At 63.4% G+C, this 56,290-nt stretch carries 52 protein-coding genes and 3 pseudogenes; 31 read left to right on the forward strand and 24 right to left on the reverse strand.

The genetic code is table 11. The features are described 5' to 3' along the window. Positions 1–106: 106 nt before the first annotated feature. The 6 genes from FJ934_RS16870 to petA form a co-directional block, all read right to left on the reverse strand. Positions 107–652 (reverse strand): adenine phosphoribosyltransferase, encoded by a 546-nt coding sequence (locus FJ934_RS16870; RefSeq protein WP_140610724.1) that lies wholly within the window; start codon positions 650–652, stop codon positions 107–109. Between the two features lie 77 nt (positions 653–729). After that, complete coding sequence (locus FJ934_RS16875; RefSeq protein WP_140610725.1) at positions 730–1,185, reverse strand: nuclear transport factor 2 family protein; 456 nt, start codon at positions 1,183–1,185, stop codon at positions 730–732. Positions 1,186–1,324: 139 nt separating this feature from the next. Beyond that, positions 1,325–2,020, reverse strand: coding sequence for a phosphatase PAP2 family protein (locus FJ934_RS16880; RefSeq protein ID WP_140610726.1), 696 nt, complete (start codon positions 2,018–2,020; stop codon positions 1,325–1,327). A gap of 130 nt (positions 2,021–2,150) precedes the next feature. Continuing rightward, positions 2,151–3,008, reverse strand: a complete 858-nt coding sequence (locus tag FJ934_RS16885; RefSeq protein ID WP_140610727.1) for a cytochrome c1 — start codon at positions 3,006–3,008, stop codon at positions 2,151–2,153. 27 nt (positions 3,009–3,035) lie between these two features. After that, positions 3,036–4,337: a cytochrome b N-terminal domain-containing protein gene (locus FJ934_RS16890; protein ID WP_140610728.1), complete on the reverse strand. Its 1,302-nt coding sequence runs from the start codon at positions 4,335–4,337 to the stop codon at positions 3,036–3,038. A gap of 16 nt (positions 4,338–4,353) precedes the next feature. Next, positions 4,354–4,914 (reverse strand): ubiquinol-cytochrome c reductase iron-sulfur subunit, encoded by a 561-nt coding sequence (gene petA, locus FJ934_RS16895; RefSeq protein WP_140610729.1) that lies wholly within the window; start codon positions 4,912–4,914, stop codon positions 4,354–4,356. 369 nt (positions 4,915–5,283) lie between these two features. On the opposite strand from petA, the pseudogene FJ934_RS16900 reads away from it, so the two are divergent. Both FJ934_RS16900 and FJ934_RS16905 read left to right on the forward strand, forming a co-directional pair. Then, positions 5,284–5,567, forward strand: a pseudogene (locus FJ934_RS16900) (cupin domain-containing protein). 69 nt (positions 5,568–5,636) lie between these two features. Next, positions 5,637–6,521, forward strand: a complete 885-nt coding sequence (locus FJ934_RS16905) for an alpha/beta hydrolase (RefSeq protein ID WP_140610730.1) — start codon at positions 5,637–5,639, stop codon at positions 6,519–6,521. On the opposite strand, the gene FJ934_RS16910 is transcribed toward FJ934_RS16905, so the two are convergent. From FJ934_RS16910 to FJ934_RS16930, 5 genes are read right to left on the reverse strand one after another with little or no spacing between them, the layout of a single operon-like run. Further along, entirely contained in the window at positions 6,502–6,813 is a 312-nt protein-coding gene (locus FJ934_RS16910; RefSeq protein WP_140610731.1) for a DUF6665 family protein, read from the reverse strand. The genes FJ934_RS16905 and FJ934_RS16910 overlap by 20 nt on opposite strands. Position 6,814: 1 nt before the next feature. After that, the gene (locus FJ934_RS16915; protein WP_140610732.1) at positions 6,815–7,282 is read right to left on the reverse strand and encodes a GNAT family N-acetyltransferase; all 468 of its coding nucleotides are present in this window, start codon (positions 7,280–7,282) and stop codon (positions 6,815–6,817) included. A 4-nt stretch (positions 7,283–7,286) separates the two neighbouring features. Next, positions 7,287–9,170, reverse strand: coding sequence for an ABC transporter ATP-binding protein (locus FJ934_RS16920; RefSeq protein WP_140610733.1), 1,884 nt, complete (start codon positions 9,168–9,170; stop codon positions 7,287–7,289). Between the two features lie 10 nt (positions 9,171–9,180). Next, positions 9,181–11,082, reverse strand: a complete 1,902-nt coding sequence (locus FJ934_RS16925; protein WP_140610734.1) for an ABC transporter ATP-binding protein — start codon at positions 11,080–11,082, stop codon at positions 9,181–9,183. A 28-nt stretch (positions 11,083–11,110) separates the two neighbouring features. Continuing rightward, entirely contained in the window at positions 11,111–11,506 is a 396-nt protein-coding gene (locus tag FJ934_RS16930; protein WP_140610735.1) for a hypothetical protein, read from the reverse strand. A 472-nt stretch (positions 11,507–11,978) separates the two neighbouring features. Here FJ934_RS16930 and FJ934_RS16935 point away from each other — a divergent pair, with 472 nt between their 5' ends. Continuing rightward, positions 11,979–12,437 carry a tRNA (cytidine(34)-2'-O)-methyltransferase gene (locus FJ934_RS16935; protein ID WP_140610736.1) on the forward strand — a complete coding sequence of 153 codons (459 nt, stop codon included), beginning with the start codon at positions 11,979–11,981 and terminating at the stop codon, positions 12,435–12,437. Positions 12,438–12,596: 159 nt separating this feature from the next. Further along, on the forward strand, positions 12,597–13,043 hold the full coding sequence (soxR, locus tag FJ934_RS16940; RefSeq protein ID WP_140610737.1) for a redox-sensitive transcriptional activator SoxR: 447 nt from the start codon (positions 12,597–12,599) through the stop codon (positions 13,041–13,043). Here the strand turns inward: soxR and FJ934_RS16945 are convergent. Continuing rightward, positions 13,040–13,297, reverse strand: coding sequence for a hypothetical protein (locus FJ934_RS16945; RefSeq protein WP_023770299.1), 258 nt, complete (start codon positions 13,295–13,297; stop codon positions 13,040–13,042). The genes soxR and FJ934_RS16945 overlap by 4 nt on opposite strands. Positions 13,298–13,511: 214 nt before the next feature. Between FJ934_RS16945 and hemF the strand changes: the two genes are divergently transcribed. From hemF to FJ934_RS16970, 5 genes are all read left to right on the forward strand, one after another. Beyond that, positions 13,512–14,426: an oxygen-dependent coproporphyrinogen oxidase gene (hemF, locus tag FJ934_RS16950; RefSeq protein ID WP_140610738.1), complete on the forward strand. Its 915-nt coding sequence runs from the start codon at positions 13,512–13,514 to the stop codon at positions 14,424–14,426. Between the two features lie 293 nt (positions 14,427–14,719). Continuing rightward, complete coding sequence (locus tag FJ934_RS16955) at positions 14,720–14,980, forward strand: DUF1344 domain-containing protein (protein ID WP_140610739.1); 261 nt, start codon at positions 14,720–14,722, stop codon at positions 14,978–14,980. A gap of 243 nt (positions 14,981–15,223) precedes the next feature. Next, on the forward strand, positions 15,224–15,409 hold the full coding sequence (locus FJ934_RS16960; protein WP_140610740.1) for a DUF1059 domain-containing protein: 186 nt from the start codon (positions 15,224–15,226) through the stop codon (positions 15,407–15,409). A 295-nt stretch (positions 15,410–15,704) separates the two neighbouring features. Continuing rightward, positions 15,705–16,283: a hypothetical protein gene (locus tag FJ934_RS16965; RefSeq protein ID WP_140610741.1), complete on the forward strand. Its 579-nt coding sequence runs from the start codon at positions 15,705–15,707 to the stop codon at positions 16,281–16,283. Positions 16,284–16,289: 6 nt separating this feature from the next. After that, positions 16,290–17,348, forward strand: a complete 1,059-nt coding sequence (locus FJ934_RS16970) for a S8 family serine peptidase (protein ID WP_246671537.1) — start codon at positions 16,290–16,292, stop codon at positions 17,346–17,348. A 103-nt stretch (positions 17,349–17,451) separates the two neighbouring features. Here the strand turns inward: FJ934_RS16970 and FJ934_RS16975 are convergent, their stop codons facing one another. The 3 genes from FJ934_RS16975 to FJ934_RS16985 are packed head-to-tail and all read right to left on the reverse strand — an operon-like array spanning position 17,452 to position 19,972. Next, on the reverse strand, positions 17,452–18,714 hold the full coding sequence (locus FJ934_RS16975) for a CCA tRNA nucleotidyltransferase (protein ID WP_140610742.1): 1,263 nt from the start codon (positions 18,712–18,714) through the stop codon (positions 17,452–17,454). Continuing rightward, the gene (locus tag FJ934_RS16980) at positions 18,711–19,343 is read right to left on the reverse strand and encodes a CoA pyrophosphatase (RefSeq protein ID WP_140610743.1); all 633 of its coding nucleotides are present in this window, start codon (positions 19,341–19,343) and stop codon (positions 18,711–18,713) included. The genes FJ934_RS16975 and FJ934_RS16980 overlap by 4 nt, the downstream gene beginning before the upstream one ends. Then, positions 19,343–19,972, reverse strand: coding sequence for a DUF1285 domain-containing protein (locus FJ934_RS16985; protein ID WP_140610790.1), 630 nt, complete (start codon positions 19,970–19,972; stop codon positions 19,343–19,345). Before FJ934_RS16985 ends, FJ934_RS16980 begins: the two co-directional genes overlap by 1 nt. 142 nt (positions 19,973–20,114) lie before the next feature. On the opposite strand from FJ934_RS16985, the gene FJ934_RS16990 reads away from it, so the two are divergent. The 4 genes from FJ934_RS16990 (at position 20,115) to FJ934_RS17005 (ending at position 27,078) form a co-directional block, all read left to right on the forward strand. Beyond that, on the forward strand, positions 20,115–21,119 hold the full coding sequence (locus FJ934_RS16990; protein WP_140610744.1) for a MoxR family ATPase: 1,005 nt from the start codon (positions 20,115–20,117) through the stop codon (positions 21,117–21,119). Further along, positions 21,119–22,117 (forward strand): DUF58 domain-containing protein, encoded by a 999-nt coding sequence (locus FJ934_RS16995; protein ID WP_246671538.1) that lies wholly within the window; start codon positions 21,119–21,121, stop codon positions 22,115–22,117. Before FJ934_RS16990 ends, FJ934_RS16995 begins: the two co-directional genes overlap by 1 nt. Then, positions 22,114–24,936, forward strand: coding sequence for a DUF4159 domain-containing protein (locus tag FJ934_RS17000; RefSeq protein ID WP_140610745.1), 2,823 nt, complete (start codon positions 22,114–22,116; stop codon positions 24,934–24,936). Before FJ934_RS16995 ends, FJ934_RS17000 begins: the two co-directional genes overlap by 4 nt. A 63-nt stretch (positions 24,937–24,999) precedes the next feature. Continuing rightward, positions 25,000–27,078, forward strand: coding sequence for a hypothetical protein (locus FJ934_RS17005; protein WP_140610746.1), 2,079 nt, complete (start codon positions 25,000–25,002; stop codon positions 27,076–27,078). 169 nt (positions 27,079–27,247) lie between these two features. On the opposite strand, the gene clpS is transcribed toward FJ934_RS17005, so the two are convergent. From clpS to FJ934_RS17025, 4 genes are all read right to left on the reverse strand, one after another. Beyond that, positions 27,248–27,553 (reverse strand): ATP-dependent Clp protease adapter ClpS, encoded by a 306-nt coding sequence (gene clpS / locus FJ934_RS17010; protein ID WP_010911143.1) that lies wholly within the window; start codon positions 27,551–27,553, stop codon positions 27,248–27,250. A gap of 140 nt (positions 27,554–27,693) precedes the next feature. Beyond that, on the reverse strand, positions 27,694–28,008 hold the full coding sequence (locus FJ934_RS17015; RefSeq protein WP_140610747.1) for a hypothetical protein: 315 nt from the start codon (positions 28,006–28,008) through the stop codon (positions 27,694–27,696). A 163-nt stretch (positions 28,009–28,171) separates the two neighbouring features. Then, positions 28,172–28,444 carry a hypothetical protein gene (locus FJ934_RS17020; RefSeq protein WP_140610748.1) on the reverse strand — a complete coding sequence of 91 codons (273 nt, stop codon included), beginning with the start codon at positions 28,442–28,444 and terminating at the stop codon, positions 28,172–28,174. Between the two features lie 38 nt (positions 28,445–28,482). Then, entirely contained in the window at positions 28,483–28,782 is a 300-nt protein-coding gene (locus FJ934_RS17025) for a hypothetical protein (protein ID WP_140610749.1), read from the reverse strand. 280 nt (positions 28,783–29,062) lie between these two features. Between FJ934_RS17025 and FJ934_RS17030 the strand changes: the two genes are divergently transcribed. Further along, entirely contained in the window at positions 29,063–29,779 is a 717-nt protein-coding gene (locus FJ934_RS17030) for a response regulator transcription factor (protein ID WP_140610750.1), read from the forward strand. Further along, a complete protein-coding gene (locus FJ934_RS17035; protein WP_140610751.1) occupies positions 29,776–31,185 on the forward strand; it encodes an ATP-binding protein in 1,410 nt (469 codons plus the stop codon). Before FJ934_RS17030 ends, FJ934_RS17035 begins: the two co-directional genes overlap by 4 nt. Before the next feature lie 65 nt (positions 31,186–31,250). On the opposite strand, the gene choV is transcribed toward FJ934_RS17035, so the two are convergent. The 3 genes from choV to FJ934_RS17050 all read right to left on the reverse strand — a co-directional run bounded on the left by choV (position 31,251) and on the right by FJ934_RS17050 (position 34,354). After that, a complete protein-coding gene (gene choV, locus FJ934_RS17040; RefSeq protein ID WP_140610752.1) occupies positions 31,251–32,432 on the reverse strand; it encodes a choline ABC transporter ATP-binding protein in 1,182 nt (393 codons plus the stop codon). Continuing rightward, entirely contained in the window at positions 32,429–33,283 is an 855-nt protein-coding gene (choW, locus tag FJ934_RS17045; RefSeq protein WP_140610753.1) for a choline ABC transporter permease subunit, read from the reverse strand. The genes choV and choW overlap by 4 nt, the downstream gene beginning before the upstream one ends. A gap of 135 nt (positions 33,284–33,418) precedes the next feature. Continuing rightward, complete coding sequence (locus FJ934_RS17050; RefSeq protein ID WP_140610754.1) at positions 33,419–34,354, reverse strand: choline ABC transporter substrate-binding protein; 936 nt, start codon at positions 34,352–34,354, stop codon at positions 33,419–33,421. Between the two features lie 261 nt (positions 34,355–34,615). Here FJ934_RS17050 and FJ934_RS17055 point away from each other — a divergent pair, with 261 nt between their 5' ends. The 9 genes and pseudogenes from FJ934_RS17055 (at position 34,616) to FJ934_RS17095 (ending at position 45,296) form a co-directional block, all read left to right on the forward strand. Next, positions 34,616–35,227 (forward strand): thymidine kinase, encoded by a 612-nt coding sequence (locus FJ934_RS17055; protein ID WP_140610755.1) that lies wholly within the window; start codon positions 34,616–34,618, stop codon positions 35,225–35,227. Positions 35,228–35,331: 104 nt separating this feature from the next. Next, positions 35,332–35,720 (forward strand): annotated as a pseudogene (locus FJ934_RS17060) (cytochrome c family protein). 276 nt (positions 35,721–35,996) lie between these two features. Then, positions 35,997–37,085, forward strand: coding sequence for a hypothetical protein (locus FJ934_RS17065; RefSeq protein ID WP_140610756.1), 1,089 nt, complete (start codon positions 35,997–35,999; stop codon positions 37,083–37,085). A gap of 52 nt (positions 37,086–37,137) precedes the next feature. Then, positions 37,138–38,283, forward strand: coding sequence for a hypothetical protein (locus FJ934_RS17070; protein ID WP_140610757.1), 1,146 nt, complete (start codon positions 37,138–37,140; stop codon positions 38,281–38,283). A 24-nt stretch (positions 38,284–38,307) separates the two neighbouring features. Then, positions 38,308–40,218 (forward strand): ATP-binding protein, encoded by a 1,911-nt coding sequence (locus FJ934_RS17075; RefSeq protein ID WP_140610758.1) that lies wholly within the window; start codon positions 38,308–38,310, stop codon positions 40,216–40,218. Between the two features lie 124 nt (positions 40,219–40,342). Continuing rightward, on the forward strand, positions 40,343–40,759 hold the full coding sequence (locus FJ934_RS17080; RefSeq protein WP_140610759.1) for a DUF559 domain-containing protein: 417 nt from the start codon (positions 40,343–40,345) through the stop codon (positions 40,757–40,759). Positions 40,760–40,868: 109 nt separating this feature from the next. Beyond that, complete coding sequence (locus FJ934_RS17085; RefSeq protein WP_140610760.1) at positions 40,869–42,170, forward strand: DUF6638 family protein; 1,302 nt, start codon at positions 40,869–40,871, stop codon at positions 42,168–42,170. Positions 42,171–42,184: 14 nt separating this feature from the next. Beyond that, on the forward strand, positions 42,185–43,303 hold the full coding sequence (locus FJ934_RS17090) for a DUF2333 family protein (protein WP_140610761.1): 1,119 nt from the start codon (positions 42,185–42,187) through the stop codon (positions 43,301–43,303). A 313-nt stretch (positions 43,304–43,616) separates the two neighbouring features. Further along, a complete protein-coding gene (locus FJ934_RS17095) occupies positions 43,617–45,296 on the forward strand; it encodes a formate--tetrahydrofolate ligase (RefSeq protein WP_140610762.1) in 1,680 nt (559 codons plus the stop codon). Between the two features lie 64 nt (positions 45,297–45,360). On the opposite strand, the gene FJ934_RS17100 is transcribed toward FJ934_RS17095, so the two are convergent. Further along, on the reverse strand, positions 45,361–46,005 hold the full coding sequence (locus FJ934_RS17100) for a cysteine hydrolase family protein (protein WP_140610763.1): 645 nt from the start codon (positions 46,003–46,005) through the stop codon (positions 45,361–45,363). A 126-nt stretch (positions 46,006–46,131) separates the two neighbouring features. On the opposite strand from FJ934_RS17100, the gene FJ934_RS17105 reads away from it, so the two are divergent. Next, entirely contained in the window at positions 46,132–47,112 is a 981-nt protein-coding gene (locus tag FJ934_RS17105) for a helix-turn-helix domain-containing protein (protein ID WP_140610764.1), read from the forward strand. Between the two features lie 14 nt (positions 47,113–47,126). Here FJ934_RS17105 and FJ934_RS17110 read toward each other — a convergent pair. Further along, positions 47,127–47,683: pseudogene (locus tag FJ934_RS17110) on the reverse strand (sugar O-acetyltransferase). Positions 47,684–47,826: 143 nt separating this feature from the next. Here FJ934_RS17110 and FJ934_RS17115 point away from each other — a divergent pair. The 6 genes from FJ934_RS17115 (at position 47,827) to FJ934_RS17140 (ending at position 56,109) form a co-directional block, all read left to right on the forward strand. Continuing rightward, positions 47,827–48,288 (forward strand): DUF4126 domain-containing protein, encoded by a 462-nt coding sequence (locus FJ934_RS17115; RefSeq protein ID WP_140610765.1) that lies wholly within the window; start codon positions 47,827–47,829, stop codon positions 48,286–48,288. Further along, positions 48,285–49,661, forward strand: a complete 1,377-nt coding sequence (locus FJ934_RS17120; protein WP_140610766.1) for an FAD-containing oxidoreductase — start codon at positions 48,285–48,287, stop codon at positions 49,659–49,661. Before FJ934_RS17115 ends, FJ934_RS17120 begins: the two co-directional genes overlap by 4 nt. Positions 49,662–50,414: 753 nt before the next feature. Continuing rightward, positions 50,415–51,593 (forward strand): MFS transporter, encoded by a 1,179-nt coding sequence (locus tag FJ934_RS17125; RefSeq protein ID WP_140610767.1) that lies wholly within the window; start codon positions 50,415–50,417, stop codon positions 51,591–51,593. An 86-nt stretch (positions 51,594–51,679) separates the two neighbouring features. Further along, positions 51,680–52,735, forward strand: a complete 1,056-nt coding sequence (locus FJ934_RS17130; protein ID WP_140610768.1) for a succinylglutamate desuccinylase/aspartoacylase family protein — start codon at positions 51,680–51,682, stop codon at positions 52,733–52,735. A gap of 231 nt (positions 52,736–52,966) precedes the next feature. After that, the gene (locus tag FJ934_RS17135) at positions 52,967–55,156 is read left to right on the forward strand and encodes an anthranilate synthase (protein ID WP_140610769.1); all 2,190 of its coding nucleotides are present in this window, start codon (positions 52,967–52,969) and stop codon (positions 55,154–55,156) included. A gap of 5 nt (positions 55,157–55,161) precedes the next feature. Then, complete coding sequence (locus tag FJ934_RS17140) at positions 55,162–56,109, forward strand: cation diffusion facilitator family transporter (RefSeq protein ID WP_140610770.1); 948 nt, start codon at positions 55,162–55,164, stop codon at positions 56,107–56,109. Positions 56,110–56,290: the final 181 nt, after the last annotated feature.

Below are 56,290 nucleotides of genomic sequence, written 5' to 3' on the forward strand. Positions count from 1 at the left end.
TCCACGCCATTGTTGAGGGCTTCGTCCTTGCAAACCCATACTGACCACCGCCAAATCAAATGTGTGCGCACGCTAGCCCAGCAAGGGGAGAAGGAAAAAGCCCCGCTCAATGTCCCTCGAACCCGATCAGCGTCCGCACCGGCACGCCGAGCGCCTCGAGCTTGGCACGCCCTCCCAGATCCGGCAGGTCGATGACGAAGCACGCAGCCAGAATATCCGCGCCGATCTGGCGCAGGAGCTTGACCGCCGCTTCCGCCGTGCCGCCGGTGGCGATCAGATCGTCGACCAAGATCACCTTCTCGCCAGGTGAAACGCCGTCCCTGTGCATCTCCATTTCGTCCAGCCCGTATTCCAGGCTGTAGGCCACACGCACCGTCTCGAAGGGCAGCTTGCCCTTCTTGCGGATCGGCACGAAGCCGGCCGAAAGCTGATGGGCGATCGCGCCGCCCAGGATGAAGCCCCGCGCCTCGATGCCGGCGATCTTGTCGATCTTCTGGCCGGCATAGGGATGCACCAGCTCGTCGATGGCGCGGCGAAAGGCGCGCGCATTGCCGAGCAGCGTGGTGATGTCGCGAAACAGGATGCCGGGCCTGGGATAGTCCGGAATGGTGCGGATCGAGGCCAGCAGCGTGTCTTCGAGCGAAGGTTTCATAAGACGGCTCCGGATGATGCAGCTGACAGGTGAGAAACGGCGCAGGGCCGATCGTAACCCGGCGCCACCGGCAACGGCTAGCGCGATGTCGCGGCCGAGACAAGCGCATCCGGCAAAGGATTGGCCTCGCTGGCTCTGTCCCACGCCTGCGCGACGATCTTCCACTGCCCATCGCTCTTCACCAACAGCAGCATTTCCACCGAGCGGCTGGTCTCAGCCCCGTTCTCGGTCATCTCGGCGGCGGCGGCCGCGATCGCGATATTGCCGAAGACCTGAACGGTGACGCCAAGCACAACCTCATCGAACGTCAGCAGCGACGTCTCCGACAGAGCGCGCATCCGCGTGACGAAATCAGCGACACCGACCGGTCTTGCCGGCCGTGCGGCAGGGTAAAGGCTGGCGCCGGGAAGGAAATCACCGGCAAAATCGTCCCAGCCCGGCGCGACATCGTGGCCCCAGCTCAGACTGGCGAACTGGCGCGCGATGACAACCCGGATCGCATTCTCGTCCGCGCTGCGTTGGCTGTCCTGCATGGTCGGCCCTTCCCGGTCCGCTCCGCCGAGAGATGAACCATAGGACCATTTCGCCGTCTCGGAAACAATCGCGGGCCACGACACCAGAATCAAAGGGCGCCCCGGGCGCCCTTTCTCAAGAGATGCGGTCGACAGAAGCCTACATGCCGAGCCCGGAACGCAGCTCGGCCTTGGCTACCTCGTATTCCGCCCTGAAGTCATCCCGGTTGAGCAGGACCGCCGCGATGACGCTGCCGGAAATCTTGCCCATCTCGACATCGGAGGGAAAGTGGATGCCGCCGACGATGCGGTTGTGGGCGAATTCCGACGCACGTGCCATGATCTCGGCGCGCTTCTCCGGGACCATGTCGGACAAGATGATGCCCATCATGGTGCCCACGGTCGCGTGACCTGACGGCCACGAACCGGAGCTCGACAGCTTGACCGCCGGCTTGACCAGATCGCTCAACTGATGCGGACGAGGACGCTTCCAGACGTCCTTGGCCGGATCGACAACGGCGCCTTCGGTCTCGACCACGCGATCGAAGAAGGCGCTGAACTTTGGCAGCTTGTCCTTGGTGAAGTTTGGTCCCATGACGTCGGCGAAGCGCCAGACATTTTCCTCGGCGTCGGCGACCGCGCGGGCTTCCATTTCAGGCGTACGCGTCACCTGCAATGTCAGCACCTCGCCGAGCTCGGCTTTGGTCTGCGCCGAATCATTCGCTGGAGGCGGCGGCAGGATCATAGTCAGGTCGACATCCTTGTTGGTGATGAAGGGCTTTGCGTCCTCGGCGCGGGCGGTCGAGCCGACGACGAGCAACAGAAATGCTGCGGCGAGCGATGCATATTTCTTCATGGCGCGATCCTTTTCGATGAGAGCAGCGCAGGATCGCCACATGCGGTGACGGCCATGTGACGCAGGCGGTCTTCACTGACGCAAAAAGGGCGCCTCGCGGCGCCCTTTCATAACCCAAATTTCGCGTCGCTCAGTGCGCCACGCCTTCCCACACCTGGCGCTTGGTCATGTAGACCAGGGCGCCAAACAGAAGCAGGAACACCAGCACACGGAAGCCCATCTTCTTGCGGTCTTCCATGTGCGGCTCGGCCGCCCAGGACAGGAAGGCGGAGACGTCGCGGGCATATTGGTCGATGGTCTGCGGCGCGCCATCATCATAGGTCACCTGGCCGTCGGAGAGCGGCTTGGGCATCTTCAGCGACACGCCCGACATGAAGTACGGGTTGTAGTGCGTACCCTCAGGGATGACCATTCCGGCCGGCGGCGTCTGGTCGTAGCCGGTCAGCAGGGAATGGATGTAGTCGGGACCGCCGGCGTCATACTGGGTGAAGATGTCGAAGACGAACTGCGGGAAACCGCGCTCGACGCCGCGCGCCTTGGCCAGCAGCGACATGTCGGGCGGAGCAGCGCCGCCATTGGAGGCAGCGGCGGCCTCCTCATTGGCGAACGGCGCCGGGAAATGGTCTGATGGTTTGCCGGGACGGTCGAACATGTCGCCGGCATCGTTGGGGCCGTCATGGATGGTGTATCCGGCCGCCAGCGTCTTGATCTGCGCGTCGTTGTAGCCAAGGTCCGAAAGCGTGCGGAAGGCCACCAAATTCATCGAATGGCACGCCGAGCAGACTTCCTTATAGACCTTCAGGCCGCGCTGCAGCTGCGCCTTGTCATAGGTGCCGAACGGGCCGGTGAAGCTCCAGCTCATTTCCTTCGGCTCGTTGATCGGGAAATGCGTCGGAGCCGCGGCGTTGTGCGCCTCTTCGGCTGCGAATGCCGCCGTACCGGCGGCCACAAGGCCGATCAGCGCAAGCGAGGTGAGAATCTTTTTCATGCCAAATCCCCTTAGATTCTCTACCGCTCAGCCCTTGGTCTGTGGTGCGGCCGTGGCGCCCGCAGGATGCCCGCTGCCACCCTTGTTCTTCTCCAGCACCGCCTCGGTGATCGAGTTCGGCACCCTGCGCGGCGTCTCGATCAGGCCGAGCACCGGCATGACGATCAGGAAGAAGGCGAAGTAGAACAGCGTCGCCATCTGCGCCATGAACACATAGCTGCCTTCCGCCGGCTGCGAGCCCAGCCAGCCAAGCAGGATGGCATCGGCCACGAACAGCCAGAAGAACAGCTTGTACCAGGGCCGGTATACCGCCGAACGCACCTTGGAGGTGTCTAGCCAGGGCACCAGGAACAGCATGGCGATGGCGCCGAACATGCACAGCACGCCGCCGAGCTTGGAGTTGATCGGCCCTATGTTGAAGGTGATGGCGCGCAGGATCGCGTAGAACGGCAGGAAGTACCATTCCGGCACGATGTGGGCCGGCGTCTTCAGCGGGTTTGCGACGATGTAGTTGTCGGCATGGCCGAGATAGTTCGGCAGGTAGAAGACGAAATAGGCGAAGAAAAACAGGAACACGATCATGCCGAACGCGTCCTTGATGGTCGCGTACGGAGTGAAGGCGACGGTGTCGGTCTTCGACTTGACCTCGATGCCGGTCGGGTTCGACTGGCCCACGACATGCAACGCCCAGACGTGCAGCACGACGACCCCGGCGATCATGAACGGCAGCAGGTAGTGCAGCGCAAAGAAGCGGTTCAGCGTCGGATTGTCGACGGCGAAGCCGCCGAGCAGCAGCTGCTGGATCCAGTCGCCGACCAGTGGAATGGCGCTGAAGAAGCCGGTGATGACGGTGGCGCCCCAGAAGCTCATCTGCCCCCACGGCAGCACATAGCCCATGAAGCCGGTCGCCATCATCAAGAGGTAGATGATGCAGCCGAGGATCCAGAGCAGCTCTCGCGGCGCCTTGTACGAGCCGTAGAACAGGCCGCGGAAGATGTGGACATAGACGGCGATGAAGAAGAACGAGGCGCCGTTGGCATGCATGTAGCGCAAGAGCCAGCCGGAGTTGACGTCGCGCATGATCTTCTCGACCGAATCGAAGGCGAGAGTGCTGTCTGACGTATAATGCATCGCCAGCACGATGCCGGTGATGATCTGCGAGACCAGCATGATCGACAGGATGCCGCCGAACGTCCACATGTAGTTGAGGTTGCGCGGCACCGGGTAGGCGACGAAGCTGTCATAAACCAGCCGCGGCAGCGGCATGCGGGCATCGAACCAGCGTCCGAGACCGGTTTTTGGCGTATAGGTCGAGTGTCCCTCGCTCATCGAAATATCCCCTGCCTCAACCGATAAGGATCTTGGTATCGGAAACGAACTTGAATACCGGAATCGCCATGTTCTCGGGCGCCGGACCTTTGCGGATGCGGCCGGCGGTATCGTATTGCGAACCGTGGCACGGGCAGAACCAGCCGCCGAAATCGCCTTCCTGGCCGAGCGGGATGCAGCCCAGATGCGTGCAGACCTGAACCATCACCATCCAGGCTTCCTTGCCGGGTGTGGTGCGGTTGGCATCGGTCGCCGGCGCGTCGGACGGGAGGTTGGCGTTGCGGGCGATCGGGTCCTTGAGATCGGAAAGGCTGACGGCTTCGCCGTCCTTCATTTCCTTTTCGGTGCGGTTGCGCACCACGACCGGCTTGCCGCGCCACTTGACGATCAGCGAACTGCCTGGCGTCAGCGAGGAGATATCGACTTCGACCGAGGCGAGCGCCAGCGTCGAGGCATCGGGGCGCATCTGGTCAATGAACGGCCAGGCGACGGCACCGGCGCCAACCACGGCGGCCATGCCGGTGGCGACGTAAAGAAAATCTCGACGATTGGGATCGTGGATGTCGGTTGCGCTCACGGGTGCCTGATCCTTTCGCCTCTTCCGCGCCGGTGGCCGAGCCTTGTTCCCCGCTCAATCACGCCAACCCGACAGCGCATGGCGAACAGGCTAGCGAATTCCTCCGGCATTTGGACTTCGGTTTATGCGTGAAGCCCGTTTTTGTCCAGACGGGTCAAGGCACATGGGCAGATTGTCGCGGGGACAAAATCCCCTGTTGCGCGGCAAGACGGCGAATGGCCGCAAAAGGCGGCTAAACAGCCGGGAAACAACCGCAAATCCAGTGTCCTGGTGCGACACGGAATGTCGGTGTCATCTATCCTCCCCGGCATGGCGCACGTCGTAGACCGCTAGGAATGGGCTGTTCGTTCCGACCGCTGGAAGGGCGAACTGCAATGCGGCGCCTGCGGCTCCAACTCCCGCCTGATCTTCAACCACCTGCCCGATGTCGGCGGCGGCCCACGCCTGCACGTCCATCCCTGTTCCGAGATCTTCATCATCCGCCAGGGCACCGGCCTGTTCACCGTCGGCGATCAGGAGATCGAGGCTTCGGCCGGCCAGATCCTGATCGTTCCGCCGGACACGCCGCACAAATTCACCAATCTCGGTCCGGGGCCACTGAAACGACCGACATCCCCGAGAACGGCACTTTCATCACCGAGTGGCTGGAGTGATGATGCCTTGCTTGTCGGTTTCCGGTTGCCGCCTAGATTCACTGGATGGGCGCTCGACACGGCCAGGACATGCAAACTTCGGACATCGAAATCGAAGGGCTAAGCATTGCCATGCGCGAAACGGGCCCGGCCGGAGCGCCGGCTTTCCTCCTGCTGCACGGATGGCCACAAAGCTCCTACGCGTTCGAACGGGTGATCGGCCGACTGGCAACCGAATACCGGGTCGTCGCGCCCGACCTGCCCTGCATCGGCGGTTCGCAGGGCTTGCCCGGGGCTGGCGACAAGAGGACGCTGGCAAGGCTGATGAGAGGCGTGGCCGAGACTTGCGGCCTGCGGCAAGTCGTGGCCGCCGGCCACGATGTCGGCGGCCAGATCGTGTTTGCCTTGCTGCGCGACCATCCCGAGATCCTCTGCGGCGCGGCGATCATGGACGTCGTCATTCCAGGCATTGCGCCGTGGGAGAAGGTCATTGGCAATCCGCGGATCTGGCATTTTGCATTCCATGCCGTCCCGGCCTTGCCGGAAACGCTGGTGAGCGGCCATCAGAGCGCCTATTTCGACTTCTTCTTCAATGCGCTTTCGAAAGACCGGGCCTCGATCCCGGATGATGCCCGGGAAATCTATGCAAAAGCCTATTCCCGGCCCGAAAGCCTCCAGGCCGGATTCGACTGGTATCGCGCCTTCCCGGAGGACGCCAAGGCCAATGCCGCACGGCCCGCGCAGCCGATCGCAATTCCGGTGCTGTATCTCAGGGGATCGGCGGAGCCCGGCGATATCGGCGACTATGTCGATGGCCTGCTCGCGGCCGGGCTTTCGAAAGTAGAGGGCGACATCATCCCCAACAGCGGACATTTCGTTGCCGATGAAAATCCCGAAGGGCTCGCCAACCGCCTGGCACGTTTCCACAGGGAAATCAGCGCGGCCAGCGCCGACCCTACATCGCGCCGAGCCTGACCAGCACGGTTTTCGGAATATTGTATTCGCGGATCACGGCGTCGTGCTTTCGAAGGCCGCACAGTTCGCGCTGGATGAAATAGGCGTGAACGGCCACCGCGGCCTCCTTGAGCAATCGGGGACGCAACTGCTCGTCGGCATTGTCGCGCAACCTTCCCAGCGTTTCTTCAACCCGCTGTCCGGCACGCCCGAGTGCCGCCGCCTTCTCGGCCAGGATTTCATGGCCGAGCGCGTCGAAGGCCGCTTCGGCGGCAGAGGCGCCGGCAAGATGAGATGGCGGACGCAAGGACATTTCAGCTTCCCTTTCCGAACACCATGCGGTGGGTGACGAATTCTTCGGCCTCCACGCGCTGAAAGCCAAGCCGCTCATAGAAAGCGAAGGCTTCGCGCGGCGCCCTGGTGCTCAACACGGTGAAATACTGGCGGGCCCGGTCGATGACGGTCTCGACCAGCATGCGGCCAAGGCCGGCGCGGCGGTGACCTGCACTGACGAACAGATGCCGGACCCGGCCGTGATCCCTGCCCTCGAAATAAGGATCGATGTTCAGCCCGCAGACACCTGCGAGCTCCGCGCCATGCCATGCTCCAAACAGCGCCTCGCCCCGTTTGAGGAACTTGTCGCGGCCGCTTGCCCAGCCATCCGCCAGGCGCACCAGCATCCAATAGCCTTCCAGCCGGCTCTCTTCCTTCAGCCTGTCGAAGGCCGGCGTTGTTGGCCGCAGTCGCCTGACCCCATAGTCGATCTTCGCCTGTCCACCCATGCGCCTACTCCGCCGGCCGCGTCTCTTCCAGCACGCTTTCCTCATGATAGAGGAAGCCGCCGGACTGCCGCTTCCACAGCCGTGCATAGAGCCCGTCCAGCGCCACCAGCTCATCATGGGTGCCTTGCTCGATGATGCGGCCGCCGTCGAGCACCACGAGGCGGTCGAGTGCGGCTATCGTCGACAGCCGGTGGGCGATGGCGATGACCGTCTTGTTTTCCATCAGCCGGGTGAGATTCTCCTGGATCGCCGCCTCGATGTCGGAATCGAGCGCCGAGGTCGCCTCGTCGAGGATCAGGATCGGTGCATCCTTGAGAAAGAGGCGGGCGATCGCCACGCGCTGGCGCTGGCCGCCCGACAGCTTCACGCCGCGCTCGCCGACGAAGGCCTCGTAGCCGGCACGGTCCCTGTTGTCGCGCAGGCCCAGGATGAAGTCATGCGCCTCGGCCTTTTTTGCCGCCGCGATCACCTCGGCGTCGGTCGCGTCGGGCATGCCGAGCTTGATGTTGTCGCGCAGCGAACGATGGAACAGCGCGGTGTCCTGGCTGACGACGCCGATATTGGCGCGCAGCGAATTCTGGGTCACCGTGGAGATTTCCTGGCCATCGATTGTGATGGAGCCGTCCTCGATATCATAGAGACGCAGGATCAGATTGGCGAGCGTCGTCTTGCCCGCACCCGATGGCCCGACCAACCCGACCTTCTCGCCCGGACGCACGACAAGGTCGATGCCGCCCAGCACGCCAAACCCCTTGCCATAGTGGAACTCGACGCCCTTCACATCGATGCGCCCGCCGGTCACGATCAGTTCCTTGGCATTGGGCGCATCGACCAGCCCGAGCGGCTGCGAGATCAGCGCCTTGGAATTCTCCAGCACGCCCAGATTGCGCAGGATGCTGTTCATCTGCATCATCAGGCGGCCGAGAAGCATGTTGAGCCGCAGCACCAGCGACAGCGTGAAAGCGACGGCGCCGACGGTGATCGAGCCTTCGACCCAGAGATAGACGGCAAAGCAGCCGATCGCCGTGATCATGATGCCCGACAGCGTCGTCAGCGCCATGCGCACGCCGGTAAGCCGGCGGGTGAAGGGACGCAGCGCGTCGAGATAGATGTCGAAGCCGTTCCTGATGTAGTGGTCATCGCCGTCGGCCGCGAACAGTTTCAGCGTCTGCACGTTCGAATAGGAATCGACGATGCGGCCGTTGATCATCGATCCTGCCTCGGCGGTCGCCTCGGCATGCTTGCGGATCGCCGGCAAATAGAGCCTGGCCAGAAAGCCGAACGCCGTGATCCAGACCACCACCAGCGCCGCCAGCCTGAGATCGAGGCCGGCGACCAGCGCCAGCGTGGTCACCGTGTAGACGACCATGAACCAGACAACCTCGATGAAGCTTTCCATCAGGTCGCCCGTCGCCTGTCCCGCCTGCCAGACCTTGGTGGCGATGCGGCCGGCGAAATCATTCTGGAAGAAGGCGTAGGACTGGCGCGAGACGTGCCGGTGCGCCTGCCAGCGCACCAGATTGTAGAAGCCGGGCGTGATCGTCTGCTCGTCGACCAGCGCCGACAGGCCGACGACCACGGTGCGGATGACCAGCACCACCGCGACCATGAACACCAGCTCAGGGCCGGCGGCGGTCCACAGCGCATGCCAGCTGCGCTCGCCGGGGAGCTGGTCGAGAATATCGACCAGCCGCCCGACGAAGTAGAACAGGCCGGCCTCGACCAGCGGCGCGATGCCGCCAATGACCAGCATGGCGAAGAAGGCGAACTTCGCCTGGCCGACATAATGCCAGAGAAAACCGCCGACGCTGGACGGTGGCCGAAGATTCGCCGGCTCCCTGAATGGATAGACCCAGTTCTCGAACCACCGATAGACGGCTGTCATCATGCGGCGGCCATCATTCTGCGGCTTGCCCCTTTGCGCCAATATCGTTGGCAACACTATCGTTGGCGGCGTCGGTCGGGATGTCCTCGAGCAGGAACCCGCCCGACTGGCGCTGCCAGAGCTGTGCGTAGAGCCCACCCCTGGCGACGAGTTCCTCGTGCGAACCTTCCTCGATGACACGGCCCTGGTCCATCACAACGAGCCTGTCCATGGCGGCGATGGTCGACAACCGGTGCGCGATGGCGATGACGGTCTTGCCTTGCATGAGCTTGTAGAGATTCTCCTGGATGGCTGCCTCGGCTTCGGAATCCAGTGCCGACGTCGCCTCGTCAAGAATAAGTATCGGGCCGTCTTTCAACATAACGCGAGCGATGGCGATGCGTTGCCGCTGGCCGCCCGACAATTTGACGCCACGGTCGCCGACATGGGCGTCGAAGCCCTTGCGGCCATTGTGGTCCGAGAGCGCGCCGATGAAGTCCAGCGCCTCGGCCCGCCGCGATGCCTCCGCAAGCATCTCGTCGGTGGCGTCGGGCCGGCCATAGAGGATGTTGTCGCGCACGGAGCGATGCAGCAGCGAGGTGTCCTGCGTGACCATGCCGATCTGGGCACGCAACGAATCCTGCTTCACCCCGGCGATCTCCTGGCCGTCGATCAGGATGCGGCCGGCTTCCAGGTCATAGAAACGCAGCAGAAGGTTGACCAGCGTCGACTTGCCGGCGCCCGAGCGGCCGACAATGCCGACCTTCTCGCCCGGCTTCACGGCCAGCGACAGGTTTTCGATCACGCCTTTCTGCTTGCCATAGTGGAAGCGGATGTCCTCGAAACGGATCTCGCCTTTGGAAACCGTGATCTCCTTCGCATCCGGCCTGTCCTCGACCAGGCGCGGCAGCGAGATCGAGGCGATGCCGTCCTGCACCGTGCCGATGTTCTCGAACAGGCCCGACATTTCCCACATGATCCACTGCGACATGCCCCACATTCTGAGCACCAGGCCGATGACCACGGCGACCGCGCCGATCGTTACCGCCTGGCCAAGCCACAGCCACAGCGAGATGGCGGTAACCGAGAACAGGAGCAGCGCGTTCAGGATGTAAAGCGAGCCGAAAAGCACCGTCACCAGCCGCATCGACCGATAGACCGTGTCGAGGAAGCCCATCATGCCTTCCCTGGCGAAGGCGGCCTCGCGGCGCGAATGGCTGAACAGCTTGACCGTCTGGATGTTGGTGTAGCTGTCGACGACGCGGCCGGTCATGGTCGAGCGCGCATTGGCCTGTTCCTCGCCGACCTTGCCCAGGCGCGGGATGAAGAAGCGCAGCAACAGGACATAGCCGGCCAGCCAGACGCCAAGCGGCGCGGCCAGCCGCCAGTCGGCCGAACCGACGATGAACAGCATGCCGAGGAAATAGACGATGACGTAGTTCAGGACATCGATCACCTTGATGACACATTCGCGCACGGCGAGCGCCGTCTGCATCAGCTTGGTGGCGATGCGGCCGGCGAATTCGTCCTGGTAGAAGCTCATCGATTGTTTGAGCAGGTAGCGATGCACCTGCCAGCGGATGCGCATGGGATAGTTGCCCATCAGCGTCTGCTGGTTGAGCAGCGAATGCAGCCACACCGTGCCCGGCAGCGCAAACAGCACGATGAAGGCCATGCCGGCGAGCTTCCAGGCCTCCGTCTGCAGGAAGGTTTCGCGGTTCTGCCCCGACAGCCAGTCGACGATGCGGCCGAGGAAGCCGAACATCCACACTTCGGCGATGGCGATCGCCGTCACCAGCACCGCATCGGTCAGGATATAAGGCCATGCGCCGCGCGTATAATGCAGGCAGAAGGCGACCAGCGTCTTGGGCGGCTCGACCGGTTCCGCCGCGGGGAACGGATCGAGCCTTCTTTCAAACCAGCTAAACAACAACATAGGTCATGCCTGTGAATCGGTTTTCCGCTTAGGCGGCCTGACGACGTACGAAGTCCCCGGACCGCATGGCGCCAGGGGCCGACGGTCCGGAATCATCCGGACCGTCGGCCCTGCTTCGCGCAATATAGGGACTCGCGGGCTTTTCGCCGACAGCATCGTTCGACGATGCCGCCGGCGTGGTGCCGACAATCCGGATCTTCGCGCCGGGCCGGATCAGACGGATGATGCGGCGCACCAGCGACGGGCGGCTCGGATCGGGAACCGCACGCGAGAAATCGACATCCGGCAGCATGCCGCGATGCGGGCGGCGGCGGACTTCGGCATGAACCGCCGACGAATAGGTATCGCCGATCAGCAGCGCCCAAGTCGGCAGCCGGTGGATATGCAGGCTCCTCGAGCCCGGTATTCTGTAGGGATCGAACATCGGTCCGTCCTCCGTGTGAAAATAGAGATGAAAAGGCGAAGCAGCATCGTCCGCCGGCATTCGATCTGGACACGACTGGACGAGTCGGTCTGGACACGACTGGACGAGGCGGTCCGGACACGACTGAACGAGCCGGTCCGGACGTCTTCAGGTGGGGCGTTCAGCCCTTTTGACTTTTTGAAAAACATCGCAGGATTCCTTCAGGAGCCGAAAAAGCGTTTCGGCGGGAATCGGTGCGATCAAGTCTTAGAGAGTCAGGAGAATTGTCGTACCGAAACCGCCAGCAGGCAGGTAAGCCCACGGGAGGGGCGCTGGATGTGCATGGTCATCATGAAATACCCCTCCATCGGTTCGGGTTGACAATGGTGCTGACATACCCGACTTCGCAGAAAATGGCCACCCGCAGGTCCAGGAATTTCCAAAACCGCCAGCCCGCTGTGGCCGATCTGCCACTTATTAGAAGGATGCGGAAATGAACTGTCGTCTCCGCATCGCGCTCTACCAGCCTGACATTGCCGGCAATACCGGCACAATCCTGCGCTTCGCCGCTTGCCTTGGCCTTGGCGTCGACATCATCGAACCGGCCGGCTTTCCGCTCTCCGACAAGGCGCTCAAGCGCGCCGGCATGGACTACCTCGAAATGGCTGCCCTGACCCGGCATGTCGACTGGCAGGCCTTCGAGGAATGGCGTAAGGCCGGCGCGCGCAGGCTGGTACTTCTGTCGACCAAGGCCACCATCGCCTATACCAGCTTCAGCTTCGCCGACGGCGACATATTGCTGTTCGGCCGCGAATCCGCGGGCGTGCCGGATCAAGTCCACCAGGCGGCGGACGCGCGGCTGACCATCCCCATGCAAGGCACCGCGCGCAGCATCAACGTCGCGCTTTCCGTCGCCATGGTGGCTGGCGAAGCCGTCCGGCAGCTCGGATAGGATCCGCTGCCCATCGACGGCACCGCCCTTGCCGCCGCCGACGACAGGGGTTTCTCCAGTCATTCTCACCCAGGCGCACATCGCCTTCTCCTTATTTGCTCAATCGATATCTCTTCGCTACAAGCTAAACTTAACTTGAGGTCAAGCAGAAAGTGGGACATGGCAGCTGTAACGGAATTGACGGTCGGCCAGGTGGCCAGGCGCAGCGGTGTCGCGGTGTCTGCGCTGCATTTCTACGAAGCGCGCGGACTGATCCGCAGCCACCGCACGTCAGGCAACCAGCGGCGCTACGGCCGCGACGTGCTGCGTCGGGTGGCGATCATCAAGGTGGCGCAGGAGGTCGGCATTTCGCTTGCTGAAATCAGTGCCGCACTTGAATCTTTACCTGAAGGCCGCACGCCGACACGTGAAGATTGGAATCTGCTTTCAACGGCTTGGCGCGATAGCCTCGACCTGAAAATCAGCCAGCTAAAGAAGCTGCGCGACGGGCTGACCGACTGCATCGGCTGCGGCTGCATGTCGATCGACAAATGCCCGCTCAGGAACAAGGGGGATCGGCTGGCTAGCGAAGGAACGGGCGCGAGGCGCCTGTTGGTCGAGCGTTAATCCGCTGCCGGCAGCCGCCTGATGGTGAACTCGATCAGATCCCCCGGGCGCTCGAACCAGCTTTCGATCTCGGTCCAGTAGGCCTGTTTGGGGAAGCGCTCGAACCATTCCTTCGCCTTCAGGCGGGCGTCGGAACGCGGCAGGACGAAGGTCTCGCGCAGGAAACCGTCACGCGGCATGCGCGCGCGTTCGGCCCGGCTCTGGTCGAGCCTTTTCTTCAGGCCATCCAGCGGCGGTCTTGCCGGGGTGCGCATGAAAAAACTCCTTGCACCGCAGCGCATGGCCCCGAAACCGGACCCGCGTTTCGGAAAGGATCATGCGCCAAACCAAGTCTTGCAGCGTCCCTTGCGCGTCCAAAGGACGCGTGGTGCCGCAATGACACTTGACCGTGTTCCCTAAGAGATTAGGGATCGCGCCCGGAAAAGACGAGTCTTTTGTGGACTCACCGCCCACAACCGGAGACGGCACTTGGAACGACCCGAAATACCGGCTGGCCTGCCCGCCGACATCGAAGAGAAGAAGATGAAGGCACGCCTGTGGTTCGAGGCGCTGCGCGAACGTATCTGCGCCGCCTTCGAGCAGATCGAGCAGGATCTGCAAGGCCCTCTGGCCTCATGGGCGCCGGGCCGTTTCGAAAAGACGCCGTGGGAACGCGACGCCGGCAAAGGTGGCGGCGGCACCATGTCGATGATGCACGGCCGCGTCTTCGAGAAGGTGGGCGTCCACACTTCGACGGTCCATGGCGAGTTCTCGCCCGAATTCAGGAAGCAGATGCCCGGCGCCGAGGAAGACCCGCGCTTCTGGGCCTCCGGCATCTCACTCATCGCGCACCCCTGGAATCCCAACGTGCCGGCCGTGCACATGAACACGCGCATGGTGGTCACCTCAAGCCAATGGTTCGGCGGCGGCGCCGACCTGACGCCGGTGCTCGACCGCCGCCGCACCCAGGACGATCCCGACACGGCAGCCTTTCACCGCGCCATGGAGTTCGCTTGCGAGAAGAACGCCGGCATTGCCGACTACCCGAAGTTCAAGACCTGGTGCGACGAGTACTTCTTCCTGCCGCACCGCAATGAGCCGCGCGGCACTGGCGGCATCTTCTTCGACTGGCTGCATTCAGCCGAGGACAAGGGCGGCTGGAATGCCGACTTCAACTTCGTCCAGGATGTCGGACGCTCCTTCCTGGTCGTCTACGGCCACCTCGTGCGCGCCAATTTCAACGAGAACTGGACCGACGGCGACCGCGACGAACAACTCATTCGCCGTGGCCGCTATGTCGAATTCAACCTGCTTTACGATCGCGGCACCATTTTTGGCCTGAAGACCGGCGGCAATGTCGCATCGATCCTGTCCAGCCTGCCGCCGGAGGTCCGCTGGCCGTAACAAGATGGTGAGCCCGGTGTGAGCCGCATTGCTGTCCCATTTCCCCGAAATGGGGGGCGAATGTGGCGTCGGGACTTTCTTTTCGTCTAATAGCCATCGGAAAAGATTGGGCTATTTGTCGGGGCGGGTCGGGAAGCGCCGGCGGTTTGCCTAAGCATTCCAGGAAAACTGCAAAGCGGTTTTTCGTTCGGAATTGCATCAGGACAAAGCGAATCGCGACTCGACGGATCCGGATGGCCCAGGACGATGCGGGCGCCAAAAGGATGCCCGCCCTTTCCCAGGAGTATTTCGCAATGCGCAAGATCATTGTTTCGACTGCCGCGGCTGCCCTTCTTGCTTCCGGTTCGGTGGCGTTCGCCGCCGTCAAGCACACCACTGGAACGGTCAAGACATTCGACGCGGCGGCCATGAGCCTTGTGCTCGACGACGGATCTTCTTTTACGCTCTCCAAGGCCTTCAAGGATCCTGGCCTGAAGGCCGGCGAAAAGGTCAGAGTTTCATGGGACATGAGCGGCAAGAACAAGGTTGCCGAGGCGATCAAGATCGTGAAGTGACGCCTGTCCGCAAGGGCGCGGCGAGACGATGTCCGGCCTGCCGCCTGCGGTAGGCGTACGAGGGGTAAGCGTAACGGGGCGGAGCAGTGCTGCTCCGCCTTTTGCCCATTGACGGCAACCAACATCGCCCCATCTGTGTTATGCTCACCCGCTCGATGATCCGGAGGTGCAACTCGGACGGGCCACGAGCCAAAAAGCGTACCGGAGCCTGACCAGGTTTCACGGAGGAAAGGGAGAAATCCGATGAAGGAATTTCACTGCGGGTCGCTCGTTCCCGGCTGTGAATGGCACACCCGTGCCAACGAGGAAGCCGAAGTGATGCGCCGTGCCGTCGAACATATGCGCGAGACACATGGTGAGACCATCATCCGCGAGACGATGATCGAGGCGATCCGTTCGCGTATCCAGAAGGCTCGCGACGCGGCGTAGGTCTTGGCGCCTGGGTTTGTGGCAAGAGATAAGCGTCGGCGCTCAAGATTGGCTGTAAAGCAGGCAGATAGAACAGCGTTGGGCCACGGCGTCCGCGATGGCGTTCGACGCGATCGCGAACGTCATGCCGCCAGACCTCGCAGGGCCAAAAAATTACATTCGCCTTAACTAAAGTAAACCCGGCGGTAACCGATCCATGCCATTGTCGCACCGATAATCCGGCTACAGCGGGCTGCAAGAGGAGCCCGTCGCCATCAGGCACTGGTCCGGAATCGGTAGGCGAGGTGTTTCGCGCATGCGCGAAAAGTCCGGCAATCGAGAGAGTTTCCGCTCGGCGGCGCTCCTCCTGTGCGCGCTCCTTGAGGGGTCGCCGGCTATTGCCCAGGAAATGACGACATCGTTGGTCGACATCCATCAGGGCTCGCCACTCAGCGATCGCGCGAAGGGCCTGGGCAACGGCGGTTACGAACTGCAGAACGGAAACCGGGTATCGTTCAACCAATGGTACCGCGCAAGCTGGGTCGACATGCACGTGGACCTGCTGACCCAGGTCACCGAGGATACCGGCATCCTTTGGGGCTTTGGAACCGGAGAAGAGGGCGAGAAGTATCGGATCCAGCCCAGCCTGAAGCTTGGCTTCCTCACCCAGATGCATCCGAATCCGAACAGTACGCTTTCCCTGTCGCTCACCACGACCTTCGGCGGCAAGCTCACCGAAAAGGCCTGCGAAGCCGATTATGGCGACTTCGGTACCTACAGCGTCAATTGCCGCCTCGCGGCCAGCCAGATGGCACCTGAGGAAACGCTGAAATATCTGGTTAACGCTAAACCGGAGAGCCAGCATCTCTGGCTGAACTACCGTGTTAGTTTCTGATCGCCGATGCCTTGGATCGAGAAAACCATCTCGCCGAAGTTCGCGATCGCCCGTCCCAGTTTCTTGTTTGACCGGAGTTGGAACATGTCAGGTAATCACTTGAAATTCGGTATCGCCCTCGCTTTCGCCATGCTGTCGGCGCCGATCGCGTCGGCACAGGAGGCTCCCGATGCGGAGGAAATGGCCGCGCTGTGCCATGGCGGCCTATCCATATGCGTGAGCGCAACAATCCCGACCGCGCGTACGCAAGCTGCCACACCAGGATGGATGAGCCCCGACGTCGGTGCCGCATGGGCGGCAGGCTACAAGGGGCAGGGCGTCACCATGACCATCGTCGACGACTTCAGCAGTTCGTCGCGCTTCTCCGGTAACTTCGGCGTCGGGGTTCAAAACCAGCGGCACGGTGAATGGACCCGCGAGGAAGCCGGCATGATCGCGCCCTGGGCGAGCATCAGATCTAAAGACTTCTCCACAGGTTCGGCGGTCTCGCTAGCGCCCGGCCGTAACGTGCTCAACCTCAGCTACGGGATGTACACGACCGCAGGCTACAGCGTGAACCAGATCGGGTGGGCACCGGAAGAGGCGTCGATCATCTCCTATGCCAGCAGTGGATCGGCCATCATCTCAAAGGCGGCCGGCAACGACTCCGTCGCGGTCGGGGGTGTCACGAACGGCCAGCAGGACTATCTCAATCTCGCCCTGATCGGCAAGCAAACAGCAATCTTCGTCGGTGCGCTGTCGACGAATGGCACGACAACCAACAAGGCGCAGCTTGCCTGGTACTCGGACTACGCCGGCTCCAATCCGCTGGTGCAAAGCCACTTCCTTGTTGTTGGTGTCGATGGAAGCAAGACAGGCCTTTATGGCACCTCCTTCGCCGCGCCGATCATTTCAGGATATGCGGCGATAATAGGCAGCAAGTTCACCAAGGCCACGCCGACCCAGATCACCAACGATCTGCTCAATACGGCTCGGACCGACACCCTGGTCAACTATAGGGCCTCCGTCTATGGCAAAGGCGAAGCGAGCCTGTCACGCGCCCTGGCTCCCGTGGCAATCAGGTAGATGGGCAATGCATATCTCCCAAAGTGGCCTTGGGAGAACGACAGGCATCGAGACAAAGACCTGATCCAAAGCGCGGCGCGTGATCCGTTTCGACGCGACGCGTTCAGGTTTCAAGTGCCTTTGCGGCGCGCTCAAGCAACGCGCCGCGATCAAGCGCAAACCCCGCCTCGATCCATTCCGCCTCAAGGTTCTTGAGGATTTCACCGAGCTTTGGCCCCGGCGTTGCGCCGAGCGCGGTCAGATCGGCGCCCTTCAGCGGAAACACTGGTTTTTCCCATTTGAGCGCGAAGGCAAGCAGGCGCGAAAAACCGCCGGCTTCGAGCAGCGCGTCATTGTCCTCGGCGGCGCGCATCCGCACCGATGCAAGCGCCAGCCGCAGGCGATCGACAAACCCCTGCCGGTCGCCACGGTACAGCCTTTTCGCCAGTTCGCCCTCGGTCGTCCTCGACGCGACGGCGGTGGCCACCGCCCAGTGGCGCAACCGGTCTGCTTCGCCGGTCGACAACCTGAGGCGCTCGGTGAGCGTTTTCATGCGCGCGGCGTCCGGCGGCACGATCGCCTCCAGCCGCAGCATCGGATCTGTCGCCCAGCCCAGATCCTTCTCGGCCTTGGTCAGCCCGTGGATCGCATCGATGCCCCATTTCTCGCTTTCCGGCAGTGCGGCGGTCAAGACGCTCGCCTGGCGCATCCAGAGCAGCGCCCGCGAGGGATCAGGCGCCGACAACAGCTTCTTCAGTTCGGACCAGATGCGTTCGGCCGAAAGTTGCGCCAACCCGTCCTTCAGCCGGGCGCAGGCCTTCAGCCCCTCGGCGTCCGGCCGGCCTTCGCCATACCAGGCGAAGAAGCGGAAGAAGCGCAGGATGCGCAGATAATCCTCGCGGATGCGCGCCTCCGTGTCGCCGATGAAGCGCAGCCGGCGGGCCTCGATGTCGGCGATGCCGCCGACAAGGTCGACAACCGTCCCGTCAGCCTCGGCGTAGAGCGCGTTGATGGTGAAATCGCGCCGCTCGGCATCGAGCTTCCAGTCGCGGCCGAACGACACCCTGGCGCGACGGCCATCGGTTTCGACATCGGCGCGCAAAGTGGTGATTTCATAAGGCTTGCCGCCGGCGACCACCGTGATCGTGCCATGCTCGATGCCGGTCGGCACCGTTTTGAAGCCTTCCGCCTCGGCGCGGCGGACCGTTTCCTGCGGCAGGCAGGTGGTGGCGATGTCGATATCGGCGACCGCCTGGCCCATCAGCGCATTGCGCACGGCGCCACCGGCGACACGCGCCTCCTCACCGCCCTCGGTGAGCGCGCCAAGCAGGCGCTGCAGATGCTTGTCGCCGAGCCAGTCGGCCCTGCCCGCGATCGATACACTCACGCATAGAGCCTTTCATAGAGCGTGCGGATGATGCCGGCGGTGACGCCCCAGATGCGCCTGTCGCCATAGGGCATGTCGTAGAAGAACCATTCGAGATCGTTCCACATGCGGCTGTCGCGTTTGTGGTTCACCGGGTCCATCAGGAAGCGCAGCGGCACTTCGAAAGCGGCATCGACCTCGTCGGCGTTCAAGGTCAGCTCGAAGCCGGGTCGCACGATGCCCAGCACCGGCGCGATGCGGTAGCCGCTGCCGGCGACATAATCGGGCATGCGGCCGAGGATCTCGATGCGATCGCCGCCGAGGCCGATCTCCTCGAAGGTCTCGCGCAGCGCCGTTGCTTCCGGGCTCGCGTCGGTCGGGTCGATGGTGCCGCCGGGAAAGGCCACCTGCCCTGAATGGCTGCGCAGCTTCTCGGCCCGTTTGGTCAACAGAACCGTCGCCTCGCCGTCATGATCGACCACCGGGATCAGCACCGCGGCATTGCGCAGCGCCTTGTTCTGGGTGAGGCGCGGGTGGCCGGGATTGAAGCGGTGATCGCCATAGTCGTCGTCGGCATGCGCTTGCGGCTGCGCGGCGAAGCGCGTGCGAAAATCCGCCGATGAAAACGGCGCCGGCGCCATATGGTCCATCACGCGCTCAGCTGTTTCAATTGGTCGGCCGGCATGATCGCGAACACCGCTCCCTTGGAGCGCACGGCGAACATCGTCCTGCCGTCGATCTCGACCTCCTCGCCATGGCCGACCAACTCGTACATGACAGGCCGCGCCACCAGCGCCTCCAGCCTGCCGCGCACCAGCACATAGGGCTTCAGGCCTCCGGTCTCGTCCTCGTCGACGAAACGCAGCGGCCGCTCCGGTCCGGCCTCGACCACGTCGCCGACATTGGTGCGGAAGGTGATGATCTGTTCGCCGCCGCGGCCCGAAACATCCATCTCGACGGCGATGAAGGGCGCATCGGCGACGCGGATGCCGACCTTTTCCACCGGCGTTACCAGATAGGTCCTGCCGTCGGCATCCTTGCGCAGCACTGAGGAAAAAAGCTGGACCAGCGGCATGCGGCCGATCGGCGTTCCCAGGTAGAACCAGGTGCCGTCAGCCTTGATCTCCATATCGAGATCACCGCAAAAGTCGGGATTCCAGTGCTCGACCGCCGCCGCGCCCTTGCCGGCACGGGCCGCACGCGCGATCAGCGCCTCGAGGCCCCGCGCCTCGGTGGCATCGGTAAGGCTTTGTTCGCGATGTGGCGAGTGTTCCGTCATGGTCACGAAATAGTCACTGTTGTTCCGCTTGTCAGCCTAAGTCTGTGATTTAAATTCGAACATAGGCGCTACGCGAGGCCGAATCGCGGCACCTATGGTATGGTGCGAGCCGGTATTTCCAAACCAAAGGGATCGATGCGGCATGAGCGTGATTGTCAAGGAAAGCCCGATCAGCGAAAAGGACATGGTCGCCGAGGCCGAGAAGGCGCTCGCCGACATTTCCAGGATCCGCGACGGGGTCGGCCGGGTGATCTTCGGTCAGGAGAACGTCGTCGAGCGTACGCTGGTGGCGCTGCTTGCCGGCGGCCATGCGCTTCTGGTCGGCGTGCCGGGCCTTGCCAAGACCAAGCTGGTCGAGACGCTGGGCGTCGTGCTCGGCCTCGATTCGCGCCGCATCCAGTTCACGCCCGACCTGATGCCGTCCGACATCCTCGGCTCCGAGGTCATGGAGCAGGACGAGACCGGCAAGCGATCCTTCCGCTTCATCTCCGGGCCGATCTTTGCCCAGCTTCTGATGGCCGATGAGATCAACCGCGCCTCGCCGCGCACCCAGTCGGCGCTGCTGCAGGCGATGCAGGAGTATCACGTCACCATTGCCGGCGCCCGCCATGATCTGCCCTCGCCTTTCCATGTGCTGGCGACGCAGAACCCGCTGGAGCAGGAAGGCACCTATCCGCTGCCCGAAGCCCAGCTCGACCGCTTCCTGATGCAGGTCGACATTCTCTATCCCGAGATCGAAGCCGAGCGCCGCATCCTGCTGGAGACCACCGGCGTCGAGGACGCCAAGGCGACCAATGTATTGCAGCCCGCCCGGCTGAAGGAGATCCAGACGCTGATCCGGCGCATGCCGGTGCCCGAAAGCGTCGTCGAGGCGATCCTAACCCTGGTGCGCTCGGCGCGCCCGGGCCAAGGCAATGCCGAAACCGACAAGCACGTCGCCTGGGGTCCCGGTCCGCGCGCCAGCCAGGCGCTGATGCTGTGCACGCGTGCCCGCGCTCTTTACGATGGGCGCCTGGCACCTTCGGTCGACGACGTGCGCGCGCTGGCCGAGCCGGTGCTACAGCATCGCATGGCGCTCACTTTCGCCGCCCGCGCCGAAGGCACCAGCGTTCGCGACGTGGTGGCGAAACTCGTGAAAGGGATTTGATGGCGCGAATCGGCGAGGTCCAGGCTCCGGCAGCGACGCGCGACGCGCTCGCCCGCGGCCGGTTGCGGGCTTCGCTTGTGCCGGACCTGCTGGTCGAGGCGCGCCGCATCGTCAACACCGTGATCGCCGGCTGGCACGGCCGCCGCAAACGCGGCATCGGCGAGAATTTCTGGCAGTTCCGGCCCTATGTGGAGGGTGACGCCTCGCGCATCGACTGGCGCCGCTCGGCCCGCGACGACCACACCTATGTGCGCGACCGCGAATGGGAAGCCGCCCATACGGTCTGGCTGTGGGCCGATCCCTCGCCCTCCATGCTCTACAAGTCGACGGGCGCCGGCGTCTCCAAGCAATCGCGCGCGCTGGTACTGGCGCTGGCCATGGCCGAACTGTTGTCGCGCAGCGGCGAACGCATCGCCTGGCCTGGCCTGACCGATCCGTTCACCGCGCGCAACGGCGCCGAGCGCATCGCCGCCCAGTTGATGCATGCCGGCGACTTGCCGGCAAAGCCTGACCTGTCCGATATCAGGCGCTTCTGCGACATCGTCATCGTCAGCGATTTCCTCGATTCCGTCGAGGAAACCATGGCCTGGCTCGACGTCCTCGCCCGCCACGGCGTGCGCGCCCATCTGATCGAGGTCGCCGATCCGGCCGAGGAAACCTTCCCCTATGCCGGCCGCACGGAGTTCACCGATCCGGAGACCGGCGACAAGCTGACCGCGGGACGTGCCGAGGTGCTGGGCGATGAATACCGCCTGCTCTACACCGCCCGCCGCCAGGAACTGGCCGGCTGGTGCAAGCGGCTCGGCTGGAGCTTCACCGTCAACCACACAGACCGGCTGGCTTCCGACGCCCTGGTGCGCCTGCACATGGCAATGACCGCCGATGGCTCTTATGCCCGGCCGACCTCTGGTCGTGCCCGGCCGACCTCTAGTCGTGCCGGGCTGCCCTCTGCTCTTGCCGGGCCGACCTCCGGTCAGCCTGGAAAGGCCGTGGCATGAGCTGGCTGCCGCTCTCCTTTGGCGCTCCCATGGTGCTGTGGGGCCTGCTGGCGCTGCCGGTGATCTGGTGGCTGCTCAGGCTGACGCCGCCCAAGCCGCAGACCGAGATCTTTCCGCCGCTGAAGATCCTGGCGCGCGTGCTGAAGCGCGAGGAGACGCCGCAGCAGAGCCCCTGGTGGCTGACGCTGCTCAGGCTGCTAATGGCGGCGCTCATCGTCGCAGCATTGGCCGAACCGGTCTTCAATCCGCGCGAGAAATTGCCGGCCGAGGGTGCGGCACTTGCACTGGTCGTCGACAATGACTGGGCCAGTGCCGCCGACTGGAGCAAGCGCGTCGCCACCGCCGAACGGCTGATCGCCGATGCCGGCTCCAACGGCGTGCCGGTCATCCTTGCCTTCACGGCCGAAAAGCCCAATGCCGAGATCGGCCCCTTCGATGCCGCCGCCGCGCTGAACCGGCTGCGTGCCGCCAAGCCGCGGCCGATCCCGACCGACCGGCCCGCTGTCTATACCCGCGTCGCCGGCGCGCTGGAGACCTTGCCCGGCGCCAGCGTCGCCGTGCTGGCTGACGGCCTGGCCGCCAAGGGCGACGAGGCCGCCTTCAACACGCTCTTGTCGAAAAATGCCGCCCGCATCGTCTGGGCAACCGCTGACCGGCTTTCCCTGACCGGCCTGACCGCGGCCGACAATCAGGTCGACGGCTTTGCGCTGACCGCTATCCGCGCGCCGGGCGATCCGGCTCCGGCGCAGGTCACCGCCGGCGCTTTCGACGATAAGGGGCGCCGCATCGCCGATGCGACGCTGACCTTCGCGCCCGGCGAAGCCACGGCCACGGGCACCATGACGGTGCCGTTCGAGTTGCGCAACGACTTCGCCTCGATCGCGCTCGACGGCGAGCGCCACGCCGGTGCGGTGCGCGTTCTGGATGAAAGCTCCAAGCGCCGCCGCGTCGGGCTGCTGTCGCAGGCCGAAGCCGACCAGGCGCAGCCGCTCCTGTCGCCGCTCTACTACATCAGGCGTGCGCTGCAGCCTTTCGCCGATCTGGTCGAACCCTCCAGCGCCGATCTAGCCGACGCCATCCCGCAGATCCTCGACCAGAAGCCGGCGATGATCATCATGGCCGATATCGGCACCATTCCGGCGCAGGTCCGCCAAAGGCTGGTCGATTGGGTCGACAATGGCGGCACGCTGGTGCGTTTCGCCGGCTCGCGGCTGGCGGCCGCCGGCAATGACGACGACCTTCTGCCGGTCCGCCTGCGCACAGGCGAGCGCTCGCTCGGCGGCGCATTGTCATGGACCTCGCCACAGCCGGTGACCGAATTTCCGAAGGCCGGCCCCTTCGCCGACCTGGCGCCGCCCACCGAAGTCACAGTGAGCAGGCAGGTGCTGGCCGAGCCGACACCCGACATCGTCGAGCGCACCTGGGCGGCCCTTGCCGACGGCACGCCGCTGGTCACCGGCCTGAAGAAGGGCAAGGGCACGCTGGTGCTGTTCCACGTCACGCCCGAGGCGACATGGTCGAACCTGCCGATATCGGGCAGCTTCGTCGAGATGCTGCGCCGCATCGTGCAGCTGTCACGCAACCAGGGTGCGGCGATCGCCAATGCCGAAGCCGCCGCCACGTCGCTGGCGCCCTATCGCATGATCGCGGCCGACGGCTCGCTGGTGCCGCCGACACCGGATGCACGTCCACTGGTGCCAGGCGCCGGCGCGCTGCCGGTGACTATCGAGAATCCGCCCGGCCTCTATGGCTCGGAGACCGGTGTCTTCGCTCACAACCTGCTTGATGCCGCGAGCACCTTCGCGCCGCTGGCGCGCCCGCAAATCACCGTGCCGGTTACCACGATCCAGTATGCCTTCGACGAATCGCGCAACCTGAAGGGTGGGCTGGTCGCGGCAGTCCTGGTGCTGATGCTGCTCGACACGCTGGCGGTGTTGTGGATGGGCGGCCTGTTTTCGCGCCGGCCGCGCCGTGCCGGCGCGGTGGCAACCACCGCCGCGATCCTGATTGCGCTTGGCGCGCTGTTCGGCCATGCCGATCTGGCCCGCGCCGATGACGCCAAGCCGGGCGACGAGGCCGCGATCGCGGCGATCTCTAAGACCCGCATCGCCTATGTGCTGACCGGCGTGCCGGGCGACGATTCGATCAGCCGCGCCGGGCTCGAGGGCCTGACCCGTTTCCTGATCGAGAAGACCGCCCTGGAACCGGGCGCGCCAGCCGGCGTCGACATATCGAGGGACGAACTGTCCTTCTATCCCCTGATCTACTGGCCGATCAATCCGGCGGCGCCCATGCCGAGCCAGGCCGCGATCGCCCGCATCGACGCCTATATGCAGCAGGGCGGCACGGTGCTGTTCGACACGCGCGACCAGTTCGCCAACGGCATCGGCGCCAATTCCACCAGCCCGGCGACGGAACGGCTGCGCGACATCCTCGGCAACCTCAACGTGCCGCCGCTGGAGCCGGTGCCGTCGGACCATGTGCTGACAAAATCCTTCTTCATCCTGCCCGAATTTCCCGGCCGTTTCGCCGGCAGCCCGCTCTGGGTCGAGGCATCGCTCGACGCCAGCAATGCCGACAACCGGCCGGTGCGCACTGGCGACGGCGTTTCGCCGATCATGATCACCGCCAATGATTTCGCCGGCGCCTGGGCGGTCGACGAGAATGGCGACCCTCTGCTGCCGACCGTGCCGGCCGACCCGATGCAGCGCATGTATGCGCTGCGCGCCGGGGTCAACATCATGATGTACATGCTGACCGGAAACTACAAATCCGACCAGGTGCATGTGCCGATACTGCTCGAACGGCTGGGGCAGTAGGATGAGGTTCTTTGTTACGCTCCCCACGCGGATCGGCCCCTCCCCACAAGGGGAGGATAAGGCATGAACTGGTCGATCTCCTTCGAACCGCTGATCTCCTGGCCGCTTTGGGCCCTGGTGCTTGTGCCGCTGGCGCTGCTTGCGCTTGTCGGCCTGTGGTTTCGCCAGCGCGGCGCGGTCCTTCGCTTCGTCGCCCTGCTGGCGCTCGCCGCCGCCCTCTTCAATCCGGTATTCCTCAATGAGGAGCGTGATCCGCTGAAGAGCGTGGTTGCCCTCATCGTCGACCGCAGCCAGAGCCAGGATATTGGCGACCGCACCAAGCAGACCGATGAGGCGCTCGCCGGGCTGCAACAGCGTCTTGGCCGCTTCAAGCAGTTCGACGTCCGGGTCGTCGAGGCCGGCAAGTCCGACGCCGCCGAGGAGCGCACTGAAACCCGGCTGTTCAGCGCGCTGGAAGGCGCCTTCCGCGACGTGCCGCCCTCGCGCGTCGGCGGCGCCATCATGATCACCGATGGCGAGGTGCATGACGCGCCTCCGGGCGCTGCCGACTTCAACGCCCCGCTGCATGCGCTGATCACCGGCAACGAGCACGAAAAGGACCGCCGCATCCGCTTCGAGAACGCGCCGCGCTTCGGCCTCGTCGGCAAGCCGCTCGACATGACCTACCGCGTCATCTCGACGGAGAACGAGAGCGGACCTGTCGATGTGCGCGTTTCCGTCAATGGCGAACAGGTTTCGGTCGAGCACGCCACCGTCGGCCAAGCGATGCCGCTGCAGGTGACCATTCCGGGCGCCGGCCGCAACATCATCGAACTCGCCATCGACCGCGAACCGGGCGAATTGACCGATACCAACAACCGCGCCATCGCGCTGGTCGACGGCATCCGCGAGAATTTGCGCGTGCTGCTCGTCTCCGGCGAGCCGCATGCCGGCGAGCGCACCTGGCGCAACCTGTTGAAATCCGACGCCTCGGTCGATCTCGTCCATTTCACCATTCTGCGGCCGCCCGAGAAACAGGATGGCACGCCTATCAACGAATTGTCGCTGATCGCCTTCCCGACCCGCGAACTGTTCGTCGAGAAGATCAAGGATTTCGACCTCATCATCTTCGACCGCTACCAGCACCGCGACGTGCTGCCGATCCTCTATTACGACTACATCTCCGAATATGTCGAAAAGGGCGGCGCGCTGCTGATCGCCGCCGGCCCCGAATATGCCGGAGAAAGTTCGATCGCGCGTACGCCGCTGATGTCGGCCCTGCCCGCCATGCCGACCGGCGAGGTGGTCGAAAAGGCCTTCTATCCACGCTTGACCGATCTCGGCCAACGTCACCCGGTGACGCGCGGCCTCGACGGTTCGGCCACAGAACCGCCGCACTGGAGCCGCTGGTTCCGCACCATCGGGGTGCAGAACCCGCAAGGCGAAGTGGTGATGAAGGGGGCCGACAACCGGCCGCTGCTCCTGCTCGACCGCAAGGGCGAAGGCCGTGTCGGCATGCTCCTGTCCGATCAGGGCTGGCTGTGGGCGCGCGGCTTCGAGGGCGGCGGTCCGCATGTCCAGCTCTACCGGCGCATCGCCCACTGGCTGATGAAGGAGCCTGAGCTCGAGGAAGAGCGGTTGACCGCCGAGGGACGCGGCATGGTGCTGGAGATCCGCCGCCAGACGATGGCCGACCAACCCGGCCCGGCACAGATCATCACCCCCTCCGGCAAGACCTTGACCGTCAAGCTCGAGAAGTCCGAGCCCGGCGTCTTCCTCGGCAGCGTCCAGACCAGCGAGATCGGCCTCTTCCAGGTCGCCAATGGCGATCTCACCGCGCTGGCCCATGTCGGACCGGTCAACGCGCCGGAATTCGCCGATGTCGTCTCCACCGAGGACCGGCTGAAGGCGCCGGCGGAAGCCACCGGCGGCAGCGTGCGCCGGCTGACCCCGTCCGCCGCTACTGGCAGCGAGGTGAGCCTGCCTTCCATCGTGCCGGTGCGCTCGGCCGGCGCAGCCTCCGGCAGCGACTGGATCGGCCTGCGCACCACCGACGACAGCGTCCTGAAGGCCGTCTCGCGCGTGCCGCTGTTCGGCGGCTTCCTCGGCCTCGGCCTGTTGCTTCTGGCGATGGGCTCGATGTGGTACCGCGAGGGAAGATAGCGGCGGCGCCCTTTTCCATCTCCCCGTTTGCGGGAGATGATGCCCGAAAAGGCGGACGAAGGGCAGCCTACGCTGGGACGACCGGCCCTGCCCTCCGCTATGGCTCCGGGCGTTCGTCGCTTTAATCGACAAATTGTTGTCGATTAATCGCCCGGCGGGCGACCACTCCTCACTCCTCCGGCTCCGTCGTGAACAGCAGCGGGTAGCCCTTGGCCTTGCCGGCGTCGGTGGCCCGCGTCGCCTTGGTTTCGGCGACATCCTTGGTAAAGACCGCGACGACGCAGACGCCGCGCCGGTGCGCGGTGATCATGATCCGGTGCGCCTGGTCTTCGCTGAGCTTGAACTCGCCCTTCAGCACCGTCACCACGAATTCGCGCGGGGTGAAATCGTCATTGATCAGGATGACCTTGTAGAGCTTCGGCCGCTCGGTCTGCGGCTTGACCTTGGTTCGCGGTTTTGTGGTGATTTCTGGCATCGGAACCGGCAGTTTCCCGATCGGGCTTCGCCTCGCATTTTGCCACGCGCGGCAGCGATCGTCCATTTTGGATTGGCATGCAGACCGTCGGCGGGCCGGCCCGGTCATTCACGTTCATGTGGGAAATTGTCGGTCGCGGTTCAACGGCCCTGACGGCCGAAGATGCGGCGATTTGCGTCGGCATCCGCCCGGTGTTCCATCCATGCCGCGATCGGCCACGCGACGACGCAGATCAGCGTCACGCTGGTGAGCAGGATCAGCAGCCAGGTCTGTGCCGGCGTGATGTAGTCCCACTTGCTGGAAATGGCTGGCGCAAACAGCGAAGGCTCTGTGCGCCCGCTCGCCGGATCCGGCACCGGGCTGGCGGTGAGCAGGATCAGCACCCTGGCAATGCCGGTGGCAACCAGGCCGCCGAACACTATCGAGCGCAAAATGGACGAAAGCCGCTTCTTCATGCGGGCAGTCCTACAGGGCCGGCGTTGCAAACGGGTTAAGGCAGGTCGAAGCGCGTGACCGGAAGCCACCGGTGCTCAGTTTCCGATCAAGCGCATGGCAGAAGGCCGCCCCAGCCGGTTTGCGGCTGGGGCGGCCTTGATGGAGAGGTGTCCTGGGACCTGATTAGGCCTTCTTCGGAGCAGCCTTCTTCGGAGCAGCCTTCTTGGCGGATTTCTTGACCGGGCACTTATGCTTCTTGGTCACCTTGCAGGCCTTCGCGGCCTTCTTCATCGGAGCAGCCTTCGCGGCCGGAGCGGTGGCGGCAGGCGCAGTGGTGGTCGTGGTGGCAGCCGGAGCAGTGGTCGTGGTCGTGGTGGCGGCGGCGTTGCCGAGAGCCGGCATCGAGAAGGCGAGAGCAACGGCGAGGCCGAGGGCGGACAGGAGGGACTTTTTCATGGCTACGTTTCCTTTTTCTTGCGGGTCGAGTTTGAGCGTCACTGAACTGGGTCGTTCGGTGTCACTCCAAGCAGCTTCAAAGCGTTGGCGAGCATCCGGATGCCCTGCGCCTGTTTCTTGGCGGCGCAGTACCGGTTGCCCTTTCTCTGAAGTGCCTTTGCCGCGGTGACCTGCGTTGCCGTGGCATGGGTTTCGAGTGCTTCATCAAATTGGTGGCTGAGATTGGCGCACCGTTCAGTCCGGGTGAGCGGCGCCTTTGCATCGGATTGTCCAACAGCGGTGGTGACCAGGCCAAGACCCAGCAACGCACCCAAGAGACTGATCGACAACCTTGGCATCGGTTTATCCGCGAACCCGGAGACTATCGTCGCAGCCAATGACCTGACCGCCACGGCACCGTTATGCCGCCCTACCTTTTCAGGAGTTTTTCCGGATTGTAGAATTTTGTTTCTGGATTGTTTCTGGCTCGCCGGCGGAAAGCCGCCAAATGCTCTCTATGCGGGAAAGCGGTATTCCTTCCACCTTGAAATGCAAGGCACTGGCCAACATATGGCCCGAATTCTATCGTGTGGCTCAGCCACCAAGAATCGCTTTGCCGGCAACCGAGACGGGGCACCTGTGAAATCCGACGCACACATACTGATCGTCGACGACGACAAGGGCATCCGCGACCTGCTGCAGGAGTTTTTCCAGAAGCGGGGCTTGCACACTTCGGTTGCCGCCGATGGCACCGAAATGGAAACCATCCTGCGCCGTGCGCAGGTGGACCTCATCGTGCTCGACGTCATGTTGCCCGGCAAGAGCGGGCTGGAATTGTGCCGCGAACTGCGCGCTCAGTATTCGACGCCGATCATCATGCTGACCGCCGTCACCGAGACGACCGACCGGGTGGTCGGGCTGGAGATGGGCGCCGACGACTATGTGCCCAAACCCTTCGATCCGCGCGAGCTGCTGGCGCGCATCCGCGCCGTGCTGCGGCGCAATGGCGCCGCCGAGCCGAAGCGCGCCACCCCCAAGCAGATCTACCGCTTCGCCGGCTGGACGATGGACTGTTCGCGGCGCCGGCTGACCGCGCCCGACGATGTCAGGGTCGAGCTGACCATGGCCGAGTTCAACCTGCTGCAGACTTTCGTCAGGAGCGCGCAGCGCGTGCTGACCCGCGACCAGCTCATCGAGCTCTCCGGCGGCGATAGCGACTATTCCTTCGACCGCAGCGTCGACATCCTGGTCAGCCGGCTGCGGCGCAAGATGGAAGATGATCCCAAGACGCCCAAACTGATCCTCACCGTGCGCAGCGGCGGCTACCAGTTCCTGCCCGAGACGACTTCCGAATGAGACGTTTCCTGCCGCAGACCTTGCCTGTCTGGGTGCTGCTGATCGTCATTGCCGGCCTTTTGATCAGCCAGGTGGCGACGCTCTATATCGTGGCGCACGACCGCGCCGCCGCCAATGACGTGGTCGACCTCTACCGCCTCAACGACCGCGCCTATTCGCTGGTGCAGCTGATGAGCGGCGCCACGCCCGAGCAGCGCAAGGCGACCGCCGCGGGCCTGTTCAACTCGACCTATGCGCTCACCGTGTCGGACACCCCCGCCGTCACCTCCTCGATCGCCGGCGACGACGAACTGGCCGAACTGGAAGACATCCTCGTCGGCCGGCTGTCGAAGTTCGGCGTCACCGACGCGCGCGTGCGGCGCGACCCGGCGACGCGCGAGGCAGACGACGCCGGCGGCATGGTGTCGGGCCCCGATATCGGTCAGGTGGAACGCGACCTGCTGGTCCTGGCCGCCGACTTTGCCCAGAGCGACAAGCTGACTGCCTCGCTGCGCTTCGCGGACGGCCAGTGGCTGAACTTCACCGAGCCGATCACGCCCGTCGGCCCGATCCTGAGCGTCGACAGCCTGCCGCTCTACTCGCTGATCGCCGGCCTGGTGGTGATCATGTCGATCTGGTCGCTGCGCCGGCTGACGGCGCCCTACCGGATGATGGAAACCGCCGTGAACCGGATCGGCAAGGACCTGAAGAGCCCGCCGATCGCCGAGTCGGGCAGCCGCGAGGTCCAAGCAGCCGCCAGGGCGATCAATGCCATGCAGGCCAGGCTGCGCGAATATGTCGAGGACCGCGAACACCTTGCCGCCGCACTCGCGCATGACCTGCGCACGCCGATGACGCGCATGCGGCTGCGCCTGGAACTGTTGCGCAAATCGGCGGTTCGCGAGGCGCTGGCGCATGATCTCGCCGATGTCGAGAGCATCGCCAGTTCCGTGATCGACTTCGCCACTTTCGAGGTGACCGAGGAGAAGAACGAACGCATCGACTTCTGGTCGCTGGTGGAATCGATCGCCGACGCCTATCCGGATGTCTCCTTCGACAATGACGATACCCGCTCGCGCGGTCTGATTTGCATGGCGCGGCCGGTGGCGCTCAGGCGCTGCGTCACCAATCTGGTGCAGAATGCCGTCACCTACGGCAAGAAGGCGCATCTGAGCCTCCACCGCTCGGAGAGCACGATCACGCTCGCCATTCGCGACGAAGGGCCTGGCATACCGCAGGCCCAGATCGATGCCGTGTTCGGCTCCTTCGTGCGGCTGGAACAGTCCCGCAACCGCCAGACCGGCGGTCTTGGTCTCGGCCTCACCATCGCGCGCAACATCGCGCGCGCCGCCGGGGGCGAGATCCGCCTGTCCAATCATCCGGATGGTGGACTGCTGACGGAGTTGCGGCTGCCGCTGGCGACCTGAATTAGGCTATCTTCCGGCGACGCAATTCCAGACGGAAAACCGTTTCACACTTTCCTGGAATTGCCCTACCGCCGCAGCACCGCGCTCAGCACGTCGCGGATGCCGATGGCGCCGACAAAGCGCGACTGGTCGTCGAACAGCGCCACCGGTGCCGTCTGCGAACGGTGCATGGCCAGCATCACGGTCTTCAGCGACGTGCCGGGATTGGCCCAGAATACCTGGGCGCTCTCCTCCGGCTGTCTCTCGACGTCGGCGCAGGACACCCACACCGCCGGCTTGCCGTCGCGTTCGGCCGCCGCCACCAACCCGTGCTCGTCGATTTTGAAGCGCGTCGTCTTGCGCCGGTCGAGCCACACCCAGCCGTCCGTGCCGTGTTCGAGGTCGCGGCGGTCGCGCATCACGTTCCAGGCGGTCAGCACCGACAGCGGGTTCACATTGGCGATGAAGTCGCGGACATAGTCGTTGGCGGGCCTGAGCACGATGTCCTCCGGCGCGCCGGTCTGGACGATGCGGCCGCCCTCCATGATGGTGATATGGCTGCCGATCTTCAGCGCCTCCTCGAGGTCGTGGCTGACGAAGATGATGGTTTTCTTCAATTCCGCCTGCAGCTGCAGCAATTCGTCCTGCAGCTTGGTGCGGATCAGCGGGTCGAGCGCCGAGAACGGCTCGTCCATCAACAGGATCGGCGCCTCGGTGGCGAAGGCGCGCGCCAGGCCGACGCGCTGCTGCATGCCGCCCGAGAGCTCATGGGCGTATTTCTTCGACCACTGGTCGAGATTGACCAGCTTGAGCTGCCTGTGCACACGTTCCTTGCGTTCGGCGTCCGGCACGCCGGCGAGTTCGAGACCGAGGCCGACATTTTCCTCCACCGTGCGCCAGGGCAGCAAGCCGAACTGCTGGAACACCATCGCCACCTGCTTCTGCCGCAGCCGCCGCAAGGTCGCCTCGTCGCAGGTGACGACATCGACCGTGCGGTCGCCGTCCTTGACCAGGACCTGGCCACGCGAGACGACGTTCAAGCGATTGACCGCCCGCAGCAATGTCGACTTGCCGGAGCCCGACAGCCCCATGAGGACGGAAATCTCGCCCTCGTGCACGGTCAGGCTGGCGCCGGCGCAGCCCAGCACATTGCCGGTCTTCTCGAGGATCTCGGCGCGCGTCGCGCCCTTGTCGATCATCGCCAGCGAGCCCGCCTGATCGGCGCCGAAGACGATGTCGACGTTCCTGAAATCAACGGCGACGGTCATTTCTTGCCTCCAACGCCAATGCGGGTCATTCGGTCGAGCACGATGGCGAGAACGACGATGGCCAAGCCTGCTTCAAGCCCGAGATCGATGCGGCGTGAGCCGAGCGCGCGGTTGATCTCGGTGCCGAGGCCGCCGGCGCCGATCAGGGCGGCGAACACCACCATCGACAGCGACAGCATGATCGACTGGGTCAGCCCCGCCATGATGGTGGGCAGGGCCGAGGGCAATTCCACCTTCCACAGGAGCTGGCGCTTGGTGGCGCCGAACGCCTCGCCTGCCTCGATGATCGACTTTGGCACGGAAACGACGCCGAGATGAGTAAGCCGGACAGCGGTCGGGATGACGAAGATGATGGTGACGATGAGGCCGGGCGCGTTGCCGAGACCGAACAGGGTGAGCACCGGGATCAGGTAGACGAAGGTCGGCAGCGTCTGCATCAGGTCGAGCACCGGCAGCATGACGCGATAGACCTTCGGCTTGTGCGCCGCCCAGATGCCGAGCGGCACGCCGATCGCCATCGCCATCGCGGCGGCGGCGACGACCAGCACCAGCGTCTGCACCGTCTGCTTCCAGAGGTTCTGGTTGATGATGAAGATCAGGCCGAGGAAGACGGCAATGGCGAGCGGCCGCGAACGCTGCAGCAGCCAGGCAATGACGGCGATGACGAGCGCCAGCAGCACCGGCGGGACCATCAGCAAAAGGTTGACCAGCCCGTCGAGGATGAAATTGAGCCCGTTGGAGAAAGCTCTGAAGACGGTGTCGAAATTGTCGGTGAGGAAACCGAAAAACGACTTTCCCCAGGCGCCGATCGGGATCTTGTGATCGACCATGAATTTGGAAATCGGATCCATCTCACCCCTCTTCCGCCGGAGCTCTGTCTTTGGCTCCGTACTGTCGCGACGTCATCTTGTCACAGCATATGAAAAAGGGCAGCCTTTTCCAGATGGCTGCCCTTTTCTTTCGGTCATGCCGAAATCAAAGCCGGCTCAACCTCCAAGCGCGGTCTTGACCGCCGCCGCCGCATCGCCGCCGTCGAAGGTGGTGACGCCGGCAATCCATGGCTTGACCGCGTCCGGATTTTTCTTCAGCCAGTCGGTCGCGACCGTCTGGGCGTCGCCGCCCTTCAGGATGGCGTCCATCATCTGGCCTTCCATGTCGAGGTTGAACTTCAGGTTGGCGATGAACTTGCCGGCATTCGGGCACTCGGTTGTGTAGCCCTTGCGCACATTGGTATAGACGGTGGCCGCGCCGAAGCCGCTGTCGCCCATGCCGTCCAGATAGGTGATCTTCATGGCGCCCATCACCGGATGCGGCGTCCAGCCGAGGAAGGCGATCCACTCATTGTTCTTCATCGACTGCTCGGCCTGCGTCAGCATGCCGGCCTCCGAGGACTCGACCAGCTCGAACCCGGCGAGGTTGTCTTTCGGATTCTTGATCATGTCGAGGATGATGCGGTTGCCGTCATTGCCGGCTTCGATGCCGTAGATCTTGCCGTCGAACTTGTCCTTGAACTTGCCGAGGTCGGTCAGCGACTTGACGCCGGCATCCGCGACATAGGTCGGCACGACGATGCCATAACCGGCGCCGGTCAGGTTCGTGCTGATGGTCTCGACCGAACCGTCGGCGGTGTAATCCTTGATGTCGTTGGTCATCGACGGCATCCAATTGCCGAGGAAGACGTCGAGGTCCTTGTTCTTGAGCGACGCCATCGTCACCGGCACCGACAGCTGGATGACCTTCGGCTCATAGCCGAGCGCGGTAAGCAGCACCGAGGCGAGGCCGGTGGTGGCCTGGATGTCGGTCCAGCCGACATCGGAGAGACGAACAGTCTTGCAACTCGCCGGATCGCCGGCAAAGGCGGCACTCGTGGACAGGAAAGCCGCCAGGCCGAGGCCGGCGACGAAAGAATTCATACGCGACATGTACTTTCTCCCATTGCGATTCTTTGCGAGGCGAAGTTACGGTTTTTCTGCCCGCCTTGTTTCGTCAGCCAAACACCATTCTCGTGCGGTTTCAAGCATCAAGGCAATCACGATCAACGGCGCGGGCTGGCCAATCAGCGACACGGCCGACGCTATGCCGACCCGGCCTGACCTTGTCGGCGCCGGCCCGTGACGGCTTTTTCAGGGGAATGCGGCGGCAGGCCCTCCCCGCACCGCGGCAAGTCGGCGTAAAAGAGCGGCATGGCCAAGCTCTATTTCCACTACGCGACGATGAATGCCGGCAAGACGACCATGCTCTTGCAGGCATCGTACAATTATCGCGAGCGCGGCATGACGACCATGCTGTTCGTCGCCGGCCACTATAGCAAGGGCGACAGTGGCGTGATCTCGTCGCGCATCGGGTTGGAGACCGAGGCCGAGATGTTCCGTGACGGCGACGATCTGTTCGCCCGCGTCGCCGAACATCACGGGCGCAGCGCCGTGCATTGCGTCTTCGTCGACGAGGCGCAGTTTCTCGAGGAGGAGCAGGTCTGGCAGCTCGCCCGCATCGCCGACCGGCTCGACATCCCAGTCATGTGCTACGGCCTGCGCACCGATTTCCAGGGCAAGCTGTTTCCCGGCTCGCGCGCCTTGCTGGCGATCGCCGACGAGCTGCGCGAGGTCCGCACCATCTGCCGCTGCGGCCGCAAGGCGACGATGGTCGTGCGCCTCGGCCCGGACGGCAAGGTTGCCCGCCAGGGCGAACAGGTGGCGATCGGCAAGGACGTCTATGTCTCGCTCTGCCGCCGCCACTGGGAAGAGGAAATGGGCCGCGCCGCGCCCGAAGATTTCATCGGCTTCACCAGGGCCTGACCGGGCGCGCGGATCACGTATCGGCCCCGATCTCGCCCACGATGCAGCGTTTGTTAAGGCCCCCGTCCTACAAGGCCATCAGCCAGAGCTCACCGGGGTCAGCCATGCTTCGAGCCGTTTTGTCAGCCAGCACCCTTCTTCTTGTCACCTCGCTTGCCGCTCATGCTGGCGGTGACCCGGTGCTGGGCAAGCACGTCTTCAACCGGTGCGTTGCCTGCCATGAAGCGGCTACCGACCGCGACAAGGTCGGCCCGCATCTGATGGGTGTCGTCGGCCGCACGGCCGGAACCGCCGAAAGCTTCCTCGGCCACTATTCGGAGGCCATGAAAAGCGCTGGCGCCGCCGGTCTTGTCTGGGACGAGGCGAACCTTGCCGAATACCTCAAGGCGCCCAGCTGAAGGTGCCCGGCAACAGGATGGCTTTTGGTGGCCTCAGCAGCGATGACGACATCGCCAACGTCATCGCCTATCTGAAGGCCGACCCAAAACCCTGAGCCGGCTGCAACTGGTCAGTTATTTGTCGAATTCGGAGGGCATCCGCCTCGGCGGAGACTGACTGCTTTGCCGGCATGAAAGTTCAAAATCAGCTGAACTATGACTGGCTGGCCAGTTGATCACGCTATGATCACGGCTCCATTGGCTTTCAAGGGCGCGGCCGGATATTTTGTTTTCGCATCGCCCTTGTCGTCGCGCCTTTCAATCCCCGGATGCCCCACTTATATTCGCCGCTGTTCGCAACCAGCGACCTGATGCCGAAGTGGGAGGCCCTTATGGCGACATTGCAGGATTTCGACGCCGAAATTGCCAAGACCAAGCAGGTCGTCCAGGACATGCGGGCCAGGATCGAGCAGTCCGGCACCATGCTCGACACGCTCGCCACATCGGGCAAGAAGATCGGCGACGCCAATTTCGACATTGAGAACGCCCGCATCGAGGACGTGCTGAAACAGCAGAAGGTGATGGAAGGCAACATCGCCGACCTGATCATCGGGCTCGAGGACGCGACCAATGTCTTCGGCGCCGAATTCGAGAGCATGAAGAACTATACCGGCTGGGAGAACTTCGTCGGCGTCTTTTCGGCGCAGCGCAAGCAGCGCATGCGCACCGACCGCGTCCGCAACATGTCGCTGGCCGGCAACCTGCAGGAACTGCTGGCCAAGTCCGACGCCATCGTCGGCATCCTCAAGGCGCAGAAAGAGATCCTCGACCAACGCTACAAGACCTCCGAGGCCAGCCTGTCGCAAGTGATCGAGCGCCGCAAGACCACCATGACGAACCTCGAGGCCGTGCAGAAGCGCATCGAGGAGCTCAATCCGATGCTGCTCGACATCGAGAACAAGATCGCTGCCTCAACCAGCCAGAAGGATCGTACCCAGCTCGAAGGCGAGCGCTCGAAACTGGCCACCGAATACAATGAGAAGCAGGCCAAGGAGCAGGAACTGCTGGCCGAGAGCCAGACGCTGGAGCGCTACACCTCGATGTTCCAGACCTTCGTCGATTCGCTCAACAACCAGATCGCCGCGCAGTCGACGCTGATCAACAAGCTGACCATCGATACCGAGCAGCGCATCGTGCTCTACAAGGCGCTGGAGGATTCGTTGAAGACCGCCGCCCAGCAGGATGTCGCCCACAAGATCAACACTCTGGGCAGCCAGGTCGACAACACGGCCGAGGAAACCATGGCCGGTATCGGCGCCGCCTCGCAGAAGCACATCGGCGACCTCTTGGAGATGCACGAGAAGAACATGGTCGCCACCGCCGACATTCAGCGCCGCAAGAAGCTTGCCGACGACGCCTTTGCCCGCCGCTTCGACGAGGTGCTGAAGAAGCACAATTCGGCCAACTACGTGCAGTCATAATTGCCGCCATAATTGCCGCACGCACAGGTGCGACGTTCCCAGGGCCAGTAGCATGATCTCCGAAAACGACGCGGCGGCGCGGTATTTCTCGGCGATCACGGCCGCGCTCAGTGGACTTGAAGTGTTCATGCGCGACGACCGCTCGCCGCTCTACCGGCACGGCATCGTCGCCGGGATCGTCGCCGAATACATCGCCCGCCTCGACAAGTCCTTCTCCTGCTGGCGCAATCGGCTGGGCTTCATGGACACGTTCCGCATTTCGCGCGCCGAAAGCGGCTTCCCGGTGTTCCAGAACCTGCTCGAACTGGAAAACGACCGCCGCCAGGCCGACGCGCGGCTCGCCAACATCCCACTGGCCAGCGAACTGCGCGAGGAGATGGCGGACTTCATCCTGCGCCACAAGGAATTCCCCGAGGCGCTGCAGCGGTCGATGGCTGAGCGGCTCTACCTCGAGGACGTCAAGAGCGAGCAAACCTTCGGCCCGTTCATGCTGGCGCAAACCGCGAATGTTTCGGTCAACCCGAAGACAGCGCGGCCCTATTATCTCGTCCATTGGGCGACCTTCGACGGCAGCGCCAACCTGCCGCTGGTCTACATGGCGACGGTGGAGGACTCATCCGAGAACATGATCCACCAGCTCGTCGACAGGAACGGCAAGCTCAACGACAAGGTCGACATCCCGCTCCCCGTCGACGGCCTGCTCAATCCCGAGCTTGCCCACCGTTTCGACGATTTCACCGAGAAGAACTCCGCCTACACGCTGTCGCCGGCCACCATCGCGGTCAACCTTGACAAGGATTTCCCCGAGCTGCATCCCAAGCAGCTGCGCCGCGTGGTGCTCGGTCCCTTTTATTCGGCCGGCATCACCGAGAACAATTCCGTCGTCGCCGAAGTGCTGGCCAAGGTTCGCAAGCCCGACAATGCCTGGCTGCTGACCTGGACCATCCAGGAAGTCTATTCGAAGAGCGAAAAGCCCGGCCGCAGGGGCCTTTGGTCGAGCGAGCCGTCGTCCGAGGAATTCTTCATCAACACCGACGATTTGGAAGCCGCGCGCCAGGGCGTGTCGAGCTATGAGAACCATGCGCTGATTCCGCACGAAGCCTACCAGGCACTCTACGCCGCCGGCGAGGCGCAGAAGATTTTTGCCAGCTACAAGATTCACATCCTGTCCAACGGGCAGGTCATCTCGGACGTCTGACCGTCACACCAGGGAGCATCCTTCATGGACACCGGCCTGACCACAATCCCGGAAGCGGCGATCGAGAAGCACCGCGCCACCGCGCAAAGCTTCATCACCCGCATCGTCGTGCTGGAAGATCCCTCGCGCGAATCCGGCACGGCATTGGCCGGCACCAACCGCCGCTTCGTCTCGACGGTGTCGGTCGGCTCGGTGCGCCGCACGCGCGAGGTCGAGCTGTCGAAGACCGTCGGCGCCGTCCATCCCGACGACCAGTTGCTCACCATCCTGCAACACACGCTGTTGTTTCGCGCCCGGCGTGGCACGGCGATCGCGCTGGCGATATCGGATGTTTTTGCCGAGGGCTCGGATCTCGAAAGCCTGCAGGCGAAAAATGCCCGCGCGCCCCTCGAAGGCAATGATGCCGCCATCTTCAAGAAGCTGCTGTCGGCCTCGGCCTACATTTCGGCCTTCAGCCTCGCCTCCTACCTGTTCCAGCTGATCGACAGCGACGGCGAGGCGCCGAATGACATCCCCGAGCCGGATTTTCTCTTCGACACACCCCAGGATGCGGTGAAGTCGATCATCGCCGGCCTCGACAAGGCGATAGCAGGCTCGTCCGACGATGCCGACCTGATGACTCGCGCCCGTGCCTTCGCCCGCGTCGCCATAGACGGGCTGCTGGCGCGCAAAGGCCGCTTCGACGGCATTGGTCCATTCGAGAACGCCCATATCCGCATCGACGTCGACGATTTCACCCTCGACGGTTTCGATGTTGCGCCTGGCAAGCGCTCCAAGCCGCTGGTGATGACCTTCAAGAAGCCCGAAGAGGTTGTCGGCAACCACATCGCCAAATACCAGTCGGTCAAGCTTGCCAAGATGCTGATGGCCTATGATTTCGAGCGCGAACTCAATCCTTTCGTCGAGCTTGGCGGCTTCCTCTTCACCTTCATCGGCGACGGTGCGCCCGGCACCGGCAAGACGACGCTGATCCAGATGATCGCCGGCCTTGTCAACGGCTACTGCCAGGTCGCAGGCTACCCCTTCGCCTATGAGAATTTCGGTGTCGACCAGATCTCGTCCTATCAAGGCAAGTCGGGCCAGAACTGCCGCCAGTTCATCAACAATGTGCTCAATCCGCGCGTCATCGGCTTCGGCACTATCGACGACATCGACCAGGTGGCGGCGCGCCGCTCCGACGACCGCGCCTCGGCCGGCCAGCAGGAAATCACCGGCGTCCTGATGGACGCCTTCGGAGGAGCGTCCACGGTCGTGCGTGGCAACTGCTCGTTCGGCATGTTTTCCAACTATCCCGAAAATGTCGACGACGCGCTGCGCCAGCGCGCCGGCGCCCGCTGGCTGGTCGACGGACCGCAGACGCGCGACGACTACATCGACATTTTTGTCCTTCTCGCCGGCAAGAACCACAAGATTCCGCTGGGCGACCACAAACTCTACGCAGCACAGGAAATCCAGCGCGCCGTCGCGGAAGCCTATGAGCAGCACGAGAAGCCGCGGGAGGACGGGCTAATGCGGGTCTATGAACGCTACATGAAGGAGAACGGCGCGCCCAGGACCATGGCCGATATCGGCACCTATCTGCGCCTGATCAAGGATGCCGAGCCACGCTTCACCGGCCGCGCCATCAAGAACATCACCGACGCCATCAAGATGCGCGCCATGGACATCGAACTTCCCGACGACTGGTTCGAGAAGCCCGAAGCCTTCATGCACAAGAGCTACGACGACAAGAAGGCGATGATCGAGGACCTGCGCGGGCCGTTTTCGATGGACATGGTGATGCAGGAGATCAACCGCTACGCGGACAGCGAGTTCCGCTATTCCGACAAGTCCGACGATGCCGCGGTGGAAAAACTGCTGCGCGACACCCGCCTGCGCGAACGCGCGGCCCGCGAGATGGAGGAGATGAAGAAGAAGGGGCTTTGGAATGCGTGAGCTTCCTTCTCCCGTGAACCATCGATGGACAGGCTGCAATCACAACGTCGAAGGACGAGAGGCCGACGTTGACGCCCCCTCTCCCCGTCCTTCACGGGGAGAGGGTAAGGGTGAGGGGCGGCGCATGCGTGGACCGAAAATCGCGACAACAAAACGGGCAAGACGTCTGCGCCAGTCGGACAACGATGCCGAAGGCGCACTTTGGACGGAATTGCGCGACCGCAGGCTAAACGGCCATAAATTCGTGCGGCAGTTTCCGATAGGAACCTTCTTTGCTGACTTCGCATGTAGAGAATGCCAGCTGATTGTGGAGGTCGATGGAAGCCAGCATGCGGGCAACAAATACGATCAGGCGAGGGATCGCTTCATCGTCTCAAATGGCTGGTCTATCCTACGTTTTTGGAACATCGATGTTTTGAAAGATCGAGAAGCCGTGCTCGAAACGCTATTGGCTGCTATTGAGCAGCGCTTGGAGCGCAATATCGACACGCACGACCTTCGATTTATTGCCGCCGAGGGCTATGGGGAGACATGTCTTTGACCGTCTGCGCTGCCCCTCACCCTTACCCTCTCCCCGTGAAGGACGGGGAGAGGGAGGCGTCAGCGTTGGCGCTTCGCCTTATCAGGCAAAGCCCCTCGGACCCTTCAACATGATCAGCAAAAAACCTGACCTCCTCCGCGACAATGAGCTGATCTACGGCCGGCTGCTTACAGTCGACGAGCCGCATCTCATCCAGCGCTACAACAAGGCGCTTGCCGCCTTCGGCCTCGAGCCCACCAGGCTGGAGAGCTTCCAGATCGACCGCACCGGCTTCTCGCCGGAAGTGGCCGAGGAGTGCGGCGACTATGACTATCTCGACCCCAACGAGGTCAATCGCCGCTTCATCATCCTGACGCCCTCGCAGATCGACCTGCCGGTGGTGCACACCGCCTTCTCCAACACCTCGCAGCTGATGTTCGAGTTCATGACCAGGAACCAGCGCGCCATCGACGCGCTGACCATCAAGGACGTCATCTACGGCGAGATCGAGGACTCCGTTCCCAAGGTCAACGATATCGAGGATCTGCTGTCGATCAACCAGGTCGAGTTCAAGGTGCTGTCGGCCGAGAATGTGCTGGGCAAGGCCGCCGAACTCGGCAAGCTCGTCGACCGGCTGAAACAGGAACCCGACGCCTGGCGCGACAATGCGATGCTGACCCGCATGGTGGACCTGGCCAAGGTCTGCGGCGACATCCGCGAGAACGCGCTGGTGCCCGACCAGGTGATCTTCCGCCATAGCGCCTACTGGACCAGCCATTTCGGCGGACTCTATGTCTTCGTCGATCCCGACATGACGACCGTGATCAGCGACCCGGCCGCCCCCGGCTTTCGCCGCTCGCGGCCATGGCAGGTGAGCTATCTCTCGATCAACGATGCCGACAAGGTGTTCAAGTTCCTGGCCGCCACCGGCCGCATCGAGCTGCCCCGCGCTTCCTGGATCGAGGCGTCCGGCTATCTCGAACACCGCGCCGAGATGGTGGTGCGCACGCTGATCCATGACGCCGAGCCGAACCGCAACCTTACCGATGTCGACAAGATCTGGCTGCAGACCTGGATCCAGAGCCATGCCGACCTGATCACCAGGGACGGCAATTTCCCCTTCCTCAACGCCGCCAAGCGCGAGATCGCCCAGCTCGGCCATCTCAAGATCGAGGACGTCCTGCCGCGGCAGCGTTTCCTGGTAATCCGCGCCAAGCCTGACCATCCCGACGCCTGGCTGACCAACAGGCTGATTTCGGATTTCGTGCCGGCGGACTTCGTCTCGCGCTACATCTTCAACAAGGACCGATTCTACGAGGACTATGACGGCTTCAGCGACGCCTGGCGATCGCATGTTGTCGACGTTCTGAAAACCACATATTTGAAGGACAAAGTGGCGTTTCGCACGCGCCTCTACGGCCTGACTGACTGAGGGGTGACACAGCCATGCTCGATCCGATCGTGAACTTTTTCACCCGGATTTTCCAATGGATCGGCCGCGGCATCGGCCTCGTCATCGGAGTCATCCTGTGGCCGTTCATGTGGGCCGGGCGCTGGTACACGCAGCGCGGCTGGATCCTCAAGGCCTTGGTCGCCCTCGCGCTGCTGGTGCTTGTCGGCCTCTACGCCAACTTCTTCTACGCCACCCAATGGTGGCGCAATTTCAACCCGAACTATCCCGACACCTACAGCTTCGAGAAACGCAATGTTTCCGCCGGCGAACAGGTTGCCGCCGGCGCCGGCACCGACACGGCAAAGACCTGCGGCAACTCCGGCATCGCTCAGATTGCCGCCGACCTGATCGACTTCAACGTCAATCAGAACGCCTGGGTCTCGTCGATGGTCCTCTACAAACTCGGCCTGTTCGGCATCGACTGGGACGACACGCCATGGATGGACAACAAGGCTTCGTTCCAGCGCGGCATCAATCAGGCGGTGCGGCGCACAGCCACCGAGCTTGCCGACAACCTCGGCCGTGTGCGTACCACCTCGCAGATCGACACCAATCTCCAGGATGCCCGCGGCCAGCTGCAGTATGACGAGTCCATCTGGTATATCAGCCGCAACGGCATGACCGCTACCACGCCTAGCATGTATCGGCGCGCGATGGGCAATCTGCGCTCTTTCAACGCCCGCCTCGCCACCTGCCAGGCGACTTTCGATGCCCGCGCGGATAATCTGAAGCAATATATCGATCGCATCGCCAGCGACATCGGCTCGACCTCGGCCATCCTCAAGGAGCGCGCCGAAAACCACAACAATGGCTGGTTCGACTTCCGTGCCGACGACCGCTACTGGTTCGCCTATGGCCAGCTCTATGCCTATTATGGCCTGATGAAGGGCGCCCAGGCCGATTTCGAGGGCGTCATCAAGGAAAAGCACCTGCAGAGCCTGTGGGACACGATGGACGCGCAGTTCGTCTCGGCGCTGCGCATCCAGCCTTTCATCATCGCCAACGGCCGGGAGGATGGCTGGCTGCTGCCGACACATCTGACGACCATGGGCTTCTACGTGCTTCGGGTGCGTTCCAACATGGTTGAAATCAGCAACGTGCTGACGCAGTAACGCTGTTCGGCTACAACCTCCGGTGATGGCGAATTTGCGCCGTCGCTTCTGTCGCATTCCGTGCATTGTGCGGCTGTTTTGAGACGGCGGAGACGCCCCTGCTCTGGCTTCTATACGGCGCGGCAAGCGGAGCCAGAAAGAACCGAGGAGAGGTCGGCCGGTCGCGGATGAATTTTCTTCATAGGAAACATAGTTGCATGAAAGTTGACGCCACGGCTGCGACAGGGTTAGATGCCCGCGCGTCCGGTTCCAGCCTTCTTGCGAGCGACATCAACCCTGTCCCCTCCACCGTCCAATCCAGAGGAAAGCCGTCATGGCCGAAGTGAAGTCCGACATCGAGATCGCGCGTGGCGCTAAGAAAAAGCAGATCCAGGAGATAGGCCAGAAGATCGGCATCCCGACCGAACATCTGCTGCCCTACGGCCACGACAAGGCCAAGATATCAGCCGAATTCATCAAGTCGGTGAAGGGCAACAAGGACGGCAAGCTGATCCTGGTCACCGCCATCAACCCGACCCCGGCCGGCGAAGGCAAGACGACCACCACCGTCGGCCTTGGTGACGGCCTGAACCGCATCGGCAAGAAGGCCATCATCTGCATCCGCGAGGCCTCGCTCGGCCCGAATTTCGGCGTCAAGGGCGGTGCCGCCGGCGGCGGCTACGCGCAGGTCGTGCCGATGGAGGACATGAACCTCCACTTCACCGGCGACTTCCACGCCATCACCACCGCGCACAATCTTCTGTCGGCGCTGATCGACAACCACATCTACTGGGGCAACGAGCTCGGCATCGACACGCGCCGCGTCGTATGGCGCCGCGTCATGGACATGAACGACCGGGCGCTGCGCGAGATCATCTGCTCGCTCGGCGGCGTCGCCAACGGCTTCCCGCGCGAGGCCGGCTTCGACATCACGGTCGCCTCGGAAGTCATGGCCATCCTGTGCCTCGCCACCGACCTGAAGGATCTGGAAAAGCGCCTCGGCGACATCATCGTCGCCTACCGCCGCGACAAGTCGCCGGTCTATGCCCGCGACCTCAAGGCCGACGGCGCCATGGCCGTCCTGCTCAAGGACGCCATGCAGCCTAATCTCGTGCAGACGCTGGAGAACAACCCGGCCTTCGTTCATGGCGGCCCGTTCGCCAACATCGCGCATGGCTGCAACTCGGTTGTCGCCACCACGACGGCGCTGAAGCTCGCCGACTATGTCGTCACCGAAGCCGGCTTCGGCGCCGACCTGGGTGCCGAGAAGTTCTTCGACATCAAGTGCCGCAAGGCGGGCCTCAAGCCGGCAACTGCCGTCATCGTCGCCACCGTGCGCGCCATGAAGATGAATGGTGGCGTCAAGAAGGAAGACCTTGGTAAGGAAAACATCGAGGCGGTGAAGAAGGGCTGCGCCAACCTTGGCCGCCACATCGAGAATATCAGGCAGTTCGGCGTGCCGGCGGTGGTTGCCATCAACCACTTCTATTCCGATACCGACGCCGAAATTCAGGCGATGAAGGACTATGTCGCCTCGATGGGCGAAGAGGCGATCCTGTGCAAGCACTGGGCCAACGGCTCGGCCGGCATCGAGGACCTCGCCAACAAGGTGGTGGCACTGGCCGAATCCGGCGCCTCGCAGTTCGCGCCGCTCTACCCCGACGCCATGCCGCTGTTCGAAAAGATCAACACTATCGTCCAGCGCATCTATCGCGGCTCGGAAGCGATCGCCGACAAGTCGGTGCGCGACCAGTTGCATGCCTGGGAACAGGCTGGCTACGGCAACCTCCCGGTCTGCATGGCCAAGACCCAGTATTCATTCTCGACCGACCCGAACCTGCGCGGCGCGCCGACCGGCCACACCGTGCCGGTGCGCGAGGTCAGGCTTTCGGCGGGTGCCGGCTTTGTCGTCATCATCTGCGGCGAGGTCATGACCATGCCAGGCCTTCCAAAGGCCCCGTCCTCGGAGAAGATATTCCTCAACGAGGCCGGCCAGATCGAAGGCCTGTTCTAAGCCTCGTGGTATCGACGGACAAAAGGGCGCCGGGTGGCGCCCTTTTTCATTCGGGACGACCCGGCTACGCGGCGTTACGCGCCAGTGCCCGCTGGTTCGATGCGTAGATCGTATCACGCTCCGGCAAAGCGCCGGTCTTCAGGCATTCGATCCATTCGGCGGTCTTCAGCACCGCCGCGAAGCGCGACTGCAGGATGATTGTGATCACGCGGTGGATCTCCTCGGCCGAGGCATAGCCGGCGCTGTTGGCGTAGGGCACCGAACCGGCCGCATCGGACAGGAACTCGACCGCAAAGCCCATATGCACGGCATGGATGATGGTCGACAGGTCGCAATTATGCGTCATGTAGCCGACGACCGTGATCGTATCGATGGCATTGGCCCTTAGCCATTCCTCGAGGTCGGTGCCGGTGAAGGCCGATGGCAGCATCTTCTCGACATAATGGTCGCGGCCGCGCCGTGCGATTTCGGGATGCAGTTCGCCGCCATGGCTGCCCTTGGCGAAGATCGGCGACGTCTCGGGCGCCATCTGCTTGACGACGACCACCTTGATACCGGCCGCTGCCGCCGCGTCCATCGCACGCGCCACATTGACGACGCTGTCAGGGAATGGCGGATGCTGGATGGCGAGATTGCCACCATCATAGTCGTTCTGGACGTCGACGACGACGAGCGCGCGGCGCGGCGTTGTGGCGGCTGGGTCAGACATGGTGTTTTCCTTTCCGGCTTGAATGCGATGACCGAAAATAGGCAGGTCGCCGAGCTGCCAAAAGTGGCCCAATTGACATCATCCGAAAGAATTGGGACAATCTGCATTCAACTGTCGGAAATGCGCATGACCGCCCCGATCATTGCCGTGCTTGCCTTCGATGGCATCAGCCCGTTCCATCTCTCCGTGCCATGCCTGGTGTTCGGCGCCGACCGCACCAGGCTCGGCCTGCCGCGCTTCGACTTCCGCGTCTGCGGGGTCGAGGACGGGTTGATCCGGACCGATGCCGGGCTGAGCATTGTTGTGCCGCACGGGCTGTCCGCGCTCGACGATGCCGATATCATCGTCATCCCAAGCTGGAAGGATCTGGAAGCCCCGCTGGCCAGGCAGCTCCACGAAGCGCTCGGCCGCGCGCACCGGCGCAGGGCGCTGATTGTCGGCCTCTGTCTCGGCACCTTTGCCATCGCCGCCGCCGGCCTGCTTTCGGGACGGAAAGCAACCACGCACTGGGCCTATACGGACCAGCTGCGGGACCTGCACCCCGACATTTCAGTCGATGCGGATGTGCTCTATGTGGATGAAGGCGACATTGTCACCTCCGCCGGCGTCGCCGCTGGGCTGGACTGCTGTCTGCATATCGTGCGCGCCCGTTACGGCGCCGAGGCGGCGCTGCGGCTCGCCCGGCACGTCGTCCTCTCCCCGCACCGGCAGGGCGGGCAGGCGCAGTTTATCGAACGCCCCGTGGCAAGAAGCGCGAACGCCGACCGCTTCACCGGGGCTCTCGACGCGGTGCGCGCCACGCTCGGCGAGGCGCACAGTCTCGACAGCGTCGCCGAAGCCGCCGGCTTGACCCGGCGCACCTTCACCCGCCGCTTCCAGAAATCGACCGGCACCAGCTTCGGCGACTGGCTGACCAGCCAGCGCATCGAACTGGCGCAGCGGTTGCTGGAAGCCACGGAAAAATCGATGGACATGGTGGCCTTCGAGGCCGGCTTCGGCAGCGCCACATCGCTGCGCCAGCACTTTGCTGCAAGGCTCAGGACGTCGCCAGCGCAATACCGGCGGGAATTCTCAAGGCGGGCTGACGGGCAGATATCGCATGCCTGATTGGTTGAGGAGATTCAGCCACGCTCGACCGGTCGCGCCGGGTTGCCAACGACGGTCGCATTGGCAGGCACGTAGCGCGTCACCACAGCGCCCGCGCCGACGATGGCGCCTTCGCCGATACTGACGCCGCCGAGGATGACGGCGCTGCCGCCGATCCAGGCTCGGCGCCGATCTCGACCGGCCTGGCGATCTCCAGCCCGGCTCGCCGCCCGGCCGCGTGCCTGTGATGCTCGGCGCAATAGATCTGCACATTGGGGCCAAGCAGCGTTCCCTTGCCGATGCGCACGCTTGCCGTGTCGAGGATAGGGCAGCCGGCATTGAGGAAGACGCCATTGCCGAGGAAGATGTTGAAGCCGTAGGCGCAGTGGAACGGCGCCTCGACGCGGGCACCCTCGCCCACGCCGCCGAGCAGTGCCATCAAGCCCGGCCCGAGATTGCCGCGCAGTCGCGGCGGCAGCGAATTGTGCTCGAACAATGCGTCACGCGCCGTGACGCGCAGACTCTCCAGTTCGCCATCCAGGCAGGTGTACCATTCGCCATCGGCCATCTTGCCGCGCTCACTTTCGGACATGGCGATATCTCCTCTTCGAATTGCAGCCAAAGCACAGTCGGTTCCGACGGGAAAACACCAAGGTCTATATCGCAGCTGGTCAAATACCCGGCTATGGTGGCGTGTCTTTGCCGGACAGCCTGTCCGGCATTTGAGGGGGAATCATGCTGTACATACTTGCACTTCTGATCGGCGTCATTGCCGGTCTTCGCGCCATGACCGCGCCGGCCACTGTTGCTTGGGGCGCGTATCTCGGCTGGCTGCCGGTCGCCGGCACGTGGGCCAGCTTCATGAGCCATTGGGCCGCCGTCGGCATCTTCACCATCCTGGCCATTGTCGAGCTCATCACCGACCAGTTGCCGTCGACGCCGAGCCGCAAGGTGCCGCAGCAATTCGGCGCCCGTATTTTGCTTGGCGCCTTCAGCGGCGCGGTGATCGGCGCGACCGGCGGCGCCACCATCGTCTGCCTGTTCGCCGGCGTCATTGGCGCGGTCATCGGTACGCTGGGCGGTGCCGAGGCGCGTGGCCGGCTGGTCGCCGCCTTCGGCAAGGATCCGCCCGCCGCCTTCATCGAGGACGCGGTGGCGATCATCGGCGGCCTGCTGATCGTGGCGGCGGTGGCATGACGACGAAAACCTTCGACGCCATTGTCATCGGCGCAGGACAGGCAGGCCCTTCGCTAGCCGGCCGGCTGAACGCGGCGGGCATGAGCGTCGCGCTGATCGAGCGCAAGCTGATCGGCGGCACCTGCGTGAACACCGGCTGCATGCCGACCAAGACCATGGTGGCCAGCGCCTATGCCGCGCATCTCGCCCGCCGCGCCGCCGATTACGGCGTGACGCTCTCCGGCCCCGTCGCGGTCGATTATGCCAGAATCAAGGCGCGCAAGGACAAGGTGACGATCGACGCCCGCACCAATCTGGAGACGTGGATCGCCGGCATGAAGGGCTGTACGCTCTATCGTGGCCATGCGCGTTTCGAATCCGCCAACACGGTGCGCGTCGGCGACGACCTTCTGACCGCCGAAAAGATCTTCCTCAACACCGGCGGCCGCGCCGCGGTGCCCGACCTGCCCAGTGTCCATGACATCGACTATCTGACCAATTCGTCGATGATGGACCTCGATGTGCTCCCGCGCCATCTCATCGTCGTCGGCGGCAGCTACATCTCGCTCGAATTCGCGCAGATGTTCCGCCGCTTTGGCTCCGAAGTGACGGTGATCGAAAAGGCCTCCCGGTTGACCGGCCGCGAGGACGAGGACGTCTCGGCCGCCATCCTGTCGATCCTCGAAAACGAGGAGATCGAGGTTCATCTCGGCGCCGACGAAATCGCCTTTGCCAAGCAAGGCAAGGATATCGCCGTGACCTTCTCGGCCGGCAAGCCACCTGCTGTCGGCTCGCATGTGCTGCTGGCGATCGGACGCGTGCCCAACACCGACGATCTCGGCTTGGACAAAGCCGGCGTCGCGGTCGACACACGTGGCTTCGTCATCGTCGACGACCAGTTGCGCACCAGCGTGCCCGGCATCTGGGCGATGGGCGACTGCAACGGCAAGGGCGCCTTCACCCACACCTCCTACAACGACTATGAGATCGTCGCCGCCAACCTATTGGACAACGACCCACGTAAGGTCAGCGACCGCATCGAGGCCTATGCGCTCTACATCGACCCGCCGCTCGGCCGCTGCGGCATGACCGAAGCAGCCGTGAAGAAATCCGGACGCCGCGCGCTGGTCGGCCAGCGGCCGATGACCCGCGTCGGCCGCGCCGTCGAAAAGGGCGAGACGCAAGGGTTCATGAAGATCCTGGTCGATGCTGACACCAGGCAGATTCTCGGCTGTTCGGTGCTTGGCCCCGGCGGCGACGAAGCGGTGCATTGCGTGCTCGACCTGATGTACGCCAAAGCGCCCGTCGACACCTTGGCGCGCGCCGTGCACATCCATCCCAATGTCTCGGAACTGCTGCCGACGATAGCGCAGGAGCTGAAACCGCTGGTCTGACAATCCTCTACAGGCATCAATTCTATCTAGTTGAGCATCATTGGACCAAGTGCGGTAAGCTGAAGAGTCGCAACGGTCACGACCCATGCTCTTCGTAAGGGGCTCCATATATCAAATTGGCACCCCCGATGTTGTTAATGTGATTTACACGGTAGATTTTCTATAAAGGGCTTTATGTATGTTCTTCATTTTAAGGAAATCCAATTTAAATGCAGAACGAACTTACGGGGTTTTATAGCGATATTCGGCTTGATATCGTTAATTTTTTTAGTATTGCTAGGAGGAACGATCGATAATAAAAATTTATTTCGCAGAATCATAGTCGTGTATGCGCTAGTCGGGTATTACCTTGCGTATTTTAGTTCGAAACACTACAATTCTAGACAATACATGCCTTTAAAAATGCCAAACAAAATGATGTTTTTAATTTCATTTTCCTTTATATGTTCGTTTTCGGCGTTAATATACATTTCCATGAAAACCTACGTTAATATGACGTGTGGATTTATTATGGTTTCTTTATGTCTGATTAGCTATTCATTTTTTGTAGATATGCTTTTCATCTGGAGAGGGAGCAACCAAGAGTTCCGTTGATTTTTTGCAACGTGCTGAGGAATAGCCTGACGGTACGACTCCGGCCGAAAATGCGGCGAGCTGTCGGCTTTCTGCATTGCTGCATTGCGGCAATGTCTGTTGCGTCCCCCAGCGATCCTCGCGCAATCTGAAATTGAACCGATTCAGTCTGGACGCCACATGCCGTTGCCGATCCTTGCGCTTGCCATTGCGTCCTTCTGCATCGGCACCACCGAATTCGTCATCATGGGCCTGCTGCCGGAGGTCGCCGCCGACCTTGGCGTGACGATCCCGGCCGCCGGACTGCTGGTCACCGGCTATGCGCTGGGCGTCGTCTTCGGCGCGCCCATCGTGGCGATGGCCACCGCGCATCTGCCGCGCAAGCCGGTGCTGGTCGGGCTGGCCGCTTTGTTCGTCCTCGGCAATCTGTTCTGCGCCATAGCGCCCAATTACTGGCTGCTGATGGCGGCACGCGTCTTCACCGCCTTCGGCCACGGCGCCTTCTTCGGCATCGGCTCTGTCGTCGCCGCAAGCCTGGTGCCGCGCAACAAGCGAGCCAGCGCCATTGCGCTGATGTTTGCGGGGCTGACGCTCGCCAACATCCTCGGCGTTCCGGCCGGCACGGCGCTGGGCGAGGCCTTCGGCTGGCGCGCCACCTTCCTGGCCGTGGTCGGCATCGGCCTGATCTCGGTCGCTGCCATCGCCTTGCTGGTGCCGTCAGACGTCACTGAACCGAGCGGCGGCGGCCTGCGCGCTGAAGTCCGTGTGCTGGGCAAGCTGCAGGTGTGGCTGGCGATGCTGATCGCGGCGTTGACCTCGGCCAGCCTTTTTGCCGTCTTCACCTATATCAAACCCTACCTCACCGATGTGTCGGGCCTGTCGACCTCGGCGGTCACCTGGGTACTGCTGCTGTTCGGCGCCGGAATGACCATCGGCAACATCATCGGCGGCAGGCTGGCCGACTGGAAGCTGATGCCGACCGTGATCGGCACGCTGCTTTTAATGGCGCTGCTCTTCGTCTGCTTCATGCAGTTCGGCGCGATCGCCTCTGTTGCCATCGGCATTGTCTTCCTGTGGGGCCTGCTCATCTTCGTCGTGGTGCCGCCGCTGCAGATCCGCGTCGTCGAGGCGGCATCAGAGGGACCAAACCTTGCCGCCACCCTGAACCAGGGCGCCTTCAATGTCGGCAATGCCGGCGGCGCCTGGATCGGCGGCGTGGCTCTTTCCGCCGGCGTGTCCTATGCCAATCTGCCGCTGGTCGGCGCGGTGCTCGCTCTGCTGGCGGTCGCCGTGGCGGTGCTTTCGCAGGCACTGGACCGGCGCGCGCCGGTCGCCGCCCTTCAGCCTGCCGCCGAATAACCACTTGCGCCCATAGCGCGGCGGGCTGGACCAATCGACATCGGCACCTTCAATGGGCATGTCTTCTCACTCTGATGGAGGACGTCATGCAGAGATCGATCGAACGCATCGCCGGCGACAGCGAGGGCGTTTCCTACGAATTCCCGGTGTTCCGCTTCGCCGGATCCGACAGGGCCGCACCTTCGGCCTATCTGCAGGCAGCCCTCCATGCCGGCGAACTGCCGGGCGTCGTCGCCATCGACGCCTTGATGCCGGCGCTGAACAAGGCCGAGGCCGAAGGCCGCATCAGGGGCAACATTACCATCGTCCCCTGGGCCAACCCGATCGGCCGCGCGCAATATCATTTCGGCGAGCACCAGGGCCGCTTTCACCTGGGCACCCGCACCAACTTCAACCGCGGCTTTCCGCTGCTCCCGGCACCGGATGCCGCCCTCTTGCCCAACACCATCCTTGGCGGCGCCGACCAGCGGCTGAAGTCACGCCTGGTGCAGCTATCGCTCGGCCACGACATCGTGCTCGACCTGCATTGCGACGACGAGGGTCTTGCCTATCTCTACATCCACACCAGCCTATGGCCAGCCATGGCCGATTGCGCCGCCGCCATGGGCGTCGACGCGGTGGTGCTGTGGAGCGAGGACACTGACGGCACCTTCGAGGGCGCCTCCATCATGCCTTACCAGAACGCGCCCGCCGGCGTGGCGAAATTCGACCGCCGCGTCGCCACCACGGTCGAATATCGCGGCATCCTCGATGTCGATGGCGCGCTCGCCGCAGCCGACGCCGAAGGGCTCTACCGCCTGCTCGTCGCGCGCGGCGTGGTCGCCGACAAGGCCCTGCCCGCTCCAGCTTCCTTCAAAGGTGCCGTCGCTCCGCTTGAAAACATCGACATGATGCCGGCGCCCCGCTCCGGTGCCGTCCTCTACGACGTCAAGCCCGGCGACCGCGTGGCTAGGGGAGCACGTCTCGCCACCATCATCCATGCGCCGGGCGAAGCCGATGGCCGCACGGAAGTCTTCGCGCCGCAGGACGGCATCATCCTGACCCGCCGCTCGCGCCGCATCATCCGCGCTGGCGAGGATCTGCTGAAATTGGTCGGCGACAGAAAGAGCGCCGACGCAAGGTCGGGCACTCTGGAGGATTAAGGCCGGGCGCCTTCGCACCGAATCCAGTTGCGTGGCCACTCAATCGCCGCTATGGGAATCCCATGAACATGCGTTCGACCAAGACCATTTGGTGGTGGGCCTGCTGACAGCGGCCTGTTCGAACGCGTGCGCGTGAAAAGAGAGGGTGGCCGCAACGGAATGTCCGGGCGGCCATTTGTTTTTTAAAGCCATTCCCGGGTCCGTTGCCCCAAGTAGCTGATGGAGACGGCAATGACGATGCAGGTTCTGGAAAACGGCGCTGAACGCTTCGTAACCGCGGGTGGCGTCACCATTACCCGCGAACGCCACGACCGACCTTATGAAGGTGCGATCGACGCCTATGTCGACGGGCTGAATGCGCGCCGCGGCGCGGTGTTCTCCTCCAATTACGAATATCCCGGCCGCTACACGCGCTGGGACACCGCCATTATCGATCCGCCTTTGGTGATCTCCGCCCGCGGCCGCGCCATGCGCATCGAGGCGCTGAACAGCCGTGGCGAGGCGCTGCTGCCGGTCATCGGCAAGACGCTCGGCGCTCTCTCCGAGGTCACGATTGCCGAGACTTCGAAAAGGCTGATCCGCCTCGACGTTGCCAAGCCCGGCCGTGTCTTCACCGAGGAAGAGCGCAGCCGCGTTCCCTCCGTCTTCACCGTGCTGCGCGCCATCACCGCCTTGTTCAAGACCGCCGAGGACGCCAATCTCGGCCTCTACGGTGCCTTCGGCTACGACCTCGCCTTCCAGTTCGACCCGGTCGACCACACCCTCGTCCGCAAGGAAAGCCAGCGCGACCTGGTGCTGTTCCTGCCTGACGAGATCCTGGTCGTCGACCATTATTCGGCCAAGGCCTGGACCGACCGCTACGACTATTCGGGCGAAGGCTTTTCGACCGAAGGCCTGCCGCGCGATGCGGTGGCCGAGCCGTTCAAGACCGCCGACCGCATCCCGCCGCGTGGCGATCATGAGCCGGGCGAATACGCCAATCTGGTGCGCCGCGCGATGGAGAGCTTCAAGCGCGGCGACCTGTTCGAGGTGGTGCCCGGCCAGATGTTCTACGAGCGCTGTGAGACGCAGCCGTCCGAGATTTCGCGCAAGCTGAAGTCGATCAATCCCTCGCCCTATTCCTTCTTCATCAATCTGGGCGAAGGCGAATATCTGATCGGCGCCTCGCCGGAGATGTTCGTGCGCGTCAACGGCCGCCGCGTCGAGACCTGCCCGATCTCCGGCACTATCAAGCGCGGCGACGACGCCATCTCGGACTCCGAGCAGATCATCAAGCTGCTCAATTCCAAGAAGGACGAATCCGAGCTGACAATGTGCTCGGATGTCGACCGCAACGACAAGTCGCGCGTCTGCGACCCAGGCTCGGTGCGCGTCATCGGCCGCCGCCAGATCGAGATGTATTCGCGCCTGATCCACACCGTGGATCACATCGAAGGGCGCCTGCGCGAAGGCATGGACGCCTTTGACGCGTTTCTCTCGCACGCCTGGGCGGTCACCGTCACCGGCGCGCCGAAACTGTGGGCCATGCGCTTCATCGAGCAGAACGAGAAGAGCCCGCGCGCCTGGTATGGCGGTGCGATCGGCATGGTCAACTTCAACGGCGACATGAACACGGGGCTCACGCTGCGCACCATCCGCATCAAGGACGGCATCGCCGAGGTGCGTGCCGGCGCCACGCTGCTTTTCGACAGCATTCCCGAGGAAGAAGAAGCCGAAACCGAACTGAAGGCATCCGCCATGCTCTCCGCCATCCGCGACGCCAAATCGGGCAATTCGACCAGCACCGAGCGCACCACCGCGCGCGTCGGCGACGGCGTCAACATCCTGCTCGTCGACCACGAGGATAGCTTCGTCCACACGCTGGCCAACTACTTCCGCCAGACCGGCGCCAATGTCTCGACCGTGCGCTCGCCGGTGCCGGAGGAAGTGTTCGAGCGGCTGAAGCCCGACCTTGTCGTGCTGTCGCCCGGTCCCGGCACGCCGAAGGACTTCGATTGCGCCGCGACCATCAAGAAGGCGCGCGCCCGCGACCTGCCGATCTTCGGCGTCTGCCTTGGCCTGCAGGCGCTGGCCGAAGCCTATGGCGGGGAACTGCGGCAGCTGCATATTCCCATGCACGGCAAGCCGTCGCGCATCCGCGTCTCCAAGCCGGGCATCATCTTCTCCGGCCTGCCCAAGGAAGTCACCGTCGGCCGCTATCACTCGATCTTCGCCGATCCGGTGCGCCTGCCCGATGACTTCATGGTCACGGCCGAAACCGAGGATGGCGTTATCATGGCCTTCGAGCATCGCAAGGAGCCGATCGCCGCTGTGCAGTTCCACCCGGAATCGATCATGACGCTCGGCCACAATGCCGGCATGCGCATCATCGAGAACATCGTCGCCCACCTGCCGCGCAAAGCCAAGGAAAAGGCAGCCTGACCTCGATGGCCGAAGCCGAGAACTCGGTGGCGATCGCTGCCAGGGAGGCCGCGAAGCGCAAGGTCGCAAACCTTGCCTTCTGGTCGATCGTGGTCGCCTTTGTCGTGCTCGCGCTGAAAGCAGCCGCCTGGTACATCACCGGCTCCGTCGCGCTCTATTCCGACGCGCTGGAATCCATCGTCAACGTCATTGCTTCGGTCGCCGCCTTCTGGGCGATCCAGGTCAGCTACAAGCCGGCCGACCAGGACCATCCGTTCGGCCATCACAAGGCCGAATATTTCTCGGCCGTGCTGGAAGGCGTGCTGATCGTGCTGGCAGCGCTTCTGATCCTCAACGAAGTCTGGCGCTCCTGGCAGACGCCGACGCCGCTCGAACAGCCTTGGGAGGGTCTTGCCGTCAACGGCGTCGCCACTGTCATCAATGCCTTCTGGGCCTGGACGCTGATCCGTGCCGGCAGGACCGAGAAGTCACCGGCGCTGGTCGCCGACGGCAATCACATCATGACCGACGTGGTGACCTCGATCGGCGTCTTCGGCGGCCTGGTCGGGGCGATCCTGACCGGTTGGCGGATCCTCGATCCGGCGCTGGCCGTCATCGTCGCGCTCAACATCCTGTGGCAGGGCTGGCATGTCATCGGCTCGTCGATGAACGGCCTGATGGACCGCGCCGTCGACACGACGGAAAACATGCGCATCCGCGACATCATCTCGTCAAATTGCAAGGGCGCGCTGGAGGTGCATGATCTCAAGACCCGCATCGCCGGCCGCGCCACCTTCATCGAATTTCATCTGGTCGTCGACGCCGACATGTCGGTCGGCGCCAGCCATGTCATCTGCGACCGCATCGAGGATGCGCTGAAGGCCGAGATCCCCTCCGTGCGGGTGACCATCCATGTCGAGCCCGATGACGAGGCGAAGCTGCCCAAAGGCACGACGGCCGTGCCTTTCGCCTGAAGTGATTTCCCGTCACGACCTCGGAAATTAGCCGAGCCCTCCCGACTTCGTCATCCTTGGGCGAAGCAGGAGCGCAGCTCCGTCGCGCAGACCCAAGGATCCATGCCGCGACCTTAGCCGTGGAGTGCAGCTGAGCAAATTTTGCACTGTGGCGCCGCCGCCGAGTCACGGCATGGATCCT

This window comes from Mesorhizobium sp. B2-4-12, from assembly GCF_006441575.1.
In the GTDB taxonomy this organism is placed as follows: Bacteria; Pseudomonadota; Alphaproteobacteria; order Rhizobiales; family Rhizobiaceae; genus Mesorhizobium.

Bases quoted from the DNA above. Each gene is read 5' to 3' on its own strand.
- FJ934_RS16870 (WP_140610724.1), bottom strand. From the start codon at position 652: ATGAAACCTTCGCTCGAAGACACGCTGCTGGCCTCGATCCGCACCATT.
- FJ934_RS16875 (WP_140610725.1), bottom strand. From the start codon at position 1,185: ATGCAGGACAGCCAACGCAGCGCGGACGAGAATGCGATCCGGGTTGTC.
- FJ934_RS16880 (WP_140610726.1), bottom strand. From the start codon at position 2,020: ATGAAGAAATATGCATCGCTCGCCGCAGCATTTCTGTTGCTCGTCGTC.
- FJ934_RS16885 (WP_140610727.1), bottom strand. From the start codon at position 3,008: ATGAAAAAGATTCTCACCTCGCTTGCGCTGATCGGCCTTGTGGCCGCC.
- FJ934_RS16890 (WP_140610728.1), bottom strand. From the start codon at position 4,337: ATGAGCGAGGGACACTCGACCTATACGCCAAAAACCGGTCTCGGACGC.
- FJ934_RS16905 (WP_140610730.1), top strand. From the start codon at position 5,637: ATGCAAACTTCGGACATCGAAATCGAAGGGCTAAGCATTGCCATGCGC.
- FJ934_RS16910 (WP_140610731.1), bottom strand. From the start codon at position 6,813: ATGTCCTTGCGTCCGCCATCTCATCTTGCCGGCGCCTCTGCCGCCGAA.
- FJ934_RS16915 (WP_140610732.1), bottom strand. From the start codon at position 7,282: ATGGGTGGACAGGCGAAGATCGACTATGGGGTCAGGCGACTGCGGCCA.
- FJ934_RS16920 (WP_140610733.1), bottom strand. From the start codon at position 9,170: ATGATGACAGCCGTCTATCGGTGGTTCGAGAACTGGGTCTATCCATTC.
- FJ934_RS16925 (WP_140610734.1), bottom strand. From the start codon at position 11,082: ATGTTGTTGTTTAGCTGGTTTGAAAGAAGGCTCGATCCGTTCCCCGCG.
- FJ934_RS16930 (WP_140610735.1), bottom strand. From the start codon at position 11,506: ATGTTCGATCCCTACAGAATACCGGGCTCGAGGAGCCTGCATATCCAC.
- FJ934_RS16935 (WP_140610736.1), top strand. From the start codon at position 11,979: ATGAACTGTCGTCTCCGCATCGCGCTCTACCAGCCTGACATTGCCGGC.
- soxR (WP_140610737.1), top strand. From the start codon at position 12,597: ATGGCAGCTGTAACGGAATTGACGGTCGGCCAGGTGGCCAGGCGCAGC.
- FJ934_RS16945 (WP_023770299.1), bottom strand. From the start codon at position 13,297: ATGCGCACCCCGGCAAGACCGCCGCTGGATGGCCTGAAGAAAAGGCTC.
- FJ934_RS16955 (WP_140610739.1), top strand. From the start codon at position 14,720: ATGCGCAAGATCATTGTTTCGACTGCCGCGGCTGCCCTTCTTGCTTCC.
- FJ934_RS16960 (WP_140610740.1), top strand. From the start codon at position 15,224: ATGAAGGAATTTCACTGCGGGTCGCTCGTTCCCGGCTGTGAATGGCAC.
- FJ934_RS16965 (WP_140610741.1), top strand. From the start codon at position 15,705: ATGCGCGAAAAGTCCGGCAATCGAGAGAGTTTCCGCTCGGCGGCGCTC.
- FJ934_RS16970 (WP_246671537.1), top strand. From the start codon at position 16,290: ATGCCTTGGATCGAGAAAACCATCTCGCCGAAGTTCGCGATCGCCCGT.
- FJ934_RS16980 (WP_140610743.1), bottom strand. From the start codon at position 19,343: ATGGACCATATGGCGCCGGCGCCGTTTTCATCGGCGGATTTTCGCACG.
- FJ934_RS16985 (WP_140610790.1), bottom strand. From the start codon at position 19,972: ATGACGGAACACTCGCCACATCGCGAACAAAGCCTTACCGATGCCACC.
- FJ934_RS16990 (WP_140610744.1), top strand. From the start codon at position 20,115: ATGAGCGTGATTGTCAAGGAAAGCCCGATCAGCGAAAAGGACATGGTC.
- FJ934_RS16995 (WP_246671538.1), top strand. From the start codon at position 21,119: ATGGCGCGAATCGGCGAGGTCCAGGCTCCGGCAGCGACGCGCGACGCG.
- FJ934_RS17000 (WP_140610745.1), top strand. From the start codon at position 22,114: ATGAGCTGGCTGCCGCTCTCCTTTGGCGCTCCCATGGTGCTGTGGGGC.
- FJ934_RS17005 (WP_140610746.1), top strand. From the start codon at position 25,000: ATGAACTGGTCGATCTCCTTCGAACCGCTGATCTCCTGGCCGCTTTGG.
- clpS (WP_010911143.1), bottom strand. From the start codon at position 27,553: ATGCCAGAAATCACCACAAAACCGCGAACCAAGGTCAAGCCGCAGACC.
- FJ934_RS17015 (WP_140610747.1), bottom strand. From the start codon at position 28,008: ATGAAGAAGCGGCTTTCGTCCATTTTGCGCTCGATAGTGTTCGGCGGC.
- FJ934_RS17020 (WP_140610748.1), bottom strand. From the start codon at position 28,444: ATGAAAAAGTCCCTCCTGTCCGCCCTCGGCCTCGCCGTTGCTCTCGCC.
- FJ934_RS17025 (WP_140610749.1), bottom strand. From the start codon at position 28,782: ATGCCAAGGTTGTCGATCAGTCTCTTGGGTGCGTTGCTGGGTCTTGGC.
- FJ934_RS17035 (WP_140610751.1), top strand. From the start codon at position 29,776: ATGAGACGTTTCCTGCCGCAGACCTTGCCTGTCTGGGTGCTGCTGATC.
- choV (WP_140610752.1), bottom strand. From the start codon at position 32,432: ATGACCGTCGCCGTTGATTTCAGGAACGTCGACATCGTCTTCGGCGCC.
- choW (WP_140610753.1), bottom strand. From the start codon at position 33,283: ATGGATCCGATTTCCAAATTCATGGTCGATCACAAGATCCCGATCGGC.
- FJ934_RS17050 (WP_140610754.1), bottom strand. From the start codon at position 34,354: ATGTCGCGTATGAATTCTTTCGTCGCCGGCCTCGGCCTGGCGGCTTTC.
- FJ934_RS17055 (WP_140610755.1), top strand. From the start codon at position 34,616: ATGGCCAAGCTCTATTTCCACTACGCGACGATGAATGCCGGCAAGACG.
- FJ934_RS17065 (WP_140610756.1), top strand. From the start codon at position 35,997: ATGGCGACATTGCAGGATTTCGACGCCGAAATTGCCAAGACCAAGCAG.
- FJ934_RS17070 (WP_140610757.1), top strand. From the start codon at position 37,138: ATGATCTCCGAAAACGACGCGGCGGCGCGGTATTTCTCGGCGATCACG.
- FJ934_RS17075 (WP_140610758.1), top strand. From the start codon at position 38,308: ATGGACACCGGCCTGACCACAATCCCGGAAGCGGCGATCGAGAAGCAC.
- FJ934_RS17080 (WP_140610759.1), top strand. From the start codon at position 40,343: ATGCGTGGACCGAAAATCGCGACAACAAAACGGGCAAGACGTCTGCGC.
- FJ934_RS17085 (WP_140610760.1), top strand. From the start codon at position 40,869: ATGATCAGCAAAAAACCTGACCTCCTCCGCGACAATGAGCTGATCTAC.
- FJ934_RS17090 (WP_140610761.1), top strand. From the start codon at position 42,185: ATGCTCGATCCGATCGTGAACTTTTTCACCCGGATTTTCCAATGGATC.
- FJ934_RS17095 (WP_140610762.1), top strand. From the start codon at position 43,617: ATGGCCGAAGTGAAGTCCGACATCGAGATCGCGCGTGGCGCTAAGAAA.
- FJ934_RS17100 (WP_140610763.1), bottom strand. From the start codon at position 46,005: ATGTCTGACCCAGCCGCCACAACGCCGCGCCGCGCGCTCGTCGTCGTC.
- FJ934_RS17105 (WP_140610764.1), top strand. From the start codon at position 46,132: ATGACCGCCCCGATCATTGCCGTGCTTGCCTTCGATGGCATCAGCCCG.
- FJ934_RS17115 (WP_140610765.1), top strand. From the start codon at position 47,827: ATGCTGTACATACTTGCACTTCTGATCGGCGTCATTGCCGGTCTTCGC.
- FJ934_RS17120 (WP_140610766.1), top strand. From the start codon at position 48,285: ATGACGACGAAAACCTTCGACGCCATTGTCATCGGCGCAGGACAGGCA.
- FJ934_RS17125 (WP_140610767.1), top strand. From the start codon at position 50,415: ATGCCGTTGCCGATCCTTGCGCTTGCCATTGCGTCCTTCTGCATCGGC.
- FJ934_RS17130 (WP_140610768.1), top strand. From the start codon at position 51,680: ATGCAGAGATCGATCGAACGCATCGCCGGCGACAGCGAGGGCGTTTCC.
- FJ934_RS17135 (WP_140610769.1), top strand. From the start codon at position 52,967: ATGACGATGCAGGTTCTGGAAAACGGCGCTGAACGCTTCGTAACCGCG.
- FJ934_RS17140 (WP_140610770.1), top strand. From the start codon at position 55,162: ATGGCCGAAGCCGAGAACTCGGTGGCGATCGCTGCCAGGGAGGCCGCG.